The organism is Arenibacter sp. F26102 (assembly GCF_023015865.1).
Taxonomy (GTDB): domain Bacteria; phylum Bacteroidota; class Bacteroidia; order Flavobacteriales; family Flavobacteriaceae; genus Arenibacter.
Map to the genome: position 1 here is coordinate 1 of NZ_JALKBC010000013.1, position 57671 is coordinate 57671.

General features: G+C 39.8%; 42 protein-coding genes, 5 tRNA genes and 1 pseudogene (1 of these 48 running past the window's edge). 14 read left to right on the plus strand and 34 right to left on the minus strand.

Annotated features, from left to right (window positions below):
* The 6 genes and pseudogenes from MWU78_RS16645 to MWU78_RS16670 form a co-directional block, all read right to left on the minus strand.
* Window positions 1–4100 (minus strand): annotated as a pseudogene (locus MWU78_RS16645) (hypothetical protein); the annotation flags it as partial.
* A 490-nt stretch (window positions 4101–4590) separates the two neighbouring features.
* Entirely contained in the window at window positions 4591–9258 is a 4668-nt protein-coding gene (locus MWU78_RS16650) for a GEVED domain-containing protein (protein WP_246999796.1), read from the minus strand.
* 239 nt (window positions 9259–9497) lie between these two features.
* Complete coding sequence (locus MWU78_RS16655) at window positions 9498–11153, minus strand: hypothetical protein (protein ID WP_246999798.1); 1656 nt, start codon at window positions 11151–11153, stop codon at window positions 9498–9500.
* 349 nt (window positions 11154–11502) lie between these two features.
* Window positions 11503–13440: an OmpA family protein gene (locus tag MWU78_RS16660; protein ID WP_246999800.1), complete on the minus strand. Its 1938-nt coding sequence runs from the start codon at window positions 13438–13440 to the stop codon at window positions 11503–11505.
* Window positions 13441–13450: 10 nt separating this feature from the next.
* Entirely contained in the window at window positions 13451–14404 is a 954-nt protein-coding gene (locus MWU78_RS16665; RefSeq protein ID WP_281503864.1) for a type IX secretion system membrane protein PorP/SprF, read from the minus strand.
* A 15-nt stretch (window positions 14405–14419) separates the two neighbouring features.
* Window positions 14420–18547, minus strand: coding sequence for a gliding motility-associated C-terminal domain-containing protein (locus tag MWU78_RS16670; RefSeq protein WP_246999802.1), 4128 nt, complete (start codon window positions 18545–18547; stop codon window positions 14420–14422).
* 617 nt (window positions 18548–19164) lie between these two features.
* Between MWU78_RS16670 and MWU78_RS16675 the strand changes: the two genes are divergently transcribed.
* Window positions 19165–20754 (plus strand): peptide chain release factor 3, encoded by a 1590-nt coding sequence (locus tag MWU78_RS16675; protein WP_246999804.1) that lies wholly within the window; start codon window positions 19165–19167, stop codon window positions 20752–20754.
* A gap of 50 nt (window positions 20755–20804) precedes the next feature.
* Here MWU78_RS16675 and MWU78_RS16680 read toward each other — a convergent pair whose 3' ends face one another.
* From MWU78_RS16680 to MWU78_RS16805, 26 genes are all read right to left on the minus strand, one after another.
* A complete protein-coding gene (locus MWU78_RS16680) occupies window positions 20805–21116 on the minus strand; it encodes a DUF3467 domain-containing protein (RefSeq protein ID WP_072863284.1) in 312 nt (103 codons plus the stop codon).
* 105 nt (window positions 21117–21221) lie between these two features.
* Complete coding sequence (gene rpoC / locus MWU78_RS16685; RefSeq protein ID WP_246999807.1) at window positions 21222–25520, minus strand: DNA-directed RNA polymerase subunit beta'; 4299 nt, start codon at window positions 25518–25520, stop codon at window positions 21222–21224.
* Window positions 25521–25582: 62 nt separating this feature from the next.
* Window positions 25583–29392 (minus strand): DNA-directed RNA polymerase subunit beta, encoded by a 3810-nt coding sequence (gene rpoB / locus MWU78_RS16690; protein ID WP_246999809.1) that lies wholly within the window; start codon window positions 29390–29392, stop codon window positions 25583–25585.
* A gap of 136 nt (window positions 29393–29528) precedes the next feature.
* A complete protein-coding gene (rplL, locus tag MWU78_RS16695) occupies window positions 29529–29909 on the minus strand; it encodes a 50S ribosomal protein L7/L12 (RefSeq protein WP_103442765.1) in 381 nt (126 codons plus the stop codon).
* Between the two features lie 53 nt (window positions 29910–29962).
* Window positions 29963–30478 (minus strand): 50S ribosomal protein L10, encoded by a 516-nt coding sequence (rplJ, locus tag MWU78_RS16700; protein WP_103477258.1) that lies wholly within the window; start codon window positions 30476–30478, stop codon window positions 29963–29965.
* Between the two features lie 22 nt (window positions 30479–30500).
* Complete coding sequence (gene rplA / locus MWU78_RS16705; RefSeq protein ID WP_246999811.1) at window positions 30501–31190, minus strand: 50S ribosomal protein L1; 690 nt, start codon at window positions 31188–31190, stop codon at window positions 30501–30503.
* A gap of 20 nt (window positions 31191–31210) precedes the next feature.
* A complete protein-coding gene (gene rplK / locus MWU78_RS16710) occupies window positions 31211–31648 on the minus strand; it encodes a 50S ribosomal protein L11 (protein WP_103442762.1) in 438 nt (145 codons plus the stop codon).
* 69 nt (window positions 31649–31717) lie between these two features.
* A complete protein-coding gene (gene nusG / locus MWU78_RS16715; protein WP_246999813.1) occupies window positions 31718–32269 on the minus strand; it encodes a transcription termination/antitermination protein NusG in 552 nt (183 codons plus the stop codon).
* Window positions 32270–32279: 10 nt separating this feature from the next.
* Window positions 32280–32468 carry a preprotein translocase subunit SecE gene (gene secE / locus MWU78_RS16720; protein WP_246999815.1) on the minus strand — a complete coding sequence of 63 codons (189 nt, stop codon included), beginning with the start codon at window positions 32466–32468 and terminating at the stop codon, window positions 32280–32282.
* 94 nt (window positions 32469–32562) lie between these two features.
* Window positions 32563–32635: transfer RNA gene (locus tag MWU78_RS16725), tRNA-Trp, on the minus strand.
* A gap of 70 nt (window positions 32636–32705) precedes the next feature.
* Complete coding sequence (tuf, locus tag MWU78_RS16730; protein ID WP_187585695.1) at window positions 32706–33893, minus strand: elongation factor Tu; 1188 nt, start codon at window positions 33891–33893, stop codon at window positions 32706–32708.
* A gap of 54 nt (window positions 33894–33947) precedes the next feature.
* Window positions 33948–34019, minus strand: a tRNA-Thr gene (locus MWU78_RS16735).
* A gap of 178 nt (window positions 34020–34197) precedes the next feature.
* Window positions 34198–34270 (minus strand) — tRNA-Gly (locus tag MWU78_RS16740).
* A gap of 92 nt (window positions 34271–34362) precedes the next feature.
* Window positions 34363–34444, minus strand: a tRNA-Tyr gene (locus MWU78_RS16745).
* 165 nt (window positions 34445–34609) lie between these two features.
* Window positions 34610–34683: transfer RNA gene (locus MWU78_RS16750), tRNA-Thr, on the minus strand.
* A gap of 98 nt (window positions 34684–34781) precedes the next feature.
* Window positions 34782–35084, minus strand: coding sequence for a ribosome-associated translation inhibitor RaiA (gene raiA, locus MWU78_RS16755; protein ID WP_103442758.1), 303 nt, complete (start codon window positions 35082–35084; stop codon window positions 34782–34784).
* 46 nt (window positions 35085–35130) lie between these two features.
* Window positions 35131–36021 (minus strand): tyrosine-type recombinase/integrase, encoded by an 891-nt coding sequence (locus MWU78_RS16760; protein ID WP_246999817.1) that lies wholly within the window; start codon window positions 36019–36021, stop codon window positions 35131–35133.
* Between the two features lie 98 nt (window positions 36022–36119).
* Window positions 36120–36314 carry a 30S ribosomal protein S21 gene (rpsU, locus tag MWU78_RS16765; protein WP_031444836.1) on the minus strand — a complete coding sequence of 65 codons (195 nt, stop codon included), beginning with the start codon at window positions 36312–36314 and terminating at the stop codon, window positions 36120–36122.
* 68 nt (window positions 36315–36382) lie between these two features.
* Complete coding sequence (locus MWU78_RS16770; protein ID WP_246999995.1) at window positions 36383–37522, minus strand: acyl-CoA dehydrogenase family protein; 1140 nt, start codon at window positions 37520–37522, stop codon at window positions 36383–36385.
* Between the two features lie 37 nt (window positions 37523–37559).
* Window positions 37560–38480, minus strand: coding sequence for a helix-hairpin-helix domain-containing protein (locus tag MWU78_RS16775; RefSeq protein WP_246999819.1), 921 nt, complete (start codon window positions 38478–38480; stop codon window positions 37560–37562).
* 3 nt (window positions 38481–38483) lie between these two features.
* On the minus strand, window positions 38484–38639 hold the full coding sequence (locus MWU78_RS16780) for an ICE2 family protein (protein ID WP_246999822.1): 156 nt from the start codon (window positions 38637–38639) through the stop codon (window positions 38484–38486).
* Window positions 38640–39025: 386 nt separating this feature from the next.
* A complete protein-coding gene (locus tag MWU78_RS16785) occupies window positions 39026–41092 on the minus strand; it encodes an amino acid carrier protein (protein ID WP_246999824.1) in 2067 nt (688 codons plus the stop codon).
* Window positions 41093–41190: 98 nt separating this feature from the next.
* Window positions 41191–42198, minus strand: coding sequence for a potassium channel protein (locus MWU78_RS16790; protein WP_246999826.1), 1008 nt, complete (start codon window positions 42196–42198; stop codon window positions 41191–41193).
* 2 nt (window positions 42199–42200) lie between these two features.
* Complete coding sequence (locus tag MWU78_RS16795) at window positions 42201–42428, minus strand: PspC domain-containing protein (RefSeq protein WP_246999827.1); 228 nt, start codon at window positions 42426–42428, stop codon at window positions 42201–42203.
* 9 nt (window positions 42429–42437) lie between these two features.
* Entirely contained in the window at window positions 42438–43721 is a 1284-nt protein-coding gene (locus tag MWU78_RS16800; protein ID WP_246999828.1) for a DUF2851 family protein, read from the minus strand.
* 110 nt (window positions 43722–43831) lie between these two features.
* Entirely contained in the window at window positions 43832–44143 is a 312-nt protein-coding gene (locus MWU78_RS16805; protein ID WP_246999829.1) for a rhodanese-like domain-containing protein, read from the minus strand.
* 212 nt (window positions 44144–44355) lie between these two features.
* Between MWU78_RS16805 and MWU78_RS16810 the strand changes: the two genes are divergently transcribed.
* The 13 genes from MWU78_RS16810 to MWU78_RS16870 all read left to right on the plus strand — a co-directional run bounded on the left by MWU78_RS16810 (window position 44356) and on the right by MWU78_RS16870 (window position 54362).
* Entirely contained in the window at window positions 44356–44802 is a 447-nt protein-coding gene (locus MWU78_RS16810; protein ID WP_246999830.1) for a MarR family transcriptional regulator, read from the plus strand.
* A 41-nt stretch (window positions 44803–44843) separates the two neighbouring features.
* Window positions 44844–45476 carry an NAD(P)H-dependent oxidoreductase gene (locus MWU78_RS16815; protein WP_246999831.1) on the plus strand — a complete coding sequence of 211 codons (633 nt, stop codon included), beginning with the start codon at window positions 44844–44846 and terminating at the stop codon, window positions 45474–45476.
* Window positions 45477–45514: 38 nt separating this feature from the next.
* Window positions 45515–46093 carry a YceI family protein gene (locus MWU78_RS16820; protein ID WP_246999832.1) on the plus strand — a complete coding sequence of 193 codons (579 nt, stop codon included), beginning with the start codon at window positions 45515–45517 and terminating at the stop codon, window positions 46091–46093.
* 280 nt (window positions 46094–46373) lie between these two features.
* Entirely contained in the window at window positions 46374–47771 is a 1398-nt protein-coding gene (locus MWU78_RS16825; RefSeq protein WP_246999834.1) for an anthranilate synthase component I family protein, read from the plus strand.
* An 81-nt stretch (window positions 47772–47852) separates the two neighbouring features.
* Complete coding sequence (locus MWU78_RS16830) at window positions 47853–48470, plus strand: aminodeoxychorismate/anthranilate synthase component II (RefSeq protein ID WP_246999836.1); 618 nt, start codon at window positions 47853–47855, stop codon at window positions 48468–48470.
* 112 nt (window positions 48471–48582) lie between these two features.
* Window positions 48583–49575 (plus strand): anthranilate phosphoribosyltransferase, encoded by a 993-nt coding sequence (gene trpD / locus MWU78_RS16835; protein WP_246999838.1) that lies wholly within the window; start codon window positions 48583–48585, stop codon window positions 49573–49575.
* 46 nt (window positions 49576–49621) lie between these two features.
* On the plus strand, window positions 49622–50404 hold the full coding sequence (trpC, locus tag MWU78_RS16840; protein WP_246999840.1) for an indole-3-glycerol phosphate synthase TrpC: 783 nt from the start codon (window positions 49622–49624) through the stop codon (window positions 50402–50404).
* Window positions 50405–50414: 10 nt separating this feature from the next.
* On the plus strand, window positions 50415–51065 hold the full coding sequence (locus MWU78_RS16845) for a phosphoribosylanthranilate isomerase (RefSeq protein WP_246999842.1): 651 nt from the start codon (window positions 50415–50417) through the stop codon (window positions 51063–51065).
* Between the two features lie 56 nt (window positions 51066–51121).
* Window positions 51122–52303, plus strand: coding sequence for a tryptophan synthase subunit beta (gene trpB / locus MWU78_RS16850; protein WP_246999844.1), 1182 nt, complete (start codon window positions 51122–51124; stop codon window positions 52301–52303).
* A 52-nt stretch (window positions 52304–52355) separates the two neighbouring features.
* Window positions 52356–53120 carry a tryptophan synthase subunit alpha gene (gene trpA, locus MWU78_RS16855; protein WP_246999846.1) on the plus strand — a complete coding sequence of 255 codons (765 nt, stop codon included), beginning with the start codon at window positions 52356–52358 and terminating at the stop codon, window positions 53118–53120.
* A gap of 4 nt (window positions 53121–53124) precedes the next feature.
* On the plus strand, window positions 53125–53340 hold the full coding sequence (locus MWU78_RS16860) for a hypothetical protein (RefSeq protein ID WP_246999848.1): 216 nt from the start codon (window positions 53125–53127) through the stop codon (window positions 53338–53340).
* A gap of 381 nt (window positions 53341–53721) precedes the next feature.
* Complete coding sequence (locus tag MWU78_RS16865) at window positions 53722–54123, plus strand: hypothetical protein (protein ID WP_246999850.1); 402 nt, start codon at window positions 53722–53724, stop codon at window positions 54121–54123.
* Window positions 54124–54218: 95 nt separating this feature from the next.
* Window positions 54219–54362: a hypothetical protein gene (locus MWU78_RS16870; protein ID WP_246999852.1), complete on the plus strand. Its 144-nt coding sequence runs from the start codon at window positions 54219–54221 to the stop codon at window positions 54360–54362.
* Between the two features lie 44 nt (window positions 54363–54406).
* Here MWU78_RS16870 and MWU78_RS16875 read toward each other — a convergent pair whose 3' ends face one another.
* Together MWU78_RS16875 and MWU78_RS16880 are read right to left on the minus strand one after the other, a co-directional pair.
* Window positions 54407–55114 carry a uracil-DNA glycosylase family protein gene (locus tag MWU78_RS16875; protein ID WP_246999854.1) on the minus strand — a complete coding sequence of 236 codons (708 nt, stop codon included), beginning with the start codon at window positions 55112–55114 and terminating at the stop codon, window positions 54407–54409.
* Between the two features lie 137 nt (window positions 55115–55251).
* On the minus strand, window positions 55252–57671 hold the 3' portion of the coding sequence (locus MWU78_RS16880) for a pyruvate carboxylase (protein ID WP_246999864.1). 1033 nt of this gene lie beyond the right edge of the window; 2420 of the gene's 3453 nt are visible here — the last part of the coding sequence; the start codon falls outside the window, past its right edge; its stop codon occupies window positions 55252–55254.

Here is a 57671-nt window from a genome sequence, read left to right on the forward strand (position 1 = left end):
CCCACTGCATCGGTAACCAATACCTTATCGTTACCTCCACTTAATATGTTTTCTGTCTGAACTGCATTATCCGCCAATTTAGCATTGGTCACCGCATCATCACCCAATTTTACCGTGGTCACTGCGCCATCGGCCAATTTTGCCGTTACAATGGATAGGTCCTCAACCTTAAAAGGATCTGCTGTCGTTCCAACACCTGTAATCGTTACTTGATCGGATATGGCATCGAAGCTGGACTTGTCAACCCAGGCAACTGTACCAACCGCATCGGTAACCAAAACCTTATCGTTGCCTCCACTTAATATGTTTTCTGTCTGTACCGCATTATCCGCCAATTTTGCATTGGTCACCGCATCATCACCCAATTTTACCGTGGTCACTGCGCCATCGGCCAATTTTGCCGTTACAATGGATAGGTCCTCAACCTTAAAAGGATCGGCTGTCGTTCCAACACCTGTAATCGTTACTTGATCGGATATAGCATCGAAGCTGGACTTGTCAACCCATGCAACTGTACCAACCGCATCGGTAACCAAAACCTTATCGTTTCCTCCACTTAATATATTTTCTGTCTGTACCGCGTCATCCGCCAATTTTGCATTGGTCACCGCATCATCACCCAACTTTGCAGTTACAATGGATAGGTCCTCAACCTTAAAAGGGTCGGCAACCGTGCCCACTCCTGTAATCGTAACCTGATCCGAGATGGCATCGAAGCTGGACTTGTCAACCCATGCAACTGTACCAACCGCATCGGTAACCAAAACCTTATCGTTTCCTCCACTTAATATGTTTTCTGTCTGTACCGCATTGTCCGCCAATTTAGCATTGGTCACCGCATCATCACCCAATTTTACCGTGGTCACTGCGCCATCGGCCAATTTTGCCGTTACAATGGATAGGTCCTCAACCTTAAAAGGATCAGCTGTCGTTCCAACACCTGTAATCGTAACCTGATCCGAGATGGCATCGAAGCTCGACTTGTCAACCCAGGCAACTGTACCAACCGCATCGGTAACCAAAACCTTATCGTTACCGCCACTTAATATGTTTTCTGTCTGAACCGCATTGTCCGCCAATTTAGCATTGGTCACTGCATCATCACCCAATTTTACCGTGGTCACTGCGCCATCGGCCAATTTTGCCGTTACAATGGATAGGTCCTCAACCTTAAAAGGATCAGCTGTCGTTCCAACACCTGTAATCGTTACTTGATCCGAGATAGCATCGAAGCTCGACTTGTCAACCCAGGCAACTGTACCAACCGCATCGGTAACCAAAACCTTATCGTTTCCTCCACTTAATATGTTTTCTGTCTGAACTGCATTGTCCGCCAATTTAGCATTGGTCACCGCATCATCACCCAATTTTACCGTGGTCACTGCGCCATCGGCCAATTTTGCCGTTACAATGGATAGGTCCTCAACCTTAAAAGGATCAGCTGTCGTTCCAACACCTGTAATCGTTACCTGATCCGAGATGGCATCGAAGCTGGACCTGTCAACCCAGGCAACTGTACCAACCGCATCGGTAACCAAAACCTTATCGTTACCTCCACTTAATATGTTTTCTGTCTGTACCGCATTATCCGCCAATTTAGCATTGGTCACCGCATCATCACCCAATTTTACCGTGGTCACTGCGCCATCGGCCAATTTTGCCGTTACAATGGATAGGTCTTCTACCTTAAAAGGGTCGGCAACCGTGCCCACTCCTGTAATCGTTACCTGATCCGAGATGGCATCGAAGCTGGACTTGTCAACCCAGGCAACTGTACCGACCGCATCGGTAACCAAAACCTTATCGTTGCCTCCACTTAATATGTTTTCTGTCTGTACCGCATTATCCGCCAATTTAGCATTGGTCACCGCATCATCACCCAATTTTACCGTGGTCACTGCGCCATCGGCCAATTTTGCCGTTACAATGGATAGGTCTTCTACCTTGAAGGGATCCGCTGTTGTTCCAACACCCGTGATCGTAACCTGATCCGAGATGGCATCAAAGCTCGACTTGTCCACCCAGGCAACTGTACCGACCGCATCGGTAACCAAAACCTTATCGTTTCCTCCACTTAATATGTTTTCTGTCTGTACCGCATCATCCGCCAATTTAGCATTGGTCACTGCATCATCACCCAATTTTACCGTGGTCACTGCGCCATCGGCCAATTTTACCGTGGTCACAGCGCCATCGGCCAGTTTGGCCGTTACAATGGATAGGTCCTCAACCTTAAAAGGGTCGGCAACCGTGCCCACTCCTGTAATCGTTACCTGGTCCGAGATGGCATCGAAGCTGGACCTGTCAACCCAGGCAACTGTACCAACCGCATCGGTAACCAAAACCTTATCGTTACCACCACTTAATATGTTTTCTGTCTGTACCGCATTATCCGCCAATTTAGCATTGGTCACCGCATCAGGGCCAAGTTTGGAATTTACTATTGAAAGGTCTTCTACTTTGAAGGGATCCGCTACCGTTCCTACTCCGGTAATAGTTACCTGATCGGCCAAAACAGCGAAGCTGGACTTGTCAACCCAAACTACTGTGCCCACTGCATCGGTAACCAATACCTTATCGTTACCTCCACTTAATATGTTTTCTGTCTGAACTGCATTATCCGCCAATTTAGCATTGGTCACCGCATCATCACCCAATTTTACCGTGGTCACTGCGCCATCTGCCAATTTTGCCGTTACAATGGATAGGTCTTCTACTTTGAAGGGATCCGCTACCGTTCCTACTCCGGTAATAGTTACCTGATCGGCCAAAACAGCGAAGCTGGACTTGTCAACCCAAACTACTGTACCCACTGCATCGGTAACCAATACCTTATCGTTACCTCCACTTAATATGTTTTCTGTCTGAACTGCATTGTCCGCCAATTTAGCATTGGTCACTGCATCATCACCCAATTTTACCGTGGTCACTGCGCCATCGGCCAATTTTGCCGTTACAATGGATAGGTCCTCAACCTTAAAAGGATCAGCTGTCGTTCCAACACCTGTAATCGTTACTTGATCCGAGATGGCATCGAAGCTGGATTTGTCCACCCAGGCCACGGTACCAATGGCATCGGTAACCAAAACTTTATCGTTACCTCCACTTAATATGTTTTCTGTCTGAACTGCATTGTCCGCCAGTTTTGCATTGGTCACTGCATCATCACCCAATTTTACGGTAGTCACCGCTCCATCGGCGAGTTTTGCAGTGACAATGGAAAGGTCCTCTACCTTGAAAGGGTCCAAGGTGGTACCTAAACCTGTTATAGTAACCTGATCGGCGATGGCATCGAAGCTGGATTTGTCCACCCAGGCAACAGTACCAATGGCATCCGTAACCATAACCTTGTCATTGCCACCGGAAGCCAAATCCTCCGTAAGGATGGTCCCGTTCAATATATTTTCTGTTTGTACCGCGTCATCTGCCAATTTTGCATTGGTAACCGCATCATCACCTAATTTTGATGTTACTATGGAAAAATCCTCCACTTTGAAGGGGTCTGCAACTGTACCCACTCCTGTAATTGTTATTTGGTCGGCGATAGCCGTAAAGCTCGATCTGTTAACCCAGACTACAGTACCAACGGCGTCCGTAACCAATACCTGGTCCACACCCCCGCTTAAAATATTTTCTGTCTGAACAGCGTCATCCGCCAATTTAGCATTGGTAACAGCGTCATCCCCAATTTCCAATACTACATCACCCAACAAGGCATTTACATCTCCACTCACGTTTATGGTAGTGGAGATAATATTGCCATCACCTGTTAGACTACTTAAATCGGCATTAAAAGTTCCCCCATTCTCTAAGGTTAGTGTCAATTGATTGTTAGCGGGATTAAAGCTAAAGACCTGAAGTTGTTGACTATCCGTAGAAGTTAACTCCCAAGAATCTCCATCCCAAAAATAGATAGTTCCTGTATTTGTATTTACGTATATATCTCCAATATCTGCCCCAGTAGGCGTTGCAGTCCCAGGTGCAGTAACAAGTGTGCCGCTGAGCACCTCGCAATTACACTGGTCTTCCAAATTCACTGTGGTTTGCGCCATGGCAAATCCAGAAATTAGAAATATGATTAATAAAATCCCCTTCTTCATGATATATACTTTACTTAAGTTGGTCTTTATTCAGTTGGCGTTAATAAGTTCTAGACAGTATTAATCTTTCTTTAATTCTGTAAAACTCATTGGATAATTCATAATCTTGGTAAATCCTATACTGGTTTAGAGATAACAACAATTTACTTTGTTGTTTTTTAAACCATGTTGAAAAAATGTTCTTATTCAAATTTTTCATAAGTAGGATTATCTAGTCTTTTAAAATGGTAATATTTATGTTTGTCCTATTTTATAATTAAACGGATCAATAACACCATACAAAATTAACCGTACTGCTGGCTACAAGAAATAAATGTTGTGTAACCCTATATTTATACTGTCTATACATCGATAGTTGAGGTTTTATAAATTTCACAACCACTTTTCCGGGCTATTTCACTCGTCGATCATCCTAATAATAGCAACACTTGCCGAAATTTAATTGTGGGAAAAATCACATGAATTGACTTTTGTGGATTGACAGAATTCTCTAATTCTTTTTAACTCTATAGGTTATCCTCCTATTGGTTATTACAGTTTTAACCTGAACGGTAAGTAGAGCAGAAGAAGATGCTACTGCAGAACAACTGGACCCTGATTTTGAGGCCAAAATCCTAAATAGATAATTATTTTGGTCAATATCGACTTTATGTATTGTAAGGGTTTTTGTATTTGTACCAGTGTAATCTGCTCCTTCTGTTAGATTCAAAAAGCTACCTCCTCCATCAGTACTGAACTGCCATTGATAAATATCTGCGTTGCCTGTAGTTGCTGTAAAACTAGTTGTTTCACCTACAAATACTGTTTTATCGGGTCCTATAGTTGCCGTTGATGGAGTATCCTCCGTAACTGAGACGCCAGTTCTCGTTGCACTTTTACAGTTGGTGGCGGTATTCCTAGCTTCGGCATAGTATGTCCCCGGCCCCAAGGGAGTATAATTTGTACTACCAAGCAATAACAATGTACCTCCACTGGCCGAATCGTACCAGTCTACGGTTTGACCAAAACCTACATTAGCCGTAATTGTTGGGACAGTGTCCCCTGCACAATAACTCTGGTTGCCACCACTGGTAGGGGCATTGACCACCGGACAGCTACAATTGGGTGCCGTCACTGGTAGGTCCTCGCTACATCCATTGGCGTCCGTTACAGTTATTGTGATATTGGTACCTGAAGGTACGTTAACAATTTCCCAAACGTTCCCTGAAGTGTTGGTTACCGTACCAGCGGTACTGGTAACAGTACCCGAGCTAACTGTAACCTCTAGTTCATAGGTCGTTGGTTGAAATAAGCGGAATACACAACTGGGCGAATCGGAAACCGTAATCGTAGGTCGTGGATGGACCGTAAGGGTAACTGAATTTGAGGTAACAGGATCACAAACGTGGCTAGAGCTTGATACAATCACCCTATATTGGCTACCATTATGTGAGTTTTGGGCGTTAGTAATGTTTAATTGGTTGGTATTACTACCACTGTGTATACCCGAATCCGTAAGGTCTTCCCAAATAGATCCATTAAAAAACTGCCATTGATAGGTATCAACATTGGAGGCCACGACCGAGAAAGAGGTATCACCATCTTCGCAAATACTTTCGTCCGCGGGTTGAGTATTAATAAGTGGGGCAGCTCCTGCTTCCCTATAATCTGGTGTTCCATTGGCATCCCCATCGGCAGGAACGGGATATGCCGCCGAGCTTACGGATCCGTCGGAGTTAATTGATGGGGGAATTCCAGTTCCGTAATATCCATTTGTATCTCCATCCACTGCTATATCTGCATAGGCCTCCATGGCATCGTTACATCCGTCTTCATCACTGTCCAAATCTAAAAAATCTTGTACAGCATCTCCATCCGTATTTCTAATCGTATAGTTAATGATGCCACTTTCTGGAGAGGTCTCCACTATATTAGCCAAGCCATTGGCACCATATCCGCTGTTGACCACACCATTGGTATGTGCCTGACCATGGCCTGCTTCAACAGCGTCGTAAATACCGTCATTATCAGAATCCAAATCTAAATGGTTGGGTATTCCGTCATTATCAGAATCGCAATTTGCTGCGGAAAAATCTCCAAAGAAAAATACTTTACCATCCGGTCCATCCGAGGTAGCTCCAGGGAACGTCATTCGTAACCCTCTAACCTTACTTCCCAAAGGTGCTATATCATCTATGGGAAATAAAGCCACAAACATTCCGCCAGATTGGTAGTTATTCACCTTGTGTCCAGAATCTACATAATCGGTAAGATTCACCGAAATACTTCCCAATACGTTTCCATTAACATCCAATGCTTCAACGAAATAAGGGTTATTACCGTTTCGTTCCGTAATGATCAAGGTTACTTCCCCTGTAGACGTTATAGGAGAATCATATAGTAAGGTATAATTATCAGCAGTATAGTTAGAATTATCCATGGCATGATAATAATTTAAATCCCTGCTTTGAAAACTGGGTATTATTTGATCGGAAAAATTGGGATTATTATAATAGTCATAGGAATTCACGGTATGATCCGATAAATACACTCTACCAGTTGCATTTATATTATTGTAACTAGCACTATACGAGTCTGGAGCTATAAAATCCCCAAATGTTCGGCCTTTTAGAGTAATCTCATTTAGAATATGGCTCCCGGAAATGTTATTTGGATTAGCACTTGAAATGTTTAAAGAGAAGTCAGAGGCGGGATAAGATCCATCATGACCACTATCGGTAATCTCACATTCCTGAGAATCCGGGATCCCGTCATTGTCATTGTCCAAATCGATGTCATCTGGAGTACCATCACCGTCATTGTCCAGTTCACAGCTATATGTTGAAACGGTTTTACTGGCATCTACGTAACTAAGGTTATCCTCTGAACTATCATCACTACTTTTAAAGCGAATATAAAGCCAATCTATAGGAGAAGTAAAGGTAAAATCGAGCTGTGCATTATTGCCTACTTGTGTCCATGGTCCCGTAGCACTGGAAGAAATCCAAATATCAAAATCATCACCATCTTCTCCATATACTGTAACCGAATCCCCACTATTTATGGCCTCGCTCATTTCCAGTACCAATTCATCATTCTCATTATTGAACCTTGCATTGGTACCATCGTTGTTGCCCAGGGCATTATTTTGATTGCCTACATTATCATCTACAATTACCCCCGAAGCGTATACGTTTATGACACTGGTATATTCAACCATAGTATTTCCCGACGGACATGCCGTATCGTCCTGTATAATTATTTGGTAATCTTCCGCCTCCCCATCACTTGCCTCAGAATTACCAGCCGGTAAACCTGTGTCCGATGAAAATCTAAAACGGGCATAGGAAGTTCCTATAGTCGCTGTACCGGGTACAGTTACATTTAGTGTTATACTTCCTCCGCTCGGAGCCAGGTCTGTAGCAATTTGCTCTCCAGAGTCCTCAAAATCCCCATCCCTATTAAAATCGATCCAAGCATTTAAAACTCCTGCACCATTCGTAGTTATATCGATCACTTTTGTGGTTCCACGATCTAGAACCTGTCCACTAAAATCAATTCCCCCACTGAAAACACCATCTTCATCGTCTCCCGTATTGTCATCGCTATTACCAATACTGAAATTCATGAAGGGATTTTCACTATCTGGTGGCACCGATCCCAAATATATTGTAATTGGAGTTGTCGTTAATACCGGTAAAATATGAGCTGCAAAGCCATATGAGGCAGGTGCATCACCAGCATCATTTCGTGTACCAAGGTTTCCCATTATGGATTCAACATCACCTGTACTACCTAATTGCGCGGCCGGTGTTAATTCTCCTGTTGAAGTATTTACTATAAAAATGGTTCTTCCCAATCCCACATTATTTTCATCTTCAATGTAATTTGTTCCGTCACTCGCATAGGTAATTCCCTCTCCATCTATGGCGGAAGATGTAGTAAAGGCATAAGCTGTGACTCCAGTGGTTATATCCACTGTGTAATAATCTACGTTATTGTCATTCTGAATATAAAACTCGGCTGTATCAGGATTCCACGAAATTCCATCAGCGTTAGATCGCGCCCCGGACATCACCACTGGAAATCCTGCATAAGGGGACCATGCTGGTAGTGAACCGTCCACATTGGGATTGATAGCCGTTATACGATCCGCACCTCCATTAGTTCCATTATTGTAAACTATTACTAAAATTTCTTCTCCCGTATTGTTATTGATGTAGAATTCGGCCCCTTCCACATGCCCCGGAACTATACCCGTTTTCACCAAGGTAGCTACTCCTGTTATAGGATCAATAGAATACATATCGGAACTAGGTGTGGGTTCATCTCCCTCGAAAACATATACCTGTCTATCCGTTGATCTATAGCCACCCCCTTCCCCTGAAAAGATAATCGGTGATCCCCCATAGGTTATATTCGTAATTGTAGGGGAAGGCAAAGGAGAAGCAGTTGGATCTGGTGCCACGGAATACAATTCGGACCTATTATCCGACATATAATAAATATAGGGTAGTCCTCTATTTAGATTTGGTACTATGGTTGGTAATGTCGTAAGCGGCGGGGGAGTAAAATCTGCCACAATGGACAAAACGGGTGATTTGGACGAATCCCCGTTGTATGCTTCCGCTGTACGCTCACCTGATCCATTGATTACAAAAGCCATTGCGTTACCATTGACCCAACCACCTCTATTTACAATTTCTTGTACAATAGCTGTAAGATCCGGTGTTCGTTGATTAGCCCCTGCTTGTCCTACTGAATTCCAAGAAGGTATGCTGTTCCAAGAAACAGAGGCCGATGTCAATGTTCTGCTTGAAATATTATAATTTGAGTTAGAAAATATACTGGCATTGTTGGTATCTTCACCTCTAATGGTCACCGAAGTACTACCTGTGTCAGTCTCATCCGTTGTAAATTGAATACTGGCACTTAAAATAGTGGTTCCCTGAGGTATGTTGATATTTTGAAATCGAATGCCCACGTATTGGTTTGTTCCACCGTCACTGGTCAATTCCAAATCGGAACTACCAAGATCCATATTTCCGTTCGAAACCTGCTCTTCGGCATCATCATTGCCCTGAGCCACCTGTGAGGTAATTGTCGTCTGGGCAGAAGCAATGCCCGCCAAGATCATCAACAAACCAAAAAGAATTTTATGTAAGCTTGGAAATCTCATTAAATAAGTTTAGACCAGTAAAATTTTGTAACGGTATAAAAAATTGACGTTAAATGAATTACTAGATTACAAAACTACCACAGTTGAAGAATGAGGAAAATAAATGTTGTGTAAGGGGCAAATAACACTGCAAAGCCCCTAAAGGATGAAGTTAAATAGTTTTAACTGCCCGCCAAAACTAAGGAATATGAATTAAAATACTGAAAATAAAGATTTTAAAATCTTACCTAGTAATGAGATCAATTTGCATCGACCCTATAGGTTATCTTCCTGTTGGTAATGACCGTTCTTACCTTAACCGTTAGCAAGGCCGAGGATGATGCTGTTGACGGACAACTTGATCCCGATTTTGAGGCCAAAACACGATACCTATATCCATTTTTATCGGCTCCAGCAGTCTTAACGGTCAAGGCTGTAGACTGCGTTCCAGCATACTCCGCACCGTTTGAAATATTGTTGAACACCGTTCCCCCATCTGTACTTATTTGCCATTGATAGGTGTCGGCATTAGTTGCGGTTACGGTAAAAATGGCATTGCCACCTGTAAAAATTGATTGATCCGGTCCAATGGTAGCCGTAGGAGGGGTATCTTGCGTAACTACTATGGCCGTTCTGGCACCACTGCGGCAATTGGTTGTGGTATTCCGTGCTTCCGCATAAAAAGTCCCTGGGCCGCTAGGAGTATAAGTTGTATTGCCCAATAGCAATAAAGTACCTCCACTGGCCGAATCGTACCAGTCCACCGTCTCCCCAAAACCTACCGATGCCGTTATGCTTGGCACAGCATCTCCTGTGCAATATGATTTATTCCCACCGCTAGTAGGTGAATTTACTACCGGGCAGGCGCAATTGGGGGCGGTAACGGGTAGTTGATTTGTACAACCATTGGCACCAGTCACCGTTACCACAATGTTGGTTCCGGAAGAAACATTGGTAATGGCCCATACATTGCCCGATGTATTTGTAACGGCCCCAGCCGTACTTGTTACTGTTCCCGTGCTAACGGTTACCTCCAATTGATAGGTAGTAGGTGAAAATAGCCTAAATACACATGTAGGAGGACTACTGACCGAAATGGTAGGTCTTGGAAGAATGGTTAGTTTTACCGCAGTTCTAAATAGGCTTCTGCGATTGGAATCTGAATTGTCCACACTTTCTCCGTAATAGGTAACATTTCCTACCGTGTTTAAGGTTGGAGAAACTGGAGAACCACCACTTGTAGCCGTATACCATACCACATGGGCCCCAGAAGGAGGGGTTGCGGAAGCAGTGAGGGTCTGTATTGGATTTTGGGCACATTCGGTAATATCCCCATTACTGGTTGGAGGAGGAAGTGCTGATTCTATATCGTCGAAAGAGTAATCAGTTCCACCATTACCATTACACGCAGAAAATTTTCTTGATCCAAGCCAAATTAGTTGGGAAGCGCTACACTGGTTTTGCTTCAAAGTATCAATCTGCCCACCATTGTTGTAGATTATAGCATCTGCGGGTAAACGCAGATCGGCATTCTTAACCCATTTAAGAATACCGTCACTCTGTATGGCAATCAACATAATGTCAACTTGAAAATCTCCATTATCTGGCAATAAAAGAGTATCATTGCCCCCAGTTTCATCCCCAATAATAAGCTTGTCTATGATATAGGAAGTTATGTTCACATTTAGAGTTACGGTATTACCACTACCTATGGTTACCGTACCCACATTACTGTTTTGCCCGGGATATGATGTGGCATTTACCCATGCAATGCCATTATAGAATTGCCATGTGCTAGCACTACCCCAATCGCCAGAAGTCTTGGACCTATAATCTCCAGTAACCTGAGCAAATACCGGGATACTAAAAAATACAAACAAAACTACTAAAACCGTTTGCTTTAATTTCTGGCTCAAAAACTTGGATCCAAAAGACATATATTATTAGTAATTACGACCGTCATTAACTTCTGACAATTGTTTCTATGATGAATACTTAAATAGTACGAAAACTACTGTTTAACGCAATAATGGGTGAAAATATTACATGAGCAAAGCATCTAAAACATTATGTTGTGAAACAGCAACAAACTGTTGTATATGAATAATTAAACGAGAAGTGGAAACATGAATACAGTAGAAATAAAGCTTTCATTTACTAGGATCCTAGTGTCCTGTATATCTTTTTATTGGAAAAAGCCTTATTATTCTAAACAATAAAGCAGCTGTGAAAACAGCTGCTTTATATATTTTTTTAGGGCAAATATTATTCCAATATCAAGAATTCCGATCTACGATTCAATTGGTGTTCTTGTTTACTGCATTTCACCCCATTGACACATCTGTTTACCAAACGGGTCTCACCAAAGCCTTCCCCTTCCAGTCTATCACTTGCTATTCCTTTAGAAACCATATAGGCCACGGTAGATTCCGCTCTTTTTTGTGATAGCCATAAATTATAGGCATCAACCCCCTGACTGTCCGTATGGGAAGTAACCTTAAGCTTTAAACTTGGATACTTTTCCATGGCCGCAATTACCTTTTGAATTTCAATTTCAGCGTCCGGCCTAACATTATACCTGTCGAAATCAAAATATATGGTGCTTAACTGCAGTAATTTGGCCAAATCGTCGCCATAGCCCGCTGTTACAGTATCTCTTTCAAGGTAAAAATCGATAATTCTTGGTTTACTGTCCGATAAATTTAAATACTCCTCTGAAGGCACATATCCCTGCATAGTTGCCCTGACAAAATTGCCTTTATTACAATCTATTGCAATGCTATAGTTGCCATTGGAATCTGTAATTACAGAAGCCAATTCCTCATTATTTTCATCAATAACTTTAACCGTTGCCCCAACCAATACTTCATTGGATATTTTATCCCTAACCGTACCTGTAATTGGCTTAATACAATCGAATTCCAGTTTTTTGGTCTCAACAAAACTATATATATCATCCTCTCCCACTCCATTCTCTCGGTTAGAAGCAAAGTAACCGTTTCTGGTTTCTTCGTTCATAATGAATGTAAAATCGTCCAACTCACTGTTTACGGGCTTTCCGACATTTAAAACGGTCCCTATATACTGACTGTTGGAAATTTTCGTAGCAAATATGTCCAAACCACCTAAGCCTGGATGACCATCCGATGAAAAGTAAAGTATATTTTCACTGGTAACGTATGGGAAAGTTTCCCGAGCCTCCGTATTTATGATGTCTCCTAAATTTACAGGTGTCCCATATGTACCATCACTATTTATAGCCACCTTAAATATATCCGACTCCCCATAAGAACCGGGCATATCGGATGCAAAATAAAGCAGATTTTCATCTGGACTAAGTGTTGGATGTGCTATTGAATAGGATTCACTGTTAAAGGGAAGCTCTTCAATTTGGGTCCACACCCCATTTTCTTTGGTCGCCTTAAATATTTTAAGACGTACAACCCCTTTTTTGTCCTTTACCGTTTTACCATCAAAAAGATTATTTCTGGTAAAATAAAGCGTATTGCCGTCTTTGGTGAAAACAGAGGTGGATTCGTGAAATCTTGTATTGATCTCATCTCCAAATTTCACCACCCTATTCTCCGAAATACTGTCGATATTTATCTTGTATAGATCTAAGAAATCCTTGGAATTCCAAGTATGCCTATAACGAGCCAAGTTACCCGTGTCTCTATCCGAAGAGAATATTAACCCCTGCTTATAGAATGTAGGAGCAAAATCCGAATATCTGGAATTAAATTCAAATTTACCAATTTCGTATCTACCTGAATTTTGTTCTATTTCCGCCAAATAGTCCCTTTCCGCCATATAAAGATTGGCCCTAACATCTGCGGATGTCATTTGGGAAAACTGTGCCATTACTTCTTTGGAAAGATCATACTCTCCGAGGGACCTTAAGGTCTGGGCATATCTAAAATAGTATTCCGGCCCAATGCCTTCTTTGTATTCGTTTAAAAGTCTTTTATATATTTTGGAAGCCTCCTTGTAATCAGCATTAAAATAATAAGAATTTCCAAGTTTCATTAATAGATCTGCTGAGGAATATCCCTTATCCAATACACGTTTATAGATATCAATGGCCGGACTAAAGGAGTAATCCCTATATTTTTCATCTGCCTTGTTTACCAATCGGTCCTGGGCAATGACAACATTACCAATGACAGAAAATAACAACGTCAGCAAAAATATTCTTTTTATCATTTTATTTTTTTTAAAAGAAACGCGGTGATACCATTCTTTGGAACGATTTTACCAATTCAAATCTTAAAAACACTTCGATAGACCCATCATTAAATTGAGTTCCACCCAACTCAGTGGTTTCCCTATCATAAGCTAGCCCAACCATGAACTGATCACTCAACTGGAAACCTAGCATACCACTTAATGCCGCATCCCATCTGTAAGCTGCACCAAAACTAAACTTGTCATTAAACAGGAAACTCGCGGACAAATCTATTTGCAAAGGTGCACCGCCCACTACTTTGGTCAATATCGCCGGCTTGAATTTAAAATTATTATTTAAGTCAAATACATATCCAGTAATCAAATAAAAATTCATCCGTTCGGCCGAAAGGAACTGTACTGAATTGGGATCTCTTTGTGAATTGTCAAAATACTGGGTTTCCACTAGGTTAGGTGCAGAAAGTCCGGCATAAAATTTATTTGTGTGGTAATAAATGCCCACCCCAAAATTGGGAGAAAATTTATTATCAATATTATCGCCTTGAATATTTTCCGAATCAAAATTGTTCAATCCGTTAAAATCCAAATTTAACATATTACCTCCTACCTTTAATCCAAATGACAATTTGGCATCCAAAGCAACATCAACAGTATAGGACAACACTGCATCGAACTGTGTTTCCTGAACAACACCGTCCCCAATATTATCATTGATAATAGAAATTCCGTAACCCAATCTGCTATTCCTTATGGGCGAGTGCAAGTTTAAGGTCTGCGTTTTAGGGGCTCCTTCCAGACCTACCCATTGAGATCTGTAAAGTGCCGCAATACTCAATTGCCCCCTAGAACCTGCATATGCCGGGTTAACGCTCATTGTATTATACATATATTGGGTATATTGGGCGTCTTGTTGGGCGTGAAGCCCGGCAAAAATGGAAAACAACATTAAAACGGTAACGAAGAGACTCTTTTTATATATCATCTACTCTAAAATATATTATTTACTGACATAAATATAACCACTATCTGTAATATTCTGCTGTTTATTTTCATAGTTGAAAATATAATAATAAACACCGGCGGGCAAATAATTGTTTCCAGTAACGGTAGATCTTGCTTTGGACCTACCATCAAATACATTATTTTGGTTATTGTATCCTTTACCTTCATATACCGAAACTCCCCATCTATTGAAGATTTTCAAGGTATTGTTATTGGCATTTCTAACCCCTCTAATAAATAGGAAGTCGTTTTTACCATCAGAATTGGGGGTCACCAATTGATTCACTTCAATTTTTTCATCTTCATCACCTTCTTCCACAATAACTGTAACCGTTGCCGTATCGCAATTGTCCGTATTGGCCGCTTCACAGATCATGTAGTCAATGGTATAGGTGCCATCGGCGGTACCAGGGGCCACGCTTAGGCTGCCATCCTCGTTTATCGCTAGTTCGTCCGTTGGGGTCGAAGTGAGTACCACATCCGTAGGCCCAACAGGATCTCCGTTAAGGGTATCGTTATCAAGTACATTGCTGTCAGGGATAACTCCGCTAACACCCGTATCCACGGTATAGCTATCGTCAACCGCATCAAGTACATTATCCATATCAGGGCCTACCTGAATGGTCACTGTGCCCGAATCGCAATTGTCCGTATTGGCCACCTCACAGATGGTATATTCTATAGTGTAGGTGCCATCGGCAGTGCCGGGGGCCACGCTTACGCTGCCATCCTCGTTTATCGCTAGTTCGTTCGTTGGGGTCGAAGTGAGTACCATATCCGTAGGCCCAACAGGATCCCCGTTAAGGGTATCGTTATCAAGTACGTTACTATCAGGGATAACTCCGTTAACACCGCTGTCCAAGGTATAGCTATCGTCAACCGCATCCAATATATTATCCATATCCGGACCTACCTGAATGGTCACTGTGCCGGAATCGCAATTGTCCGTATTGGCCGCTTCGCAGATCGTATAATCAATGGTATAGGTGCCATCCGCGGTACCGGGGGCCACGCTTACGCTGCCATCCTCGTTTATCGCTAGTTCGTCCGTTGGGGTCGAAGTGAGTATTACATCCGTAGGCCCAACAGGATCGCCGTTAAGGGTATCGTTATCAAGTACGTTACTGTCAGGGATAACTCCACTAACACCCGTATCTACGGTATAGCTATCGTCAACCGCATCAAGTACATTGTCCATATCAGGGCCTACCAGAATGGTCACTGTGCCCGAATCGCAATTGTCCGTATTGGCCGCCTCGCAGATCGTATAGTCTATGGTATAGGTGCCATCCGCGGTACCGGGGGCCACGCTTACGCTGCCATCCTCGTTTATCGCTAGTTCGTCCGTTGGGGTCGAAGTGAGTACCACATCCGTAGGACCAACAGGATCCCCGTTAAGGGTATCGTTATCAAGTACATTGCTTTCAGGGATAACTCCGCTAACACCCGTATCTACGGTATAGCTATCGTCAACCGCATTAAGTACATTGTCCATAACAGGGCCTACCTGAATGGTCACTGTGCCCGAATCGCAATTGTCCGTATTGGCCGCCTCGCAGATCGTATAGTCTATGGTATAGGTGCCATCCGCGGTACCGGGGGCCACGCTTACGCTGCCATCCTCGTTTATCGTCAGTTCGTCCGTTGGGGTAGAAGTGAGTACCACATCCGCAGGCTCTACCGGATCCCCGTTAAGGGTATCGTTATCCAGTACGTTACTGTCTGGGATAACTCCACTAACACCCGTATCTACGGTATAGCCATCGTCAACCGCATCAAGTACATTGTCCATATCAGGGCCTACCTGAATGGTTACTGTAGCCGATGCACAAACATTAGGATCGGGAATAACGTTACATACTTGATAAATTATAGTTACAATTGTATTGGATTCCGATTCAACAGGAGTGTAGGTCACAAAACCAGTTTCGGCATCAAAGACAACAGTTCCTAGCGCACTACCACCTATCATGGTCAAACTGGTAATGCCTATATTATTAGAATTATTATTTGGCAAGTAATCATCGTTCTCTAAAATATTGATAGCAACCTCGGTCAAAGCAGGGGTTGAACCCGAATCATCCCTTGCAGTAGCTACAAGTGGATCTGGATCCGTTCCATTAGGATTGCCATCATCATCACAGTCGAGAACCTCCCAGGCCACCGAAGGTGTTAGCGTAATGCTTTCCGGATTGTAATCACAGGGATCTAAAGGATCTGTACCATCTGTTTTCTCATCCTCATTGGTCACCCCGTCACCGTCACAATCCAAGCCGTTCCAGGTGCTAGAAGTTTCCACCGTCTGATGTTCCAAGACAAAATCACAGGAATCAAGCGGATCTGTACCGTCCTCTTTTTCTTTTTCGTTGGTCACCCCGTCCCCATCACAATCGGCAGTTAAATAGGCTCCATTTTGTGTTAAGGTTATACTTTCCGGTTTATAGTCACAGGGATCTAGTGGATTGGTATCATCTTCTTTCTCCTTTATGGTGGTTACCCCATCCCCGTCATCATCGATATCCCGATAATTTACGTCATCGGCACCATCGGTATTTGGAAGGTCTCCAGATGGATTATCTATTTCATCATTTACATCGAAGTCATCATTTACATCATCACCTTCATAACCATCGTCCAAACCATCCCCGTCACTATCAATTCCTCTAAACATTTGATCAGGATTTCCATCAAAATTGAAGTCATTCCCCTCGATATTATCAGGAACCGAATCGTTGTCTGTATCCAAATCCAAATAATCTGGCATATCAGTACCGTCCGTATTCACTGGAATAAGTCCCTGGTTAACTGGCCCATCATAGGCATTGTCCAACCCATCATTGTCATCATCGAGACCGGTTGGCGGAATATAACCATCAGTAAGCTGAGCCTCCACATTATCGGGAATACCGTCATTGTCCGAATCGATATCTACCCTATCTGGATAGCCATCACCATCAGAATCTATATCCTTACTGAAACTAACAGTTTGTGGATCAACGAAGTTATCTAGACAGGAAAATTGAATTCCGGATTGTCTAGGAACATTGGTTGTGAAATTATCATTGGTAGTGGTCTGAATCCCAAATCGGAATACAAAAGTACTTATATCCACAAATTCAACTGCCACATTAACGGAAGGATGAGAATTGGATATCCCAGCATATTCTTTCATTCCCCCATTGATCAATAGCCCACCTGATGTATAGTTAACCCCAACTTCGGTAGGATTGTCATAAGTATAGCTTACCGGTGTATCGAATCTATTGAATTCCTGATATTGAACATTCCCATCTACGTCGATAAAATTGGCAATAAGCTCATCAAGAACAGCAGTTTCATTGGTACCTGTTTTCACCATGGAGATTCGTAAATCTACATAAGGCCTTCTTATATCATCAGTTGTTGTAAACTCAATCTCAGGCTTAAAAAATTCAGGGTCAACCGAATTTTGATCCAATGTGCTTATTCGGCCACTTACAACACTTTCAATGGTTACTAAAGCATCAAGATCATCTGTAATATTAGAAAACCTGTATACGGCACCTTCTGCCAAAGCATTACCAGATTCCAAGGTTGGTACATTACTGAAATTCAATTTTGGTATGCTTTCACAATCAAAATCCGTACTTATCACACTGGATTCAAGACTATCGAGTATTCCATCATTGTCGGAATCCAAATCCAAATAATCAGGAATTCCATCCTTATCCGTATCTACTGGAATGAGACCTTCACCACTTCCTGCAGTGGTCTCATATGCATCATCCAATCCATTCTTATCATTATCAGCATTGGAAGGAGCAATGTAATTCCGCGAAGCCTGTGCCTCAATATTATCCAATATCCCGTCATTATCCGAATCTACATCCAGATAATTCGGAATTCCATCTCCATCAGTATCAATATTGCCTTCAATTGAATCTATTATGCCATCACCATCAGAATCAACATCAATGGAATCTAAAACTCCATCACCATCTGAATCCATATAAACCATGTCATACGGTTGAAAAGTAGAAATATTGTCAAAAGAGGAAGTAAGTAGTAAGGCCAAAAATGCTATTGGCAAAATTAAGGCACTACTCACTTTTCCTTTAAAATTAAAGAAAGTAATTTTTTCCATAAATGATAGTTTTGTTTCAACTAATCACCATGGCATAATAGGTAACAATAGATGTAAGAAGTTGGGGCCAACTCCAAAATTACATGCAAGATATGTCTAAAAAATCAATAGTCATAAGGTTTTCAAGCCATAAATTGAAGAAAATCTGCCAATAACCGTATTACTCGACAAAGTGTTAAAATTACTTAAGAACGACCATAAATGAACGCCGTTTATCCAATAAAAAACCTTCAGATTACAATAGCAATTAGTAGTTATTTACTTACGAAATAGGTAAGACAAATTGGTTGCTACATTAACAATAAACATGTCATTAAATCCAATAACCACATAATGCAGCAAAGCTTAAAATCAAAAAATGAGGACTTATACGTATATAAAACATATGCCTTTTGAGCACATTAAGAAGTCAACAATTAAACTAAAAATCGGTCGTAAAATTTTGCGATATTACCAACATCAAAATCCACAGAAGTGAATCAATGTATCCATAATTCCCTATTACACTGTTCCATAAACCAGAATACCGTCCAATTCTGAAATCTTTGTTGTATTTACCCGAGATTGCCTATTGAAAAAAATTAATTTGACTTATTTTTGCCGAAATCAAATGATCAATGAGTTTTAGGGAACAAATTGAAAGAAGAAGGACTTTCGGAATAATATCACATCCCGATGCGGGAAAGACAACACTTACAGAAAAATTACTGCTATTTGGCGGAGCCATTCAGGAAGCAGGGGCCGTAAAGAACAATAAAATAAAGAAAACGGCAACGAGTGACTTTATGGAAATTGAAAAGCAAAGGGGTATTTCCGTTGCAACCTCTGTACTTGCCTTTCTTTACAAAGACAAAAAAATAAATATCCTGGACACGCCGGGCCATAAAGATTTTGCGGAGGACACTTTTAGAACGCTTACCGCTGTTGACAGTGTAATTGTCGTTGTTGATGTTGCAAAAGGTGTGGAAGAGCAAACTGAAAAATTAGTGGAAGTTTGTAGGATGCGAAACATTCCTATGATTGTTTTCATAAACAAATTGGACCGGGAAGGGAAGGATGCTTTCGACTTATTGGACGAAGTGGAACAAAAACTAGGTCTTTCCGTAACACCTTTAAGTTTCCCAATTGGAATGGGCTATGATTTTAAGGGAATTTATAATATCTACGAAAAAAACATTAATCTATTTAGCGGGGATAGTAAAAAGAATATTGAGGACACCATTGCTTTTGATGACATAAACAACCCGCAACTTGAAAAAATTATCGGGGCCAAGGCTGCTACAGAACTAAGGGACAATCTAGAATTGGTAAATGGGGTATACCCACCTTTTGACAAGGAAAGTTACCTTAAGGGAACACAGCAACCCGTATTTTTTGGTTCCGCACTTAACAATTTTGGGGTACGTGAACTGTTGGATTGTTTCATAGACATTGCACCTTCTCCACGTGCAAAAATGGCCGAAGAGCGCATGGTACAAGCCAATGAAAAGGAATTGACCGGTTTTGTTTTTAAAATACACGCCAATATGGATCCCAAGCACAGGGACCGCTTGGCATTCATAAAAATAGTTTCAGGGACCTTCGAAAGAAACAAACCCTATCTTCATGTCCGTCAAAAAAAGAATTTAAAATTTTCAAGTCCCAACGCTTTTTTTGCCGAGAAAAAAGAAATCGTGGATATTTCGTATCCCGGGGATATTGTGGGATTGCATGATACCGGAAATTTTAAAATTGGTGATACGCTGACAGAAGGTGAAATATTACATTATAAAGGAATCCCAAGTTTTTCACCAGAGCATTTTAGATATATCAACAATGCCGACCCCATGAAAGCCAAACAACTAAACAAGGGCATTGATCAATTAATGGACGAAGGGGTGGCCCAATTGTTCACCCTGGAAATGAACAATAGAAAAGTCATTGGAACTGTAGGTGCCTTACAGTTTGAAGTAATTCAATACCGTCTGGAGCATGAATATGGAGCCAAATGTACCTATGAAAATTTCCCCGTCTATAAAGCATGTTGGGTAGATCCAAAAGACAAAAATAGCGACGAATTTAAAGAATTTAAACGTGTTAAACAGAAGTTTTTGGCCATGGATAAACGAAAACAACTTGTTTTTCTTGCCGATTCCCAGTTTTCATTGCAAATGACCCAGCAAAAATATCCAAATGTTAAACTTCATTTCACATCCGAATTTGAGTAAGCTTTACCATAAAACTAAAAAAACCTTCTGTACAAACAGAAGGTTTTTTTTTAAGCTTCACCCGTAGGCCCAAAATTTAATGGTATCGGAGGCTGTTCATAATCCTTAATTGTGCCATGGGCCTTTTCAAAGCGACTCACATTATCGCCAAGCGCCTTTAAGAATTTTTTGGCATGTTGAGGGGTTAGTACAATTCTACTTTTGACCTTTGCTTTGGGAGCACCGGGCATCATACTAATAAAATCCACTACAAACTCGGACACGGAATGATTGATTATCGCTAGATTGGAATAAATCCCTTCAGCTGTCTTTTCATCCAGTTCTATATTGATCTGCTTTTGGTTTTGATCTTTATCACTCATTCTAAAAAATGATTAACTATTACTTATATGTTAAACTACTTTGAACTATTTCTTGGCCGTATTCCAAAAAAAAACCTCGGTGAATATCACCGAGGTTCTAATTATTTAGAATTTCAATTCCTCTTTTCGAGCCATAATTTCATCGTATTCCTCTTTTGAGCCTACAATGATATTGTCATAATCCCTCATTCCTGTACCTGCAGGTATTTTATGACCCACAATAACATTCTCTTTCAATCCTTCCAGAGTATCTATCTTACCGCTCACTGCAGCTTCGTTAAGTACCTTGGTCGTTTCCTGGAATGAAGCAGCCGATATGAATGATTTGGTCTGCAAGGATGCTCGCGTAATTCCTTGAAGAATTGGTGTCGCCGTTGCTGCAACAGCATCTCTGGCAGTTACCAAATTCTTATCATTACGCTTAAGAATTGAGTTTTCATCCCTCAATTCTCGGGCACTTACAATCTGACCTGGTTTCAAGTTTTCGGATTCACCAGCATCCTCAACCACTTTCTGTCCATAAATCTCATCGTTCTCCTTGATGAAATCATCCTTGTGAACCAATTGATTTTCTAAGAAAATAGTATCTCCCGGATCCTCAATACGTACTTTACGCATCATTTGACGAACTACTACCTCAAAATGCTTGTCATTGATCTTCACACCCTGTAAACGATATACTTCCTGAACTTCGTTCACCAAATATTGTTGTACAGCTGAAGGCCCTTTGATAGACAAAATATCTTCAGGCGTAATTGACCCATCGGATAATGGCATACCGGCACGTACATAATCATTTTCCTGAACAAGAATTTGATTGGACAATTTAACCAAGTATTTTTTAACCTCACCCAATTTGGATTCGATGATTATCTCACGGTTACCTCTTTTAATTTTACCAAAAGAAACAACACCATCAATTTCGGAAACAACCGCAGGGTTAGATGGGTTACGTGCTTCAAACAATTCGGTAACTCTTGGAAGACCTCCCGTAATATCCCCAGCCTTAGCTGATTTACGAGGTATCTTAACCAAGATTTTACCTTCTTTAATTTTATCACCATCATCTACCATGATGTGCGATCCAACCGGAAGGTTGTAAGAACGCAATACTTCATCCTTATTGTTCTTGATCAATAGGGTTGGTATTAATTTCTTGTTCCTAGATTCCGAAATTACTTTCTCTTGGAATCCAGTTTGCTCATCTATCTCTACCTGGTAGGTAATACCTTGTTCAATATTTTCATACGCGATCTGTCCAGGGAATTCTGAAACAATAACCCCGTTATATGGATCCCAAGAACAAACAACCTGACCTTTTTCTATTTTTTCGCCGTTCTTAATAAACAATTGAGAACCGTAAGGTATATTATTGGTACTTAGGGTTATTCCCGACTTGGCATCTACAACCTTAATTTCAGAAGTCCTAGAAATAACGATTTCGGATTTTTTACCTTCACCATCCTGACTGGAAACAGTCCTTAAATCTTCTATTTCTGCAATTCCACCAAACTTGGCCTCTAATTTATTATCCTCGGAAATGTTACCTGCAATACCTCCAACGTGGAAGGTACGCAATGTTAACTGTGTTCCTGGTTCACCGATCGACTGAGCAGCAACGACACCTACAGCTTCACCTCGTTGTACCATTTTATTGGTAGACAAGTTTCTTCCGTAACATTTACCACAGATACCTTTCTGAGCCTCACATGTAAGGGCAGAACGTACCTCTACTTTATCAACAGGAGATGCCTCGATTTTCTTAACATCGGACTCCATAATTTCTTGACCTGCCGTTAAAAGCAATTCTTCAGAAATAGGGTCATAAACATCATGTAAAGAAACCCTTCCCAGGATACGCTCCCCTAAAGTTTCAACAATCTCTTCGTTTTTCTTAAGTGCCTCTACCTGTACACCTCTTAAGGTTTCACAATCTTCAATATTGATGATTACATCTTGTGAAACATCCACTAGACGACGCGTCAAGTAACCAGCATCCGCCGTTTTCAAAGCCGTATCCGCAAGACCTTTACGTGCACCGTGAGTAGAAATAAAGTATTCCAAAATGGATAGACCCTCTTTAAAGTTGGATAAAATAGGGTTTTCAATAATTTCCCCACCTCCAGCTGTAGATTTCTTTGGTTTCGCCATTAATCCACGCATACCGGTCAACTGGCGAATCTGCTCCTTGGAACCCCTCGCACCAGAATCCAACATCATGTAAACTGAGTTGAAACCTTGTTGATCTTCACGAATACGTTTCATGGCCAATTCCGTCAACATTGCATTGGTAGAAGTCCAAACGTCAATTACCTGATTGTAACGTTCGTTATTGGTGATAAGTCCCATGTTATAGTTGGCCATAATACCATCTACCTGAACATTGGCTTCATCAATCATGGACTGTTTTTCTGGTGGAATGATAATATCCCCCAAACTAAAGGACAAACCACCTTTAAAGGCGAATTCATATCCCATAGTTTTTATCTTGTCCAAGAAATCAGCTGTTGTTGGTACATCGGTAACTCTTAAAATATTACCAATAATATCCCTAAGGGATTTCTTGTTCAAAACATCATTGATATATCCTGCTTCTTCAGGAACAACCATATTAAACAATACCCTACCAACTGTAGTTGGTATAATTTGATTAACCAATTCTCCAGATTCATTAAAATCTTTGGCACGTACCTTAATACCCGCGTTAAGATCTAATCTACCTTCATTAAAGGCGATAACCACCTCTTCATATGAGTAGAATGTTAATCCTTCACCTTTTACAGCTACTTCTGGAGTTGATTTTCTTTCTTTGGTCATATAATATAGACCCAAGACCATATCCTGTGATGGTACGGTAATAGGCGAACCGTTTGCAGGGTTCAAAATATTATGCGAAGCCAACATTAATAATTGACATTCCAAAATAGCTTCTGGTCCCAATGGTAAATGAACCGCCATTTGATCACCATCAAAATCCGCATTAAATGCAGTACATACCAATGGATGTAACCTAATGGCTTTTCCTTCGATAAGTTTTGGCTGGAAAGCCTGGATACCCAATCTGTGCAATGTAGGGGCCCTGTTCAACATTACAGGATGTCCTTTTAATACATTTTCCAGAATATCCCAGACAACTGGCTCTTTTTTATCTATAATCTTTTTGGCCGATTTCACCGTTTTTACGATACCTCTTTCTATCAATTTACGGATAACAAAAGGTTTGTAAAGCTCAGCTGCCATATCTTTTGGCAGACCACATTCGAACAATTTCATTTCTGGTCCAACAACGATCACCGAACGGGCGGAGTAATCCACACGTTTACCTAATAGGTTTTGACGGAAACGCCCTTGCTTACCTTTTAATGAATCTGAAAGTGATTTTAATGGTCTATTGGATTCAGTTTTAACTGCAGACGCCTTACGAGTGTTATCGAATAAGGAATCTACTGCCTCCTGAAGCATACGTTTCTCATTTCTAAGAATCACCTCAGGCGCCTTAATCTCTACCAATCTTTTTAGACGGTTGTTTCTAATGATAACCCTTCTATAAAGGTCATTCAAATCCGAGGTTGCAAAACGGCCCCCATCCAATGGCACCAATGGACGTAATTCCGGTGGAATAACAGGGATTACCTTCATGATCATCCAATCTGGCCTGTTTTCCCTATTTTCCTGTGATTCCCTTAAAGCTTCAACAACTTGAAGTCTTTTCAAGGCCTCGGTTTTACGTTGTTTGGAAGTTTCAGTATTGGCTTTATGTCTTAGATCATAAGACAACTGGCTCAAGTCTATTCTGGCCAAAAGATCAATAAGACATTCTGCACCCATTTTAGCGATAAACTTGTTGGGGTCAGAATCTTCCAAGTACTGATTCTCTTGTGGAATGGACTCTAATATATTTAAATACTCCTCTTCGCTTAAGAAATCCATTTTTTGAATTTCCTCACCGTCCGGTCCTTTGGCAATACCTGGTTGAATTACTACATAACGTTCGTAGTAAATGATCATATCCAATTTCTTGGAAGGTAAACCTAAAAGGTAACCAATTTTATTGGGCAGGGAACGGAAATACCAGATATGGGCAACAGGAACCACCAAATTAATGTGTCCTACCCTATCTCTACGTACCTTTTTCTCTGTTACTTCTACCCCGCAACGATCACAAACTATACCACGGTAACGGATTCTTTTGTATTTTCCACAGGCACACTCATAATCCTTTACAGGACCAAAAATACGCTCACAGAATAGACCGTCCCGCTCAGGCTTGTGCGTTCTATAGTTAATAGTTTCAGGTTTTAAAACCTCACCTCTTGACTCTGCCAAAATAGCTTCTGGAGATGCCAATCCGATTGAAATTTTATCGAACCTTTTAATGGTATTATTATCTTTTAGTCTAGCCATAACTATAATCTGATACTAATTTAATTCTTGTTATTAGGAATAGTGTTCAAAACCTATCCTTGTTATTCTTCCAATCTAATATCCAAACCTAATCCCTTAAGTTCGTGCATTAATACGTTGAAAGATTCTGGCAAACCAGGTTCTGGCATGGTCTCTCCTTTTACGATCGCCTCGTAAGTCTTGGCCCTACCTATAACATCATCCGACTTAACGGTCAATATTTCACGAAGTGTAGCAGAGGCACCATATGCTTCAAGTGCCCAAACTTCCATCTCTCCAAAACGCTGTCCACCAAATTGTGCTTTACCACCCAATGGTTGTTGCGTAATAAGTGAGTATGGTCCAATAGATCGAGCATGCATCTTATCATCAACCATATGTCCTAATTTCAACATATAGATAACTCCTACGGTTGCCGGTTGATCAAAACGCTGACCTGTACCACCATCGTGAAGATACGTATGTCCAAATCTTGGGATTCCAGCTTCATCTGTATAAGCATTAATTTGATCCAAGGTTGCACCGTCAAAAATTGGGGTTGCATATTTCTTCCCTAATTTTAGACCTGCCCATCCCAATACGGTTTCATAAATCTGCCCAATATTCATACGGGAAGGTACCCCAAGTGGATTCAATACGATATCCACAGGTGTTCCATCCTCCAAGAACGGCATGTCCTCATGACGTACAATTCTAGAAACGATACCTTTGTTACCGTGACGACCTGCCATTTTATCACCAACCTTAAGTTTACGTTTTTTAGCGATATAAACTTTGGCCAATTTCATAATTCCAGCTGGCAATTCATCTCCCACAGAAATAGTAAACTTATCCCTTCTTAGGTTACCTTGAAGATCGTTAAGTTTTATCTTGTAGTTATGTAAAAGGTCTGTTACCAGAGTATTGCTTTCCTTATCCGTTGTCCAAGTTCCACCAACCAAATGGGCAAAATCATCAACAGCGTTCAACATTTTCATGGTATACTTCTTTCCTTTGGGAAGAACTTCTTCCCCAAGGTCATTTAATACCCCTTGTGAAGTTTTGCCGTTGACTAATGTAAATAACTTTTCAACCAATACATCTTTCAACTGTTCGAATTTCACTTCGTATTCCAACTCCAATTTAGCAAGGTCTTCCTTATCTTCGGAACGTTTACGCTTGTCCTTGACAGACCTGGAAAACAATTTCTTTTCAATAACTACACCTCTTAAAGATGGAGAAGCCTTTAAAGAAGCATCTTTTACATCACCGGCTTTGTCACCGAAAATGGCTCGTAATAATTTTTCTTCAGGAGTAGGGTCCGATTCACCTTTTGGAGTAATCTTACCAATTAGGATATCTCCAGGCTTCACTTCTGCACCAATACGGATCATTCCGTGTTCATCCAAATCTTTGGTAGCTTCTTCGGAAACGTTAGGAATATCATTGGTCAACTCTTCAGCACCCAATTTCGTATCCCTTACCTCCAAAGCGTACTCATCTACGTGAATAGAAGTAAAGATGTCCTCACGCACTACTTTTTCAGAAATTACGATAGCATCTTCAAAGTTATAACCTTTCCATGGCATAAATGCCACTACCAAGTTTCTTCCAAGTGCCAATTCGCCACTTTCCGTTGCATATCCTTCACAAAGAACCTGTCCTTTTTTAACCTTGTAGCCCTTTTTAACAATAGGCTTAAGGTTAATACTGGTTCCTTGGTTTGTTTTCCTAAACTTGACCAACTCATAAGTCTTGGAGTCTTCTTCGAAGCTCACCAATCTTTGTTCTTCTGTGCGGTCGTATTTTATGGTAATTTTTTGGGAATCAACATACTCAATAACCCCATCTCCTTCTGCATTGATCAACACCCTTGAATCAGAAGCTACCTGACGCTCCAAACCTGTACCTACAATTGGCGATTCTGGTTTTAACAAAGGAACTGCCTGGCGCATCATGTTAGATCCCATCAATGCCCTGTTAGCATCATCATGCTCCAAGAATGGAATTAAAGACGCTGAAATAGAAGCGATTTGGTTTGGTGCAACATCGGTAAACTGAATTTCTGCAGGGTCAACTACCGGGAAATCCCCTTCTTCCCTTGCAATAACCTTTTCCGCTGTAATATTGCCTTTTTCATCCATAGGAATGTTTGCCTGGGCAATTTTCATTCCTTCTTCCTCTTCTGCACTTAGGTACCTAAAATCGTTAATATCTACAGTACCATTTTCCACTTTACGATATGGTGTCTCCAAGAAGCCCATAGGGTTTACCTTGGCAAAAACCGAAAGTGAGGATATCAATCCAATATTTGGTCCTTCCGGTGTTTCAATAGGACACAGTCTTCCGTAGTGCGTATAGTGAACATCACGTACTTCAAACCCTGCTCTTTCCCTAGAAAGTCCACCTGGCCCCAATGCCGATAATCTTCTTTTGTGCGTAATCTCCGCCAATGGATTTGTTTGATCCATAAACTGTGATAACTGGTTGGTACCAAAGAACGAATTGATAACCGAAGACAAGGTCTTGGCATTGATCAAATCGATCGGGGTAAATACTTCATTATCACGTACGTTCATACGCTCGCGAATTGTTCTGGCCATACGTGCCAGACCAACACCAAATTGCTGGGATAATTGCTCACCTACAGTCCTAACCCTACGGTTTGAAAGGTGATCAATATCATCGATCTCAGCTTTTGAGTTGATCAACTCGATCAAATATTTTATAATGGTAATGATATCTTCCTTAGTCAAGACTTGCTTGTCCATTCCAATATCCAATCCCAATTTTTTGTTCATTCTATAACGCCCAACTTCACCAAGATTATAACGCTGATCAGAGAAGAACAATTTATCTATAATACCACGAGCCGTTTCCTCATCTGGCGGTTCTGCATTACGTAGTTGACGATAAATATGTTCAACAGCCTCTTTTTCAGAGTTTGTTGGATCCTTTTGAAGGGTGTTATGGATAATGGCATAATCGCTCTGTGCATTATTCTCTTTATGCAAAAGAATAGTTTTCACATCAGCTTCCAATATCTCATTAATATGATCCTTTTCTAAAATAGTATCACGGTCAAGGATAATCTCATTTCTTTCAATAGACACCACTTCGCCGGTATCCTCATCCACAAAATCCTCGTGCCATGTGTTCAACACTCTAGCCGCCAATTTACGACCCAATACTTTTTTCAAGCCGGCATTGGAAACCTTAACCTCTTCAGAAAGGTCAAATATCTCCAATATATCCTTATCCCTTTCAAAGCCAATAGCCCTGAACAAGGTTGTAACCGGTAATTTTTTCTTTCTATCAATATAGGCGTACATAACACCATTGATATCTGTTGCAAATTCTATCCAAGAACCTTTAAAAGGAATAACCCTAGCAGAATACAACTTAGTTCCGTTGGCATGGAAAGATTGACCAAAGAAAACCCCTGGAGAACGGTGTAACTGAGAAACAACAACACGTTCCGCACCATTGATAACAAAGGTACCACTTGGAGTCATGTAAGGAATAGTTCCTAAGTACACATCTTGTACAATAGTCTCGAAATCCTCATGCTCGGGATCTGTACAATATAATTTTAATCTTGCTTTTAATGGAACACTATAAGTAAGTCCACGCTCAATACATTCTTGAATGGAATATCTTGGTGGATCAATGAAGTAATCTAAAAATTCTAATACGAACTGGTTCCTCGTGTCTGTAATGGGAAAGTTTTCCATGAAGGTGTTATACAACCCTTCATTGCCCCTCTCGTCAGATTTAGTTTCAAGCTGAAAAAAATCTTGAAATGATTTAATCTGAATGTCCAAGAAATCCGGATAGTTCGGAGTGTTCTTAGCGGATGCGAAACTTATTCTTTCAGTCTGATTTGTGAACATCTATGGACAAAATTTTGAACGTGAATATTTTAATTGGGTAGTGTACTACACTATACACGGTATGTATAAAAAGGCTTAGGTCTAGCCACAAAAAGCGGAAAGACCTAAACCAAAATAATAATGGTTGTTGTTACTATTATTTAAGCTCAACTTCCGCTCCTGCTTCTTCCAAAGATTTTTTAATTCCTTCAGCTTCGTCTTTAGAAACACCTTCCTTAACGGCTTTTGGTGCGCTATCAACGATATCTTTAGCATCTTTCAATCCTAAACCAGTTAATTCCTTAACCAATTTAACAACAGCTAATTTAGAAGCACCAGCTGCTTTCAATATAACATCAAACTCAGTTTGAGCTTCAGCAGCCTCACCACCATCAGCAGCACCGCCACCAGCAGCAACAGCAACTGCAGCAGCTGCAGGCTCTATACCGTATTCATCTTTTAATATATTAGCCAACTCATTTACTTCCTTTACTGTAAGGTTAACCAATTGTTCTGCGAAATCTTTTAAATCTGCCATTTTTCTATCGTTTAATAAAATTTTAAAATATAATTGTTTTTAGTGCGTACGTATTATCTTTCTGATAATGTCTTAAGGATTCCGGCAAGTTTACCTCCACCAGATTTAAGTCCAGAAATAACATTCTTGGCTGGGGATTGTAACAATCCAATAATTTCTCCAACCATTTCCTCTTTAGACTTAATGCTTTCTAAAGCATCCAATTGATCATCACCAACATAAATTGCTTCGGCAATATATGCTCCTTTCAACAAAGGCTTGTTAGACTTCTTTCTAAAAGTCTTGATAAGCTTTGCAGGTGCATTTCCGGTTTCCGAAAACATTAAAGAGGTATTCCCCTTTAATACAGTAGGAAGTTCACCGAAATCTTTATCCGAAGCCTCCATTGCTTTTGCAAGCAAGGTATTTTTAACTACAGCAAGTTTTATATCAGCCTTGTAGCACGCCCTTCTTAAAGCTGAAGTTGTTTCAGCATTTAATCCAGAAATGTCAGCTAAATATATAGTGGAGCTATCCCCTAACTGTGCAGTTAAATCTTGTATAACATTTAATTTCTCTTCTCTTGTCATAATAAAAATTTTTAACTACCAGTTAAACTACTTTTGGATCTAATGCAACACTTGGGCTCATAGTACTTGACATGTAAATAGTCTTTACATATATCCCTTTGGATGCTGTTGGTTTCAATTTCATCAAGGTTTCCAAAAGTTCATTGGCATTTTCTGCTATTTTATCAGCTGAGAAAGAAACTTTCCCGATTGCAGCATGCACAATTCCTGTTTTATCCACTTTAAAATCGATTTTACCAGCTTTTACTTCCGTAACCGCTTTGGCAACATCCATAGTAACCGTACCTGTTTTTGGGTTAGGCATAAGACCTCTTGGTCCCAAGACCCTACCTAAAGGACCTAGTTTACCCATAACACTTGGCATTGTGATGATTACATCAACATCTGTCCAACCGCCTTTAATTTTCTCCAAATATTCGTCCAATCCTACGAAATCAGCTCCAGCTTCTTTTGCTTCTGCTTCTTTGTCCGGTGTTACCAAAGCCAAAACTTTTACATCTTTACCGGTACCATGGGGAAGTGTAACAACACCACGAACCATTTGATTGGCTTTTCTTGGATCAACGCCCAAACGTACCGCCAATTCAACAGATGAATCAAATTTTGTATTGGTTATTTCTTTTACTAAAGCAGAAGCCTCTTCAACAGAATAGAGTTTATTCTTATCTATTTTACCGTGGGCTTCTTTTTGCTTCTTTGTTAATTTTGCCATTCTAAATTGCTTTTAAGATTTTAAAAAGGTCTATTGCCCGAAACTTTTAAACCCATAGATCTAGCTGTACCTGCAACCATACTCATTGCGGATTCTACCGTAAAGGCATTTAGATCTACCATTTTGTCTTCTGCGATCAACTTGACCTGGTCCCAAGATACACTTGCAACCTTGTTTCTGTTAGGCTCGCCAGATCCTTTTTTAATCTTAGCCGCTTCCATTAATTGAACTGCCGCCGGCGGTGTCTTTACAACGAAGTCGAACGACTTGTCTTTATAAACCGTGATCGCAACTGGCAATACTTTGCCTGGCTTATCCTGTGTACGCGCATTGAATTGCTTACAGAATTCCATAATGTTGACCCCGGCAGCACCTAAAGCGGGTCCAACCGGTGGCGACGGATTCGCTGCACCTCCCCTAACTTGTAGTTTAACTACTTTACTTACTTCTTTTGCCATTGTTTAAAATTAAATTTAAAAAGTGTTAATTTGGAAGCAACACTTCTTTTAACTATGTAACAGTTCTTATTAAACTTTTTCTACTTGCATATAACTGAGTTCCAATGGCGTCTTTCTTCCAAAAATTTTCACCATTACTTCCAGTTTGCGTTTTTCTTCGTTAATTTTTTCAACAGTTCCATTAAAACCGTTAAAAGGCCCATCAATCACCTTTACAGTTTCACCAAACACAAATGGTATGGCAACACTATCGGTCTTAATAGCCAATTCATCAACTTTCCCCAACATTCTATTCACTTCCGACTTTCTCAAAGGAACAGGATCCCCGCCTTTGGTCTCGCCCAAAAATCCAATTACATTGGTGATGGAACGGATAATATGAATCATCTCCCCTCCAAGGTTCGCTTTGATCATTATATATCCCGGAAAATAAACTCGCTCTTTATTTATCTTTTTTCCATTCCTAATTTGAACCACTTTTTCAGTAGGAACTAGAACCTCCTCCAAATAATCTTCAAAACCAAGCCTAGCAATTTCTGCCTCTATATAGCCCTTTATTTTGTTTTCCTGACCACTTACAGCTCTTACAACATACCATTTCTTATCCAATACTTCTGACATACAGTGCTTCTTAATTGATTATGTTATTGAAATACAGTTGTATCAACTTACCAAACAAACTATCAACACCCCAGGTCGCAAGCGCAAAAATTATAGAAAATACCGCCACGATGACCATCAAGTTGGAAGACTCCTCTCTTGAAGGTAATGTAACATTATTTCTAAGTTCGTCTATAGATTCCTTTATATATGTAAACATGCTGCGAAATATTTTTTTTCTTAACTATAAAACAAGATCTTAACAATACTCTGACGACATCATCCCAATCAGAAAAGAACCCCTTATTTTTTTGCACGGGCGGAGAGGCTCGAACTCCCGACACCTGGTTTTGGAGACCAGTGCTCTACCAACTGAGCTACACCCGTTTATATTTACATTGAAAGGTATCCCGCTTTAGCAAGACACCCTCAATGTAAACAATACTATACTAAAATATTAATCCAATATCTTGGTAACCTGACCAGCACCAACTGTTCTACCACCTTCACGGATTGCAAAACGCAAACCTTCACTAAGTGCAATTGGAGACAACAAATCAACAATAATAGTAAGGTTATCACCAGGCATAACCATTTCTACTCCACTAGGAAGATTAATAGTACCAGTAACATCGGTAGTTCTTACATAGAACTGAGGACGATAGTTATTATGGAATGGAGTGTGACGTCCACCTTCTTCTTTTTTAAGGATATAAACCTCAGCTTCAAATTTAGCATGTGGCTTAACAGAACCTGGCTTACAGATTACCATCCCTCTTTTAATTTGAGATTTTTCAATACCTCTCAAAAGGATACCTACGTTATCACCAGCTTCACCTCTATCCAATATTTTACGGAACATTTCAACCCCAGTAATTGTAGAGTTCAATTTCTCAGCTCCCATACCGATGATCTCAACAGGATCTCCTGTATTTGCAACTCCAGTCTCAATACGACCAGTAGCAACAGTACCACGACCTGTAATAGTAAATACATCTTCAACTGGCATTAAGAAAGGCTTATCAACATCTCTCTGTGGCAATTCGATCCAGCTATCAACAGCCTCCATCAAAGACATAACTGTATCAACCCATTTTTGCTCACCGTTAAGGGCACCTAAAGCAGAACCAGAGATAACAGGACCATTGTCACCATCATACTCATAGAAAGAAAGCAATTCTCTTACTTCCATTTCAACCAATTCCAAAAGCTCCTCATCATCAACCATATCAACCTTGTTCAAGAAAACAACGATTCTTGGAATACCAACCTGACGTCCTAAAAGGATGTGCTCACGAGTCTGTGGCATAGGACCATCAGTAGCAGCAACAACCAAAATAGCACCGTCCATTTGAGCAGCACCAGTAACCATGTTCTTTACGTAATCCGCGTGACCTGGACAATCCACGTGAGCATAGTGACGGTTCGCGGTAGAGTACTCTACGTGTGAAGTATTAATAGTAATACCTCTTTCCTTTTCTTCAGGAGCGTTATCGATAGAATCGAAACTTCTCATTTCAGAAAGTCCTGCGTTTGCCAATACCGTAGTAATCGCAGCAGTCAATGTAGTTTTACCGTGATCCACGTGTCCAATAGTACCTATATTTAAATGCGGTTTGGAACGATCAAATGTTGCCTTTGCCATGTTTGTTAATTTTAATTCTTAGTTTATATTAGTGTACAAATAATGCCTTAATTGAGCCAATGATGAGATTTGAACTCATGACCTCTTCCTTACCAAGGAAACGCTCTACCCCTGAGCTACACCGGCATCTTTAATTTTAACAATTGAGCTAGGCCCAATTTAAAACTATAACCCTATACCCAAAGTTTAAGAGCGTTGACGAAGTTTACCCTCGGCGGCGCTCTGGACAGGATACAAAAATCTCGTCCATTTAATTTTAATTGCGCAAAGCCCCATCAAAGGAGCTTTTGCTTTTAAAATCTTGAGCGGGAGACCGGGTTCGAACCGGCGACATTCAGCTTGGAAGGCTGACGCTCTACCAACTGAGCTACTCCCGCATTGTAATTTTTAGGCAAACCTAAAAATTAATTTCATCATTTCAAAAAAAACTTTCTGTATTTTCATACAAAGACCATTAAAGGCCTTTTTGTGGGGAGAGCAGGATTCGAACCTGCGAAGACGTAGTCAGCAGATTTACAGTCTGCCCTCGTTGGCCGCTTGAGTATCTCCCCAAACCATATTTTAAAGAACTTAAGAAAATTAAATTTTCTTACTTTTTTTTTGAGTTAATAGAGGGACTCCCCTCAACTACGCTCAGGATAAACTTCTCGCCCCCGGACGCTTTTCAACCCTATTTCAAAAATCCAAACAAAAATAAAACTATTTCTGTTTTTTTGAGCCGATAGAGGGACTCGAACCCACGACCTGCTGATTACAAATCAGCTGCTCTAGCCAGCTGAGCTACATCGGCTTTTGCTACTTTTTTCGTTAAAAAAAAGTCCGCTATTTCTAACGGACTGCAAATGTAGATATTTATTTATTTAATCAAAACTTTTTTTGATAATTTTTTTAAGCATTTAATCTTATTTTTTCTTTTCGCTTAACCAGCTTTCTTTCCAACGAACTACATGCGGTATCAATAGCCTCTTCAAAAGACTTACATTGCTTCTTAACTACGAACTTATCTTTTGGAACTAGTACCTTGATTTCCACAATTTTATTCTCCTTGGCACTTGTGTTCTCAACCTTAAGATATACATCCGAACTAATTACTTTATCATAAAACAGTTCCATCTTATTCAACCTTGTCTGAATAAAATCAATAAGCTTTCCGTCTGCAGTGAAATTCACCGATTGTGCATTTACTTTCATAGAATGAAGTTTTAAAAGAGTTAAACAATCCAATACAACTAGAGTACTATTTCTTGTTTCTAGGGTGAGCCGAGAAATGTACTTTTTTCAATTCCGCAATACTATTATGGGTGTATACTTGTGTTGAGGCCAAACTTGAATGTCCCAACAGCTCCTTTACGGAGTTTAAATCCGCACCCTTATTCAACAAATGTGTAGCAAAGGTATGTCTTAAAATATGCGGACTCTTTTTCACCTTGGCCGATACTAAACTAAAATACTTATTTATAATTCTATAAACAAGTGTTTCATACATTTTATTGCCTTTTTCAATAAGAAAAATATACGCATCGTCCTCAATTGTCTCCAATTTATTGCGCTGAAGATTATAGCTCAAAAACAATTCTTTGGTAGCCTCCAAAAGGGGAATTATCCTCTCTTTGTTGCGTTTCCCCAAAACCTTTATCGTCATGGCCTGACAATCAACATCTTTCACCTTAAGCCCAATAAGTTCAGCCCGTCTTATCCCGGTAGTGTATAATAATTCTATAATTAATTTATCTCGCCTACCTTCAAAATTATCCTCGAATGGCATCTGGGAAAGCACTCCCTCCATTTCCACTTCAGAAAAAGGAATCTCAATTTTTTTTGCAGTTTTTAAAGCCTTATGCTTTGCCAACGGATTAACAGATAGAATTCCAAGTCCCAACAAAAACTTGTAATATGCTTTCAAGGAAGCGATTTTTCTATTTACAGACCTATGGGACACCCCAGATTCCACTAATGCAACAACCCAACTTCTAATTAAGCTATAGGAAACTTGATCAATATCACCTACTTCAAACTGTTGCTCACAAAAGTTCCGAAAGGCAATTAAATCGTTATGGTAGGCTTTGGTGGTATGCGGAGAATAGTTCTTCTCCAATGACAAATAGGAAATAAAGGATTTAATAGCCATAAATCAAAGTTACAAAAGATAATACCCATTATTATATGGCACAAAAAAAAGTCCCACCTTAGGTGGAACTTTTTATACTGATATGCATTCAAGCGGAATTAGATTTCCTCCTTATCCCTTAAACCTTGAATATATTGAGCTTTCTGAATCTTCGCTCTGTTCTCTACAGATGGCTTTGTAAACTGTTGACGCTTTCTCAACTGTCTCATTGTACCTGTCTTATCGAACTTACGCTTGAAACGCTTTAAAGCTCTATCGATGTTTTCTCCTTCTTTTATTGGTATTATTAGCATGGGCAATAACCTCCTCTCTTTTGTGATTAAGGCTGCAAATATAAACCTTAAAACCGAATTACAAATAATTATTTCAAAATTTTTCTAGCGATCACCACTTTCTGTATTTCGGTAGTGCCTTCCCCAATAGTGCAAAGCTTGGAATCCCTATAAAATTTTTCTACAGGAAAATCTTTCGTATAGCCATATCCACCGTGAATTTGAACAGCTTCGTTAGCTACTTTAACACATACTTCGGAGGCAAACATTTTGGCCATAGCCCCCATTTTGGTAACGTTACGACCTTCGCTTTTAAGAAAAGCAGCTTTATGCAACAGCAATTCCGAAGCCTCAATTTCCGTAGCCATATCTGCCAACTTAAAGGAAATACCCTGAAATTGACTAATAGGTTTTCCAAACTGCACTCTTTCTTTAGAATATTTTAGTGCCGCTTCATAAGCACCTTTAGCAATACCTAGGGACAAAGCACCAATGGAAATTCTTCCACCATCCAAGATTTTCATGGACTGTACAAACCCCTCTCCTACTCCTCCTAGCCTATTGGCATCGGGAATCTTACAATTATCAAAGACCAATTCCGCGGTTTCACTGGCCCTCATCCCCAACTTATTTTCTTTCTTTCCGCTGGCAAATCCAGGTGTTCCTTTTTCTACTACAAAGGCCGTCATACCATGACTATCCCCTTTATCCCCAGTCCGTACAATTACGACGGCAATATCACCACTCTTGCCATGGGTAATAAAGTTTTTTGCCCCGTTCAACACCCAGGAGTCGCCTTCCTTAACCGCCGTTGTATTCATACCTCCCGCATCGGAACCCGTATTGTGCTCGGTTAGGCCCCAAGCGCCGATCCATTCGGCAGTAGCCAATTTTGGAATCCATTTTTTCTTTTGCTCCTCATTTCCGAAGGTAAGTATATGATTGGTACACAAGGAATTATGTGCCGCCACGGACAATCCAATGGAGGGATCTACTTTGGAAATTTCTTCAAGAATAGCTATATATTCATGATAGCCTAAACCCGATCCACCAAGTTCCGCAGGAACCAAAACCCCCATAAAACCCATTTCCCCGGCCTTTTTAAAAACTTCAATTGGAAAAATCTGCGCCTCGTCCCATTCCATTACAAAGGGCCTAATATATTGTTCAGCAAATTCCTTGGCAGAGGCCGCCACCATTTGCTGGGTTTCGGAGTAATCAAAACTCATCGTCGAAGAGGTATCAATAACCATTATAGCAATTTTTTTATAATTGCAAATATAACTCAATTATATCTAATTTTTCCGTGGGAAAATCCTCGATTTCTATTAATTCATCAAATGAATTTATACCACCATTCTTCTCCCTATAAGCTATAATCCTTGCCGCAACGGCATATTTTATATAAACCAATTTCGTAAGATCATACAGGGACGCTTGGTTGATATTGATTTTGGATATGGACGGGCTTTCCAATATTTTAAATTGGCCTAGAAGTCTTGCAACCACCTCGGATTCCAGGCCGTAGACGTGACTCAATTGTTTTTCGACCACAAATCCCCCTAACATATCTCTAAATTTTACAATGCGCCGGGACAAAACATCTCCAATTCCTTTAATGGACCTTAATTCCTCCGCCGTGACTTTGTTAAGGTCTTTAATCTTATCATCAATGGCAGAGTTGCCTATATTCTGAATTGGAATAGCTTTCAAGTTACTCGAAAGATCCAACTTATTGTTAACTATAGAATGGCTATTACCCTTATTCGTCCATTCCGGAAATTTAAAATAAGGGGCTAAAACTTGCAGTAGGGAATCTGAAACCAAAGTTACCTTCTGAAATTCCTTACCGGAATTAACATATTGATTCTTAGCTCTAAAGGCATGTAAACGATCAATTTCATCGGTAGACATCCCTAGGGTATAGCCCTTGTAATCCGATATATAGTTGGGATTAAAAGGGTATAACAAAAAGGTATCCTTCTTTTGGATAATATCTTTAAGTTCATCTAATTTAGCTTGGTATTCCTCATCTATGAGAAAGGAATTGTCATTTTCAGATGCGGGATAAGACTTGCCCACAAAATAGAGTACTTGAAAAACAACAATGAAAAGCAGTAAAAAGAAAACCCCACTTCGCTCTTGTTTATTGAACCTAAAGTGGGATTTGAATAAATTTCTGTTCACGGCTCAATATTTTTGCCTAATCAACACCTCATCATTATCCGAATTGGAGTCCGGATCAGGTTTTGGTGGCATGGTCAATACTCTATAAAAAAAATAGGCTGCAACGGAAATAACAATTCCCTGCGCCAATAGCATCGTTATCAAAGCTGCTGAATTCATAAAATTATCCATTCTTTCCCTCTACGTTGTTAACAAGTTAAATATACTAAAAATGAAATAAATTCAAATCACCTACCCTAGCCTATTCATTAAATGATTTTTTTTTAAGATAGCCCTATAGACAACTTGAAATTTCAACCGAGAATTTGATTTGTAATGCACGCTTTATAAAAAGAGGGGTGCAACATACTTTTACACTACAGGCCGCTTATAATCTTCCCCCAGGTATGTTTCCATAGCAGCCTGCCTTCAATCAAATATCAAAGCGAAAAGGATTACCCCAAAAAAAATGCAGTGTTGAATCAATTGTAATAAAAATAAAATCCCACTTCGGTCCTGTTCATAGAACTCGAAGTGGGATTGAAGTTTATTATTTTAAAGTCTGTTTATGCCTCTTCCTTTTTTTTATAAAGCAAATTCGCCTTAAGTTTTACTAAATAATCATCAAGATCTCTTTTCACTTCACCGGACATTAAATAAAGCCCAATAATGTTAGGGAATGACATAGCCAAGATCATCATATCGGAAAAATCCAATACCGCTCCCAAACTCACCGATGCACCTACCACCACGAACACTAAAAATAACATCTTATAAACAAATTCCACTTTTTTACTTTTTCCAAAAAGGTAGGTCCAAGCTCGCATCCCATAGTAGGACCAAGAAATCATAGTTGAAAATGCAAATAGAAACACTGCCAAGGCCAAAACATACGGGAACCAGGACAGAACACTACCAAAGGCATCAGAAGTCAACTGGGCCCCTGCCATTCCTTCTACTTCGTGCATACCGGTAAAGATTAAAACCAATGCAGTCAAGGTACAAACCACTACCGTATCTATAAAGGGCTCCAAAAGCGCAACAAAACCTTCCGATGGTGGATGATTTGTCTTTGCTGTACTGTGAGCAATTGCGGCAGAACCCACTCCGGCTTCGTTGGAGAATGCAGCCCGTTGAAAACCAACGATCAGAACCCCTACAACACCACCTCTAAGAGCGCTTGGACTAAAAGCACCGTCGACTATAGCAGCGAAAGCAGGTCCAATATTTTCTATATTGATTATGATTACCGTTAAGGCAGCCAGAATATAAATGGAGGCCATTATGGGAACTACTCTACCTGTAACTTTGGCAATACTATTTATACCCCCAATGATTACAACCCCAACAAGTATTGCTGTAATTATACCAAACCAGAACCCATTGCCCTGCAATGCCGGGAACTGTCCGGACAGCTGTTCAAAAGATTGATTGGCTTGGAACATATTTCCTCCACCAAAAGAAGCCCCTACAGCCAGAACTGCAAATAATCCAGCAAGTACTTTACCGAATCCCTTTAAGTTTCTCTTCTCCAAACCGTAACGTAAATAGTTCATTGGACCACCAAATACTCGGCCATCGGGAAGTATATTTCTATATTTTACCCCCAAAGTACATTCCACGAATTTGGAAGACATACCCAGCAAGCCGCATACGATCATCCAAAATGTTGCACCTGCACCTCCAAGGGAAACTGCTACGCCTACCCCGGCTATATTCCCCAGTCCGACCGTTCCGGATACGGCAGTTGCCAATGCCTGAAAATGGGTTACTTGACCTGGAGCATCCGGGTCATCATATTTACCTCTGGCAAGGTCCAGGGAATGCCTGAAGCCCCTAATATTTATAAAGCCCATTCTCAAGGTAAAGAATGCCGCTCCTATAACTAGCCAAACTACTATAAATGGAATTGCCTTTTGTTGTGGATCCCCGTTGGGATGGGTAATAACAACGGGTTCATCATATTTTATCTCTGCCAAAATATGTGCTCCTTGCTCTATTACATGTTCCTGATTTTCCGAATTATATATTACTCCGCCTTCTTTGGCCAAATGCTTTATTTTACCATTTACCGGCGAAATTATCGTTTCAGTAGTTCCATCCTTTTTAGAAATAACGGCAATTTCATCTCCCTTTTTTACGTCCTGCCCCTCAGACTTCAACCACTGTTTTAAAATAAATTTATCCTGTAACTCTGGCGACCATCCTGGAATCGAAATACGTTTCACATCCGAGTATGCCACGGGATCGTAGATTCCAATCGCTGCGAAGGGATCCCAAAAAAGAACGGACCCCAAAGCACTTACCGCTGGTGTCATAACTCCATTAAAAAATTCAGTAATTGCTTGCGTAGGAACCTTGTACTCCTTGGTTACCTGCAGTCCCTTTGAATCGGTAATGGTAACCGTATAGGGCAACCCTTCTACTAAATTGGTAGCTTGATTGGCCGTTAAAGGGGTATTTTGATTACTCCATTTATACTGGTATGGAGGAATCCCTCCGTCTACCTCTAATTTTATAACACCATCATTGATATTGCTTGAAGGATTGAAAATAGATTCCTTTACTACTAGTTCTTGAGAAAATAAGACAAATGAAAATAGTAAAAAAATGGAAGATATATAATTCCTCATAAGTAGCTGAAAAAGTTTAATTTTTGTTGGTTAAGCCTAAAATATCCGAGCAATATCCTAAAAATAATTCTTGAAATCAAATATAATTGGCAATATACTTATTCTATATGGAACATGTCATTTAATTTTTTAATCTGTTCCGGCCTGCCCAATACAATTACCTTACCCTGTGGCTGCAATTTTAAATCGGCCTCGGGATTGATAATGTAATTCCCATTTGGCTCTATATAGCCAATAATTGTACAACCCGTCTTTTTTCTCAAATCCAGATCACGGAGGGAATGATTATCCACCTTTGCCATAAAGGATTCTATGGTTACCTCTTCCAAATTGGTGGTATGCTCCCCTTCCGTTGAAAGTTTGTCCATGAAAGTAATTAGGTCCGGCATAACCACAAGGGATGCCATATGATCTCCGCCAATTTTGTCTGGCATTATTACCTTGTCCGCACCGGCCAGTCTCAATTTCTTTTGCGATGTTAATTGGGATGCCCTGCTGATAATAAATAGATTTTTATTCAATTGTCTTGCCGAAAGCACCACAAATAGGTTTGCTGCATCATCCGGCATGGCGGTAATTAAATATTGGGCCCTATCTATCCCTGCTTCTATCAAAGTTTCATCCTCATTGGCATCGCCTTCTATAAAAAGAATCTCATCTTCAAATTTCTCAATGACTTCCTTATCTTTTTCAATTACCACAAAAGACCTGTTGTATGCCTTCAATCTTTCTGCCGCCTGATTTCCATTGCGGCCATAACCGCAAATAATAATGTGGTTGCTTAAACTACTGATTTTATTTTTCACCCTTTTTTTCTTTAAAAGTTGAAGCGCATTTCGACTTAGGATATATTCGGTTATTACTGAAATTGCAAATGCAAATATAAATACACTAGTGATTATTAAAATTACGGTAAAGATCTTTGCCTCTACATCCAACGGACGTACCTCCGAAAAACCAACGGTAGTTACCGTTATTATGGTCATATAAAAGGCATCTACCCATGTATAATCCGAGAGGAACCTGTATCCAAATACCCCAAACAAAAGTACCAGTACCAACAAAGCCAGCGCCAAATACATTCGGGAGCGAAAAAGTTTAATCATATTCAAAGATCAAATACAGAGGTTCTTTTGGTGTACAACAGGTCCTTTATCCTCAACCAAAAGGCCATAAACAAGTACAGGGCAAATCCAAAACCCAATGTAACGAAAGTTAGGTATATAAAGGTGGTACGGACCACCCTGGTCCTTATACCCATACGTTCAGCTATTCGCCTACATACCTCAAATCCTCTTTTCTGAAAATAATAAAGTACTTTGTAGAAAATGTTCATGCGTTAAAATTAGGGTTTTCTATTTAATAATTGATGGCCCACTGCACAATGTAAACATTTATTTTTGGTACAGTATTCATTGTATAACTGCAAAACAGCCTGACTCTCTTTAGCTGAAGGAAATTGCAGTTTCAGTTTCTCAAATTTGGAAATAACGTTATTGCTTTCTGATGATATACTGGAAATAATATTAATTATCTCCTCGTTTACATCTCTCCCCATATCCTTTGCGTAACTTAATTTAATTGGAAGAATAGTATTGATAATTAGTAAATCAACAAATTTTTTGGAAAGCTTCGTGCCATATTTCTTGGAAATTTTTCCAAATGTATAATGGTTATCCCAATATTTACTGGCAGTAACATTAAAAACCTTATAAATTTCCCCAGCACTTTTGACCCCTATAACTTTACTAAATATGTTTTGGTGAAGTGCATATAAATTGGCCAATTGAGAAAGCCTTATTGTAGGGAAGTTGGAAGGTCTCAATTTAAAAAACTCTGGTTTTTGCATTGGACGGTCCAATAGGCTATACTTTGCCTTAAGAAAGTGGAATTCCCCTTTTAAATTTTCATAATAATCATCCCCAACAATATCGTCTTCCAAAAGTCCAGCCAAACCGTATAGCACACTTTCCAACTGCAAGGTATTGCCCTGTATTTTGCGCACCACAGGGTATTGGATTCGCTTGGCAATTTCAAAAAAAGTCTCACCGTTTATTTTTAAACCAAAATTTTTGAACAGTAGAATAAAAAATACGCGCTCCCAATCGTTATTGTATTCCAATAGTAATTCGGTTACTAAATCCGTTTTCTTTTCCAAACGCTCAAAATAGAGCACCTCCAGCCAATTCTGCAAAATGAAATCATCAATATTCCCGATCTCATTCCTACAATTGATCAATGACCTCTCATTGTGATGGAACAATTTTTGATATTCCAATAATATACTCGATGAAATATAATCTTTAAGTACCAAGGTAGGAATTGCCGTATTATCGCTTCTGAAAACATCGCAATCATCATCCCAAACCACATGCAGTATTACATTGTGGTAATTAGGGTCCATTTCGTGATTATGGGCATACCAATCTGACGATTTAATATGCATTTCCACTGTACCCGCCCATAATTGTTCATCAATTTTAATCTTGGCGTTAAAAAAGTCTGGTCCCGATAAAAAGTTATGCGAACCCACATCCAATATATGAATGGTTTCGTTGTTGGAGCCCCGTAAATTCTCCAATTGAAGTTTTTTATACTTCCAAATAAAATGCAAAAGATCTTCCCGCATAATTAAATGTAAAGAAAAAACTACTAGATCACAAGCTTAATACCGGAATAAGATGTGCACTACTACGGTCCCCAGGAAACCTTAAACAAAGGGTATGGCCTACAAGTAGACTACTCTACCACATCACCTTCCCAGTTCATAAAACCACCTTCCAAATTAAAGGCGTTCTCAAAACCCAATTTATTCATAATGGCGCATGCCTGCCCACTGCGTTGGCCAGACCTACAATAGACATAATAGTTTTTTGTTTTGTCCAATTTCTCCAATTCGGCAACAAATTCTTGACCTAGGTATATATCTATATTGGTAGCCTTAGGTATGTAGCCTTCCTCTACTTCTTCCGGAGTCCTTACATCCAGCAAAAAAGCATTGTCGTCGCTTTCCAATTGTTCACTCCATTCCTCTTGTGATAAATCTGCCATTTGTTTTATTATTTAGTCCTCAAAAATAATGTATTACAAAAAATCATCCAATAATTGAGGTATAAATATGTAAGGAACCTTATAGGTTAAATAAACCTACCTATTTTTTCTCCTTGTACGTTCCGTTTAAATATTTAACAAATTTTTATAACCAAGGTTATTGTAGCATTCAATTAAATACATACATTTGTATATACAATTGTTGTAGCGACATGAATGTAGAAAAAATTATTAAGACCGAGAAACAAATTCCTATAGCAAGTAGGACCCTTATACATTTAAGTCTGGTGGAAGCCAAGATTAATGAAATCATGACCACAGCGCTTAAGCCACACGGTGTGTCCCTTCAGCAATTTAATGTGTTAAGAATTTTAAGGGGACAAAAGGGCAAACCCGCGAATCTATCGACGCTGAACGAAAGGATGGTAACCAAAATGAGCAATACCACTAGGTTGGTAGACAAGTTGATCTTAAAAGGATATGTGGATCGTGTGGTATGTCCAAGCAATCGCAGGAAGGTTGAAATAAATATTACAGTCCAAGGAGAAAGCGCATTATCCGAAATGGATACCGCCCTGAAAGAAGCAGAGGAAAAGTTATTAAACAACTTTACCGTGGAAGATTTAACCGCTTTAAATGTGCTATTGGATAAATTTTAGTGAACATAAAAACGAATACAAATAATTATTAAATTCAAAACATGAATACATATATTGAAAATTTAAATTGGCGCTATGCCACCAAAAAATTTGACGCTTCTAAAAAAGTGTCCGAAAAGGATTTGGAAAATTTATTGGAAGCTACGTCCTTAAGTGCCTCATCATATGGTTTGCAACCTTATGAAATTCTAGTTATAGATAATACGGACATCAGAAGCAAGTTACAACCTGCCGCCTGGGGACAGTCCCAAATAACAGAAGCCTCGCATTTAATTGTTTTGGCCAACCAGTCCACTTTTGGTGAAGAATTGGTAGATGATTATTTGGACAATGTAAGCGAAACCAGAGGTGTTCCTGCAAACGACCTGCAAGGGTATGCAGATTTTATGAAGTCAAAATTAATGCCGTTATCCGAATCGTCCAAAGCTATTTGGACGGCGAGACAGACGTATATAGTACTTGGGAATTTATTATCCGCAGCGGCCGACCTAAAAATAGATACATGTCCTATGGAGGGTTTTGACAGCGCCCAATTCAATGAAATTCTAGGGTTAACCCAAAAAGGACTTAACGCAGCTGTCCTTGTTGCAGTAGGCTACCGTTCCGAAGAGGACAGTACCCAGCATTATAAAAAAGTCCGCAAATCCAAAGCAAATTTAATTACACATATATAAATAGAAACTCTAACAAACATTATTTAAAATTCAGAATTATGAGAAAAATTGCATTAAGTTTAGTATTAGCCACATTTACAGGTTTAACCGCCATTGCTTCTACTCCCGTGGACAAGGAAATTAAGGAAGTAAAAACTGATGAAAGCACCGTTACTTGGAAAGGATATAAAGTTACTGGTTCCCATCATGGTACGATTGCATTAAAAGAAGGATCCTTAATTTTTGAAGGTGATAAATTATCCGGAGGAGAATTTGTAGTGGATATGCCAACATTGGTTTCAAATGATTTACAAGGGGAATACAAAGGGAAGTTGGAAGGTCATTTAAAATCTGACGATTTTTTTGGTGTCGAAGCACATCCTACTTCCAAATTGGTTTTCACTACCGTAAAAGCAACTGGAAAAAATTCATATGAAGTTAAGGGAAATCTTACCGTAAAGGGAAAAACAAACCCTGTAACCTTTGATATCTCTGTTTATGGAAACAAGGCAACGGCCACTATGAAAGTTGATCGTTCATTGTACGACGTTAAATACGGATCTGGAAGTTTCTTTGATAATTTAGGGGACAAAACCATTTATGATGAATTTGATCTAGTAGTAGATTTGGTATTCTAAATGCAATCACATAGCCATGTTTAAAACCTCACAATTGTGGGGTTTTTTATTTTTTACGTAACACAGGTTTGTAAATTTAAAATTCCTTCTTATATTTGGCCTTCAATGAAGAACATGGTATCAAATACTTGGTGGTGGAGCAACTTACGAACAACATCGTGAGCAAAGCATCATTGTAGTATAACTATATAAAAGGCTTGTCATCACGACAAGCCTTTTTTTCGTTTATCATAGAAATCATAAGCCCTAATGGCACCTAGTAGCAACAAACAGAATTATCATGAAATACCAATTAGTTTCGCATCATAAAAAAATACTTGCAGACACCATTACCCCTGTTAGCGTTTATCTAAAAATTAGGGATCGTTTTCCAAATAGTATCCTATTGGAAAGTAGTGACTACCACGCCAATGACAATAGCTTTTCCTATATATGCTGTAACCCTATCGCTTCCATAAAGGTGGAAAATGAGACTGTCATTAAACAATTTCCTGACGGCACTACGGAAGAAACCAACATTACGGAACACACGGACATCCCTGGAATTTTACATGATTTCAGTAAAAAATTTGATTCCCAGAACAACAACTTTAAGTTTATCAACAATGGCTTGTTCGGATATATGGCCTATGATGCGGTTCGGTATTTTGAGGATATAAATATCTCCAAAAAAAGTAATAGTTTCTCCATTCCGGATATCTATTATGCCATTTATCAAAATATAGTGGCTATAAACCATTTTAAAAACGAAGCCTATATTTTTGCCCATTGTTATGAATCCGAAAATAACATTGGGGAAATAGAACAGATACTCAACGCCAAGAATTTCGCTTCCTACAATTTTTCCAAAGAGGGCAAACCAGAATCCAATTTAAAGGATGAGGAATATATGGAACAAGTGGAACTTGCCAAAAAACATTGCAACAGAGGGGATGTTTTTCAACTGGTATTGTCCAGAAGATTTTCCCAAGAATTTAAGGGAGATGAGTTCAATGTATATCGTGCCCTACGTTCTATAAACCCTTCACCCTATTTATTTTATTTTGATTATGGTGATTTTAAAATTTTTGGAAGTTCTCCGGAAGCCCAATTGATCGTAAAAGAGGGCAAGGCTGAAATTCACCCCATTGCAGGAACTTTTAAAAGAACGGGTAATGATGAACAGGATGCCGAGTTGGCCAAGAAACTAAAAATAGATGATAAAGAGAATAGCGAACACGTTATGTTGGTTGACCTTGCCAGAAACGATCTAAGTCGCAATGGAACTATGGTAAAGGTGGAAAACTATAGGGAGGTTCAATTCTTTTCCCATGTAATCCATTTAGTATCCAAGGTAACCGGACAAAAGAAAAAGGATATCCCAACTATGAAAGTGGTTGCCGACACCTTTCCTGCCGGTACCTTAAGTGGTGCACCTAAGCATATGGCCATGCAACTTATTGAAAAATATGAAAAAACCAGTAGGGGCTATTACGGCGGGGCCATAGGATTTATGGATTTCAATGGCAATTTTAACCACGCCATTATGATCCGGACCTTTTTAAGCAAAAATCATCAATTACATTACCAGGCCGGAGCCGGTTTGGTGGCCGCTTCAATTCCTGAAAATGAACTTCAGGAAACATACAACAAATTAGGAGCCCTGACCAAGGCACTTGAAATAGCGGAAAGTATATAAAAAACGCCCATTAATTTGTCTTTTCCTAAAAGAGGCATTTGCAAGAACAATATAAAATGTTCAATAGAGAACGTCAATAGTATGAAAGAGAATACAGATAATAAAACAAATACCAACTCCTTGGACAAAGGCCAAGGAAAGTCCATATTGGTAATAGACAATTACGATAGCTTTACCTACAACCTGGTACATTATTTGGAAGATTTGGATTGTATAGTAACTGTTAAAAGAAATGATCAAATAAGTCTGGAGGAAATAGATGGTTTTGACAAAATCGTTCTTTCACCAGGTCCTGGTATCCCTGACGAGGCAGGTCTACTCAAAGAAATTATAGCCATGTACGCACCTACAAAAAGTATATTTGGGGTATGCTTGGGACAACAGGCCATTGCGGAGGTCTTTGGGGGTTCATTGGTTAACATAGACCAGGTCTACCACGGTATAGCCACCAAAATAGATATTGTAAAGGATGATATTTTGTTTGATGGATTGCCTAAGGAAATTGAAGTGGGACGCTACCATTCCTGGGTAGTTAATCCAGACCTACCAGAAGTATTGGAAGCTACTTCTTTTGATGAAAATGGACAGGTCATGTCCCTGCGCCACAAAATATATGACGTAAGTGCCGTACAATTTCACCCAGAGTCCGTATTGACTCCCAATGGAAAAAAAATATTGGAGAATTGGGTAAAAAACTAAAAGCAATTAATGGGTACGAACTATTAATTTTCTTTAAAGCCTTATCAACAACAAAATATAAAAACCGAGAATTACAAGTGCTCCGTACTTATGTCTCAACACCTTAGAAATAATGAAAGATATTCTAAACAAACTGATCAATCACGATGTGCTTCCAAAAGAGGATGCCAAACAGGTTTTGGTCAATATTGCCAAAGGAGATTACAACACAAGTCAGATTGCCGCTTTTTTAACCGTTTATATGATGCGTAGTGTCACCATAGAGGAATTGGAAGGCTTTAGGGACGCACTATTGGAACTTTGTTTGGCGGTGGACTTATCACATTACAACCCAATAGACCTATGTGGTACAGGTGGTGACGGCAAGGATACCTTCAACATTTCTACCTTGGCCAGTTTTGTAACGGCCGGGGCCGATGTTAAAGTAACCAAACACGGCAACTATGGTGTATCCTCCAAATGTGGCAGCAGTAATGTAATGGAGTTTTTGGGAATAAAATTCAGTAATGATGCAGGATTTCTAGAAAAATGTATAGATGAGGCCGGCATTTGTGTACTGCATGCTCCACTATTTCATCCCGCCATGAAGAATGTAGCTCCAATCCGTAGGGAACTAGGTGTTAAAACTTTCTTTAATATGTTGGGGCCCATGGTGAATCCCGCCTTTCCCAAGAACCAAATGGTTGGAGTTTTTAACCTAGAGCTGGCTAGAATGTACGGTTACCTTTATCAAAAGACCGATAAGAATTTTACGGTTTTGCATGCCTTGGACGGTTATGATGAAATTTCATTGACAGGAAATACAAAAACCATTACCAACAAAGCCGAAGGAATGTTAAAGCCTTCCGATTTTGGCGTGGAAACCATTTTGGCGTCGGAAATAGTAGGTGGGGATAGTATTGAAGAATCCGCTCAAGTTTTTCTCAATGTTTTACAAGGAAAAGGCACCACTCCACAAAATAATGTAGTCTGTGCCAATGCTGGTATTGCCATAGCCACAGTTAAGGGAATAAGTCCTAGGGAAGGCTTTGAGCAAGCCAAGGAATCCTTGGTCAGCGGAAGAGGGTTGGCAGCCTTAAAAAAATTACAGGCGTTAAGCCAATAACAAATAATAAATAAACCGCCCAGCACAGACTGGCGTTATAGTACCCATGAATATACTGGACAAAATAGTTTTGGATAAGAGAAAGGAAGTAGATTTAAAGAAATCGATTATCCCGGTTTCCCAATTGGAAGCTTCTGCATTGTTCAACAGAACTACCGTTTCATTGGCAGATGCCCTTAGAAATAGCAATAGTGGAATAATCGCTGAGCACAAACGCAGGTCCCCGTCCAAATCGGTCATCAACCAAAACAATAGTGTTTCGGATGTTGCGGTCGGCTATGAAAATGCAGGTGCCTGCGGTATGTCCGTTTTAACCGACGGAAAGTATTTTGGAGGTTCTTTGGACGATCTACTATTGGCAAGGGCATCTGTTCAAATGCCTTTACTTCGCAAAGAATTCATCATAGACGAATATCAACTTTTGGAAGCCAAGGCCTATGGTGCAGATGTAATTTTATTAATTGCGGCCATATTGACAAGGGCCGAGATAAAAGCCTTTTCCGAATTTGCCAAACAGTTACATTTGGATGTATTGTTGGAAGTTCACAACGAAGAAGAATTACAAAAATCCATTATGCCCAGTTTGGACATGCTGGGTGTAAATAATCGAAATCTAAAATCGTTTGAAGTAAGCCTTGATACCAGTAAAAAATTATCCCCTTTAATTCCTGACGATTTTGTGAAGGTTTCGGAAAGTGGTATAAGCACCATTGAAGCCATTCAAGAATTAAAACCCTATGGATACCAAGGATTTTTAATAGGTGAGAATTTTATGAAAACCGATAATCCTGGAGAAAGCGCCTTACATTTTATTAAATCGATTAAATAACAAAATAGCCATGAAACTGAAAGTGTGTGGTATGAATTTGAATACTTTGGAGGTAGCCACCCTATATCCGGATTATCTTGGTTTCATATTTTGGAAACCCTCCAAACGGTTTAATGAAGGAAACATTCCGCAATTACCACCGTCCATTAAAAAAGTAGGTGTTTTTGTAGATGCTACTATTGAGGAAGTTTTAGAAAAAATTGAAACCTTTGGCTTGGATGCGGTTCAATTGCATGGAAAGGAAAGTCCAGAATTCTGCAGCAGCCTTAAGAGGTTTATCAATGACCGTACAAAAGCTTTGGGGGCGGCAAACCTTAAAATCATAAAAGTGTTTTCTATAAAGGACGATTTTGACTTTGGCGTTTTGACTCCCTACGAAGAGGTATGCGATTATTATCTTTTTGACACCAAAGGAAAATTGCCCGGTGGCAATGGCTACACCTTTAGTTGGGAGGTCCTGAAAAACTATCACTCCACCAAACCATATTTCCTAAGTGGTGGAATAGGCTTGGACGAGATTGAAAAAATAAAGGAATTTAAAAAAAGACCGGAATCAAAATATTGCCATGCCATTGATGTCAATAGTAAGTTTGAATTGGAACCGGGCTTAAAGGATATAGACAAATTAAAGGAATTTAAAGAAGTATTGGGAATTGGGTAGTTGGAATACAATACTCGATATTTGATACCCTGTACTGAATACTAGATTATAAAATCATGAATTACAACGTAGACGAAAAAGGTTATTATGGGGAATTCGGAGGAGCATTTATTCCTGAAATGCTCTACCCTAATGTTGAAAACCTTAGGCAGCAGTATCTAATAATAATGGCTGAGCCTTCCTTTAAAAAGGAATTTGACCAGTTACTGAAGGATTATGTAGGCCGGCCTTCACCTCTGTATTTTGCTAAACGTTTGTCCGAAAAGTACAACACCAAAGTTTATTTAAAGCGCGAAGACCTAAATCATACCGGTGCCCATAAAGTTAATAATACCATCGGGCAAATATTAATGGCCAAACGCCTTGGCAAAACAAGGATTATAGCGGAAACAGGTGCTGGTCAACATGGTGTGGCAACAGCAACGGTATGTGCCCTTATGGGAATGGAATGTATTGTGTATATGGGAGAAATAGATATTGCCAGACAGGCTCCCAATGTTGCCCGTATGAAAATGCTTGGAGCAGAAGTAAGGCCAGCACTATCCGGAAGCAGAACCCTTAAGGACGCCACCAATGAAGCAATCAGGGATTGGATCAACAATCCAGTGGACACCCATTATATTATTGGATCTGCTATTGGCCCCCACCCCTACCCCGATATGGTAACAAGGTTTCAATCCATTATTTCTGAGGAGATAAAGTGGCAGTTGAAAGAGAAGGAAGGCAAGGAAAACCCAGATTTCGTTGTGGCATGCATAGGTGGCGGTAGTAATGCGGCAGGCACCTTCTACCATTTCCTACATGAAAAGGAGGTAGGTATTATTGCTGTTGAAGCTGCAGGAAAAGGTGTGGATAGCGGTGAAAGTGCGGCAACTTCAGTACTTGGGAAAATGGGAATTATTCATGGATGCAAAACCCTGTTAATGCAAACCATAGATGGGCAGATTACGGAACCCTATTCCATTTCCGCAGGACTGGATTATCCAGGGGTTGGACCAATGCACGCGCATTTATTTAAAACAGGAAGAGCCGAATTTATTGCGGTAACAGACGATGAGGCCATGCAGGCCGGGATGGTATTGTCCAAATTGGAGGGAATTATACCCGCCATAGAGTCCTCACATGCCTTTGCCATTTTGGAAACCAGAAAGTTTAAACCTGAAGATGTAGTAGTTATTAACCTTTCTGGCCGAGGTGATAAGGACTTGGACACCTACATTAAATATTTTAAACTGTAAGCCTCTTATACATTCCTACCAAGGTGGAAATGCAAAAAAAAATAAAGTTAGAATGAATAGAATACACCAAAAACTACAGGCAGATAATAAAATATTATCCATATACTTTACTGCCGGTTACCCATCTTTGAACGATACAGTCAAGATTATTCAAGATCTTGAAAAAAACGGAGTTGATATGATCGAAATTGGATTGCCCTTTAGCGATCCATTAGCCGATGGGCCCACCATACAGGCCAGTTCTACCCAAGCCTTGAAGAATGGGATGACCACCTCGCTATTATTCCAGCAGTTAAAAGATATTAGAGAATCAGTTTCCATACCCTTAATCCTTATGGGATATTTCAATCCTGTTCTACAATATGGTGTAGAAGATTTTTGCAGAAAATGTCAGGAAATAGGAATAGACGGACTTATTTTGCCCGATCTGCCATTGGACGTGTATCAGGAAAACTATGAAGCAATATTTAATAAATATGGCCTTGTAAATGTTTTCTTGATTACTCCACAAACCAGTGATGATCGTATCGATCAGATCGATGCTGCTTCGGACGGTTTTATCTATATGGTAAGTTCTGCAAGTGTAACAGGTTCCCAAGATGGTTTCGGTAATAATCAGGAAACCTACTTTCAGCGCATTGCGGATATGAAATTGAAAAACCCACAGGTAGTTGGTTTTGGAATAAGTAATTCAGAAACCTTCCAACAGGCAACCAAACAGGCCAAGGGGGCCATTATTGGCTCGGCCTTTATTAAATTTTTGACGCAAAATGGTGTTGACAAAATTGGGGATTTCGTGAAGGGAATTCGAAAATAGACATATGGAAATTATAAATAATTGGAAAATAGTTTTGCTGTTGTGCCTTGCCCTTGGTCTGGCACCTTATTTTCCGGAACCCCATATCCTAGGTAAGGTAAAATGGATATTGGGCAGCGCTACCGGAATGAAACCCATGGACTGGTTTGATGTTCTTCTACATGGATTTCCGTTTGTTTTGCTAATTAGGCTATTGGTCATAAAAGTCCTTAAAAAATAAGTTACTCCCTCCTTTATACCGTGTTTTGGGATTCCTGCCTGCGCAGGAATACATTAAAAAAAACATTTAGTTCCCTTCAACAATAATTATACAGATTGAAAAAGGCAAACTTCCATAATATCAGCTTTACTTCAATAATTACATGATCGGTTACTAGTTGCCTTTATTCACGCGATGTCATTCCTGCGCAGGCAGGAATCCAATGGTCTACAATTATTTATGGACCGCCTATTTTAATTAACCATAAAGCAGATTGTTTATCCAAATTTAACATCTACCTTTAATATAGCAAACCATTAATTATCCGCTCCTTGAATACCTTAAAAAAGTAGTTGCCCCCTGAATAAGATGAATTTCTAAATTGTCATTAATAAAAATGTCATGAAATCAATTCGCTTACTTCTTGCATTACTACTTGTCAGCTCCGTTTTAGTGGGACAGACTAAAGAATTCTCCAAAGATTATTTTTTACAAAAAAGCAAAAAACAAAAGACCACTGCTTGGATATTACTTGCGGGTGGAACGGCCATGATCGTTGGTGGGGGAACATTATTTGACAACAATTATTATGGTGGGTCCAACAGTGGCGCGGACATAGGCGGTTATATAATGTTGGCAGGAATCGTAGCCAATGGGGCCAGTATTCCCTATTTTATCAGTGCCGGTAAAAACAAAAAGACAGCCATGTCCATTACATTTGATTATAAACCAATTTATTTATCCAGTGATAACTTGGTTGCAACCCAAGGGTATCCGACGATGTCCCTAAAAATTAAACTTTGAGCCTTAACATTCCCTAACAAAGGTTTAATAGGGCTTTAACGTCATTTTACGGATAGTTTTATTAAGTTGGAGGTGAACCTTAAAACTTAATAAGAATGGGAATTATGAATGATAAGAGAAAGTTTAAAAGAAAAGTACAACAATCCAATCCTACCAATCCCACTGGGAATACCAATGTAGATAATAATACCTTTGACATTGAAAAGGAAACTATAAAAGATCAGCAGAACAAGCATTAAAATATGCTGAGCAACCCCACAAACTATAGTTTGATGGAATTCTACTAGAAAAATTTTTTATACTGCAAAACCCTGAAATCGATCGTATTGAATTCAGGGTTTTCGTCTTTCATCCTTTTATATAACTTCAAGCTTCCAACTGCCCTGTTAGCTGCCCCTGAAGGTGCCGTTAAGGAGACTGTTTTAATTATTCTCTTCTTGTTGACCTTTATCTTTACTGGGATTCTTGACGAAATATCCAAATTGGAAAATGGTAGAACGAACTGATGTATACGGGGTACCTCATTGGAAACCGATTCCAAGCCAATTCCCTGTTCCTTCAGATATTTTCTAAAAAAATACTCGGGACCATTTTTACTATTTCCTCCCGTAAACAATAGGGTATCCACTTTAGGACACTGTTCTAAATATCCCAACATATCCCTCAATACAATGTTTTCCATCCCCAAATCCGAAGCATCGATCTTGGAACGTTGCGCACTTTGCACTATATCGCATATTCCTATTTTGCGTTCCTTTAAAAAACCTATTCGTTGTTGAATGGCCTTTTCCGTAGTTTCAAAATCTAAATTGAGTCCAAAAATTCGATCTAAAATGGGCCACAATTGGCCATCCCGGCTACCGTAACAAAAATTAACATCCCCCTCCTTTAAATCACCAGTAGTAAATCTGGGCGGTGGCAAGGTTCCTACTATCAACTTGGTGACATCCTTGAATAAAAAGGGTTCATATGGATGTGTATGAAGAAACATTGTTTTGTGGACTTAAGGAATTACACCGTTTTTTTGAACTTACAAAGGTAATGGCCTAAAACAAAAAGTTGCAGGGAATACCCGAAAAATTCGGATCACCCCTGCAACAATACTATAAAGCAAGAATAGCTTTGCTATTATTTCAATACTACTACCAAATCCTCTGAATTCACCAAAGTTCCACCTTGTAACAGAACCCTATCCACAACACCCTCTTCCGTGGCGGTAACTGTTGTTTCCATTTTCATGGCTTCAATAACAAATAAGGGCTGGTTCTTTTTCACCTCTTGGTTCTTTTTCACCAATACATTGGACAACAATCCCTGCAATGGGGCGCCAATCTCCTTGGCGTTGGACGTATCCGCCTTAAGGTTTTCAACCTTATCTACCTTAACGGATTTATCCTTTATAATTACATTTCGCAATTGTCCGTTTACCTTAAAGTATATACTAACATTTCCTGCTTCATCAGGTTCCCCCTTGAGCATAAGCGAAACAAGAATATTTTTACCCCTGTCCAACTCTACAATGATCTCTTCCCCGATTTCCATCCCATAAAAGAAATTCTTAGTAGGAATATTAACTACATTACCATACTTCACATGATGATTATAGGCATCGGTAAAAACTTTTGGATATAATTTATAGGATAAGAAATCGGTAATAAGCAATTCCCGTCCCATTCCTGAACTAAATTTTCTTTTGAAGGCATTAAATTCCTTATCAAAATCTATAGATTCCAAATGTGCATTGGGTCTATCTGTAAACGGTTTTTCATCCTTCAGTACAATTTTCTGCAGCTTAGCGGGGAAACCACCAACGGGTTGGCCCAATTCTCCTTTAAAAAAGCCTATTACTGATTGGGGAAAGGAAATGCTATCACCCCTTTCCAAAACATCCTCTGCCGTAAGTCCGTTACTGATCATATATTGAGCCATATCCCCCACCACTTTGGAACTAGGAGTTACTTTTACAATATCTCCGAACAGTTTATTTACTTCACCGTACATTTTGGTAACCTCTGGAAATTTGTCCTCTAACCCCAATGCTATCGCCTGCCCTTTTAGGTTGGAATACTGTCCTCCGGGTATTTCATGGCTGTACACCTCTCCAGTACCCGATTTTAATCCGGACTCAAAAGTATAATAGTAATTACGTACGGTTTCCCAATAATTGGAATACTCAGCCAGTTTATCGGTATTCATAATATTCTGGCGCTCGTTAAAACGCAACATCTCCACCACCGAATTGAAATTGGGCTGGGAAGTAAGCCCGGACAATCCGCCCAAAGCAACATCAACTACATCCACTCCAGCTTCAATTGCCTTCAGATACATGGCCGCTTGTGTAGAAGAGGTATCGTGGGTATGAAGATGTATCGGAATATTGATCTCTGATTTTAAAGCTGAAATCAATTCGTATGCCGCATAAGGTTTTAAAAGTCCAGCCATATCCTTAACTCCCAAAATATGTGCTCCCGCATTTTCTATGTCCTTGGCCAATTGCACATAATATTTTAAGTCGTACTTTGTTTTGGAAGGATCCAAAATGTCCCCTGTATAACAAATGGAGCCTTCGGCCAGACCCCCAGTTTTGGTACGTACATATTCAATACACGGAGCAAGGGATTTCATCCAGTTGAGCGAGTCAAATATTCGAAACACATCCACTCCGGACTTATAGGATTCCTCTACAAACCGCTCTATTAAATTATCCGGGTAAGCAGTATAACCAACACCATTGGAGCCCCTTATCAACATCTGCAATAATACATTGGGCATTGCTTTGCGCAATAGCTCCAGACGCTCCCAGGGATTCTCCTGTAAAAATCTAAGGCAGACATCAAAGGTGGCACCTCCCCAGACCTCCATACTAAAAATTTCCGGGTGGTTCTTGGCATAACCCTCGGCCACTTTCAACATATCCACTGTTCGCATACGCGTAGCCAACAAACTTTGATGGGCATCACGCATGGTAGTATCTGTAAAATGGACCTTTTTTTCATTCTTAAGCCATTGTGAAAATTGTTCCGGACCCAATTCCGTTAAAAGATCCTTTGTACCCTTTGGATAACCTTCGAACTTAGCAAAAGAAGGAACTTTTGGTTTGGAAAAAATATGATCCTTATCCAATTTCTTCACATCGGGATTCCCGTTAACAATAACTTCTCCTAGAAACTCTACCAATTTATTGGCACGGTTCCTTGGCTCCACAAACTTGAAGAGTTCTGGTTCGTTCTTAATAAAATTTACGGTAACCTTGCCTTCCCTAAAAGTAGGATGCTTAAGGATGTTGTCCAAGAAGGCCATATTGGTCTTAACACCACGGATACGGAATTCTGCCAATGCCCTTCGCATTTTTCTGCACGATCCGTCCAAAGTTCTACTGATAGCGGACACCTTGACCAGCATGGAATCGAAAAATGGCGATATGGCCACCCCTTGATAAATACTACCGGCATCTAGCCTAATGCCTAATCCAGAAGCACTTCTATATGTTGTAACAACTCCATAATCCGGCTTAAAATCATTCCCAGGGTCCTCTGTGGTTATTCTAC

Bases quoted from the DNA above. Each gene is read 5' to 3' on its own strand.
- MWU78_RS16770 (WP_246999995.1), bottom strand. From the start codon at position 37,522: ATGAGTTTTGATTACTCCGAAACCCAGCAAATGGTGGCGGCCTCTGCC.
- rpoB (WP_246999809.1), bottom strand. From the start codon at position 29,392: ATGTTCACAAATCAGACTGAAAGAATAAGTTTCGCATCCGCTAAGAAC.
- MWU78_RS16865 (WP_246999850.1), top strand. From the start codon at position 53,722: ATGAAATCAATTCGCTTACTTCTTGCATTACTACTTGTCAGCTCCGTT.
- MWU78_RS16870 (WP_246999852.1), top strand. From the start codon at position 54,219: ATGGGAATTATGAATGATAAGAGAAAGTTTAAAAGAAAAGTACAACAA.
- secE (WP_246999815.1), bottom strand. From the start codon at position 32,468: ATGTTTACATATATAAAGGAATCTATAGACGAACTTAGAAATAATGTT.
- rplK (WP_103442762.1), bottom strand. From the start codon at position 31,648: ATGGCAAAAGAAGTAAGTAAAGTAGTTAAACTACAAGTTAGGGGAGGT.
- rpsU (WP_031444836.1), bottom strand. From the start codon at position 36,314: ATGCTAATAATACCAATAAAAGAAGGAGAAAACATCGATAGAGCTTTA.
- raiA (WP_103442758.1), bottom strand. From the start codon at position 35,084: ATGAAAGTAAATGCACAATCGGTGAATTTCACTGCAGACGGAAAGCTT.
- trpC (WP_246999840.1), top strand. From the start codon at position 49,622: ATGAATATACTGGACAAAATAGTTTTGGATAAGAGAAAGGAAGTAGAT.
- MWU78_RS16795 (WP_246999827.1), bottom strand. From the start codon at position 42,428: ATGAACATTTTCTACAAAGTACTTTATTATTTTCAGAAAAGAGGATTT.
- MWU78_RS16810 (WP_246999830.1), top strand. From the start codon at position 44,356: ATGAATGTAGAAAAAATTATTAAGACCGAGAAACAAATTCCTATAGCA.
- rplL (WP_103442765.1), bottom strand. From the start codon at position 29,909: ATGGCAGATTTAAAAGATTTCGCAGAACAATTGGTTAACCTTACAGTA.
- rpoC (WP_246999807.1), bottom strand. From the start codon at position 25,520: ATGGCTAGACTAAAAGATAATAATACCATTAAAAGGTTCGATAAAATT.
- MWU78_RS16875 (WP_246999854.1), bottom strand. From the start codon at position 55,114: ATGTTTCTTCATACACATCCATATGAACCCTTTTTATTCAAGGATGTC.
- MWU78_RS16675 (WP_246999804.1), top strand. From the start codon at position 19,165: ATGAGTTTTAGGGAACAAATTGAAAGAAGAAGGACTTTCGGAATAATA.
- MWU78_RS16680 (WP_072863284.1), bottom strand. From the start codon at position 21,116: ATGAGTGATAAAGATCAAAACCAAAAGCAGATCAATATAGAACTGGAT.
- MWU78_RS16830 (WP_246999836.1), top strand. From the start codon at position 47,853: ATGAAAGAGAATACAGATAATAAAACAAATACCAACTCCTTGGACAAA.
- MWU78_RS16785 (WP_246999824.1), bottom strand. From the start codon at position 41,092: ATGAGGAATTATATATCTTCCATTTTTTTACTATTTTCATTTGTCTTA.
- trpD (WP_246999838.1), top strand. From the start codon at position 48,583: ATGAAAGATATTCTAAACAAACTGATCAATCACGATGTGCTTCCAAAA.
- MWU78_RS16820 (WP_246999832.1), top strand. From the start codon at position 45,515: ATGAGAAAAATTGCATTAAGTTTAGTATTAGCCACATTTACAGGTTTA.
- MWU78_RS16660 (WP_246999800.1), bottom strand. From the start codon at position 13,440: ATGATAAAAAGAATATTTTTGCTGACGTTGTTATTTTCTGTCATTGGT.
- trpB (WP_246999844.1), top strand. From the start codon at position 51,122: ATGAATTACAACGTAGACGAAAAAGGTTATTATGGGGAATTCGGAGGA.
- MWU78_RS16800 (WP_246999828.1), bottom strand. From the start codon at position 43,721: ATGCGGGAAGATCTTTTGCATTTTATTTGGAAGTATAAAAAACTTCAA.
- rplJ (WP_103477258.1), bottom strand. From the start codon at position 30,478: ATGACAAGAGAAGAGAAATTAAATGTTATACAAGATTTAACTGCACAG.
- MWU78_RS16670 (WP_246999802.1), bottom strand. From the start codon at position 18,547: ATGGAAAAAATTACTTTCTTTAATTTTAAAGGAAAAGTGAGTAGTGCC.
- MWU78_RS16760 (WP_246999817.1), bottom strand. From the start codon at position 36,021: ATGGCTATTAAATCCTTTATTTCCTATTTGTCATTGGAGAAGAACTAT.
- MWU78_RS16790 (WP_246999826.1), bottom strand. From the start codon at position 42,198: ATGATTAAACTTTTTCGCTCCCGAATGTATTTGGCGCTGGCTTTGTTG.
- tuf (WP_187585695.1), bottom strand. From the start codon at position 33,893: ATGGCAAAGGCAACATTTGATCGTTCCAAACCGCATTTAAATATAGGT.
- MWU78_RS16815 (WP_246999831.1), top strand. From the start codon at position 44,844: ATGAATACATATATTGAAAATTTAAATTGGCGCTATGCCACCAAAAAA.
- MWU78_RS16825 (WP_246999834.1), top strand. From the start codon at position 46,374: ATGAAATACCAATTAGTTTCGCATCATAAAAAAATACTTGCAGACACC.
- MWU78_RS16860 (WP_246999848.1), top strand. From the start codon at position 53,125: ATGGAAATTATAAATAATTGGAAAATAGTTTTGCTGTTGTGCCTTGCC.
- rplA (WP_246999811.1), bottom strand. From the start codon at position 31,190: ATGGCAAAATTAACAAAGAAGCAAAAAGAAGCCCACGGTAAAATAGAT.
- MWU78_RS16780 (WP_246999822.1), bottom strand. From the start codon at position 38,639: ATGAATTCAGCAGCTTTGATAACGATGCTATTGGCGCAGGGAATTGTT.
- trpA (WP_246999846.1), top strand. From the start codon at position 52,356: ATGAATAGAATACACCAAAAACTACAGGCAGATAATAAAATATTATCC.
- nusG (WP_246999813.1), bottom strand. From the start codon at position 32,269: ATGTCAGAAGTATTGGATAAGAAATGGTATGTTGTAAGAGCTGTAAGT.
- MWU78_RS16665 (WP_281503864.1), bottom strand. From the start codon at position 14,404: ATGATATATAAAAAGAGTCTCTTCGTTACCGTTTTAATGTTGTTTTCC.
- MWU78_RS16805 (WP_246999829.1), bottom strand. From the start codon at position 44,143: ATGGCAGATTTATCACAAGAGGAATGGAGTGAACAATTGGAAAGCGAC.
- MWU78_RS16650 (WP_246999796.1), bottom strand. From the start codon at position 9,258: ATGAGATTTCCAAGCTTACATAAAATTCTTTTTGGTTTGTTGATGATC.
- MWU78_RS16845 (WP_246999842.1), top strand. From the start codon at position 50,415: ATGAAACTGAAAGTGTGTGGTATGAATTTGAATACTTTGGAGGTAGCC.